Source organism: Pseudocitrobacter vendiensis (assembly GCF_943590815.1).
Taxonomy (GTDB): Bacteria; Pseudomonadota; Gammaproteobacteria; order Enterobacterales; family Enterobacteriaceae; genus Pseudocitrobacter; species Pseudocitrobacter vendiensis.
In genome coordinates this window covers 1-56,485 of the sequence record NZ_CALSBS010000025.1, presented here as the reverse complement: position 1 = coordinate 56,485, position 56,485 = coordinate 1, and the positions used below count along the sequence as shown (strand labels likewise).

At 48.0% G+C, this 56,485-nt stretch carries 66 protein-coding genes and 1 pseudogene (1 of these 67 cut by a window edge); 34 read left to right on the top strand and 33 right to left on the bottom strand.

All coding sequences use genetic code 11. The annotated features are described in order from the left end of the window. The 12 genes from NMC31_RS20665 to NMC31_RS26140 form a co-directional block, all read left to right on the top strand. Positions 1–276 carry the final stretch of a hypothetical protein gene (locus NMC31_RS20665; protein WP_032610456.1) on the top strand. It extends 498 nt beyond the left edge of the window, so 276 of the gene's 774 nt are visible here — the last part of the coding sequence; the start codon falls outside the window, past its left edge; the stop codon is at positions 274–276. A 1-nt stretch (position 277) separates the two neighbouring features. Then, positions 278–1,357, top strand: a complete 1,080-nt coding sequence (locus tag NMC31_RS20660) for a cysteine protease StiP family protein (RefSeq protein ID WP_253898958.1) — start codon at positions 278–280, stop codon at positions 1,355–1,357. Beyond that, entirely contained in the window at positions 1,357–2,313 is a 957-nt protein-coding gene (locus NMC31_RS20655) for an HpcH/HpaI aldolase/citrate lyase family protein (RefSeq protein ID WP_032610458.1), read from the top strand. The genes NMC31_RS20660 and NMC31_RS20655 overlap by 1 nt, the downstream gene beginning before the upstream one ends. Positions 2,314–2,323: 10 nt before the next feature. After that, positions 2,324–3,532, top strand: coding sequence for a DUF4236 domain-containing protein (locus NMC31_RS20650; RefSeq protein WP_000506888.1), 1,209 nt, complete (start codon positions 2,324–2,326; stop codon positions 3,530–3,532). A 17-nt stretch (positions 3,533–3,549) separates the two neighbouring features. Then, positions 3,550–4,017, top strand: coding sequence for a tellurium resistance protein TerW (gene terW / locus NMC31_RS20645; RefSeq protein WP_001176767.1), 468 nt, complete (start codon positions 3,550–3,552; stop codon positions 4,015–4,017). Between the two features lie 463 nt (positions 4,018–4,480). After that, entirely contained in the window at positions 4,481–5,119 is a 639-nt protein-coding gene (locus tag NMC31_RS20640; protein ID WP_001388628.1) for a vWA domain-containing protein, read from the top strand. Between the two features lie 22 nt (positions 5,120–5,141). Beyond that, the gene (locus NMC31_RS20635; protein WP_032610462.1) at positions 5,142–5,783 is read left to right on the top strand and encodes a TerD family protein; all 642 of its coding nucleotides are present in this window, start codon (positions 5,142–5,144) and stop codon (positions 5,781–5,783) included. Then, entirely contained in the window at positions 5,783–6,421 is a 639-nt protein-coding gene (locus tag NMC31_RS20630; protein WP_015062986.1) for a vWA domain-containing protein, read from the top strand. Before NMC31_RS20635 ends, NMC31_RS20630 begins: the two co-directional genes overlap by 1 nt. Positions 6,422–6,509: 88 nt before the next feature. Beyond that, the gene (locus tag NMC31_RS20625; RefSeq protein ID WP_015062987.1) at positions 6,510–7,550 is read left to right on the top strand and encodes a TerY-C metal binding domain-containing protein; all 1,041 of its coding nucleotides are present in this window, start codon (positions 6,510–6,512) and stop codon (positions 7,548–7,550) included. Next, on the top strand, positions 7,550–9,187 hold the full coding sequence (locus tag NMC31_RS20620; protein WP_015062988.1) for a PP2C family serine/threonine-protein phosphatase: 1,638 nt from the start codon (positions 7,550–7,552) through the stop codon (positions 9,185–9,187). The genes NMC31_RS20625 and NMC31_RS20620 overlap by 1 nt, the downstream gene beginning before the upstream one ends. 25 nt (positions 9,188–9,212) lie before the next feature. Continuing rightward, positions 9,213–10,712 (top strand): helix-hairpin-helix domain-containing protein, encoded by a 1,500-nt coding sequence (locus NMC31_RS20615; protein ID WP_032610464.1) that lies wholly within the window; start codon positions 9,213–9,215, stop codon positions 10,710–10,712. 198 nt (positions 10,713–10,910) lie between these two features. Next, on the top strand, positions 10,911–10,964 hold the full coding sequence (locus tag NMC31_RS26140) for a DUF4113 domain-containing protein (protein ID WP_223203177.1): 54 nt from the start codon (positions 10,911–10,913) through the stop codon (positions 10,962–10,964). A gap of 51 nt (positions 10,965–11,015) precedes the next feature. Here the strand turns inward: NMC31_RS26140 and NMC31_RS20610 are convergent, their stop codons facing one another. Beyond that, positions 11,016–11,825: a DsbA family protein gene (locus NMC31_RS20610; RefSeq protein ID WP_015062990.1), complete on the bottom strand. Its 810-nt coding sequence runs from the start codon at positions 11,823–11,825 to the stop codon at positions 11,016–11,018. A gap of 105 nt (positions 11,826–11,930) precedes the next feature. On the opposite strand from NMC31_RS20610, the gene NMC31_RS20605 reads away from it, so the two are divergent. Next, positions 11,931–12,542, top strand: coding sequence for a hypothetical protein (locus NMC31_RS20605; protein WP_015062991.1), 612 nt, complete (start codon positions 11,931–11,933; stop codon positions 12,540–12,542). A 58-nt stretch (positions 12,543–12,600) separates the two neighbouring features. Here the strand turns inward: NMC31_RS20605 and NMC31_RS20600 are convergent, their stop codons facing one another. From NMC31_RS20600 to NMC31_RS20590, 3 genes are read right to left on the bottom strand one after another with little or no spacing between them, the layout of a single operon-like run. Then, positions 12,601–13,023: a hypothetical protein gene (locus NMC31_RS20600; RefSeq protein WP_015062992.1), complete on the bottom strand. Its 423-nt coding sequence runs from the start codon at positions 13,021–13,023 to the stop codon at positions 12,601–12,603. 34 nt (positions 13,024–13,057) lie between these two features. Continuing rightward, on the bottom strand, positions 13,058–13,450 hold the full coding sequence (locus NMC31_RS20595; protein ID WP_032610466.1) for a hypothetical protein: 393 nt from the start codon (positions 13,448–13,450) through the stop codon (positions 13,058–13,060). 25 nt (positions 13,451–13,475) lie between these two features. Further along, positions 13,476–14,225 carry a thioredoxin fold domain-containing protein gene (locus NMC31_RS20590; protein WP_032610468.1) on the bottom strand — a complete coding sequence of 250 codons (750 nt, stop codon included), beginning with the start codon at positions 14,223–14,225 and terminating at the stop codon, positions 13,476–13,478. Between the two features lie 147 nt (positions 14,226–14,372). Between NMC31_RS20590 and NMC31_RS20585 the strand changes: the two genes are divergently transcribed. Together NMC31_RS20585 and NMC31_RS20580 are read left to right on the top strand one after the other, a co-directional pair. After that, positions 14,373–14,888, top strand: a complete 516-nt coding sequence (locus NMC31_RS20585) for a lytic transglycosylase domain-containing protein (RefSeq protein ID WP_032610469.1) — start codon at positions 14,373–14,375, stop codon at positions 14,886–14,888. Between the two features lie 99 nt (positions 14,889–14,987). Continuing rightward, positions 14,988–15,554: an HAD domain-containing protein gene (locus NMC31_RS20580; protein WP_015062996.1), complete on the top strand. Its 567-nt coding sequence runs from the start codon at positions 14,988–14,990 to the stop codon at positions 15,552–15,554. A 371-nt stretch (positions 15,555–15,925) separates the two neighbouring features. Here NMC31_RS20580 and NMC31_RS20575 read toward each other — a convergent pair whose 3' ends face one another. From NMC31_RS20575 to NMC31_RS20555, 5 genes are all read right to left on the bottom strand, one after another. Continuing rightward, positions 15,926–19,915, bottom strand: coding sequence for a conjugal transfer protein TraG N-terminal domain-containing protein (locus NMC31_RS20575; RefSeq protein WP_015062997.1), 3,990 nt, complete (start codon positions 19,913–19,915; stop codon positions 15,926–15,928). An 8-nt stretch (positions 19,916–19,923) separates the two neighbouring features. Continuing rightward, positions 19,924–21,339: an IncHI-type conjugal transfer protein TrhH gene (trhH, locus tag NMC31_RS20570; RefSeq protein WP_015062998.1), complete on the bottom strand. Its 1,416-nt coding sequence runs from the start codon at positions 21,337–21,339 to the stop codon at positions 19,924–19,926. Next, positions 21,329–22,375: a thioredoxin family protein gene (locus tag NMC31_RS20565; RefSeq protein ID WP_015062999.1), complete on the bottom strand. Its 1,047-nt coding sequence runs from the start codon at positions 22,373–22,375 to the stop codon at positions 21,329–21,331. The genes trhH and NMC31_RS20565 overlap by 11 nt, the downstream gene beginning before the upstream one ends. A gap of 615 nt (positions 22,376–22,990) precedes the next feature. Further along, complete coding sequence (locus NMC31_RS20560; RefSeq protein ID WP_015063000.1) at positions 22,991–23,503, bottom strand: hypothetical protein; 513 nt, start codon at positions 23,501–23,503, stop codon at positions 22,991–22,993. A gap of 5 nt (positions 23,504–23,508) precedes the next feature. Beyond that, on the bottom strand, positions 23,509–24,306 hold the full coding sequence (locus tag NMC31_RS20555) for a hypothetical protein (protein ID WP_015063001.1): 798 nt from the start codon (positions 24,304–24,306) through the stop codon (positions 23,509–23,511). 756 nt (positions 24,307–25,062) lie between these two features. Here NMC31_RS20555 and mobI point away from each other — a divergent pair. From mobI to NMC31_RS20515, 8 genes are read left to right on the top strand one after another with little or no spacing between them, the layout of a single operon-like run. Next, positions 25,063–25,548, top strand: coding sequence for a conjugative transfer protein MobI(A/C) (gene mobI / locus NMC31_RS20550; RefSeq protein WP_015063002.1), 486 nt, complete (start codon positions 25,063–25,065; stop codon positions 25,546–25,548). Then, a complete protein-coding gene (locus NMC31_RS20545) occupies positions 25,545–26,267 on the top strand; it encodes a hypothetical protein (RefSeq protein WP_253898957.1) in 723 nt (240 codons plus the stop codon). Before mobI ends, NMC31_RS20545 begins: the two co-directional genes overlap by 4 nt. A 10-nt stretch (positions 26,268–26,277) precedes the next feature. Continuing rightward, positions 26,278–29,313 carry a MobH family relaxase gene (gene mobH, locus NMC31_RS20540; RefSeq protein ID WP_015063004.1) on the top strand — a complete coding sequence of 1,012 codons (3,036 nt, stop codon included), beginning with the start codon at positions 26,278–26,280 and terminating at the stop codon, positions 29,311–29,313. Continuing rightward, entirely contained in the window at positions 29,313–31,397 is a 2,085-nt protein-coding gene (gene traD / locus NMC31_RS20535) for a conjugative transfer system coupling protein TraD (protein ID WP_015063005.1), read from the top strand. Before mobH ends, traD begins: the two co-directional genes overlap by 1 nt. Then, on the top strand, positions 31,397–32,500 hold the full coding sequence (locus NMC31_RS20530; RefSeq protein WP_015063006.1) for a hypothetical protein: 1,104 nt from the start codon (positions 31,397–31,399) through the stop codon (positions 32,498–32,500). Before traD ends, NMC31_RS20530 begins: the two co-directional genes overlap by 1 nt. After that, positions 32,487–33,149 (top strand): IncC plasmid conjugative DNA transfer DtrJ family protein, encoded by a 663-nt coding sequence (locus NMC31_RS20525; protein ID WP_015063007.1) that lies wholly within the window; start codon positions 32,487–32,489, stop codon positions 33,147–33,149. Before NMC31_RS20530 ends, NMC31_RS20525 begins: the two co-directional genes overlap by 14 nt. A gap of 12 nt (positions 33,150–33,161) precedes the next feature. After that, a complete protein-coding gene (locus tag NMC31_RS20520) occupies positions 33,162–34,343 on the top strand; it encodes a S49 family peptidase (RefSeq protein ID WP_032610470.1) in 1,182 nt (393 codons plus the stop codon). Between the two features lies 1 nt (position 34,344). Next, positions 34,345–35,073, top strand: a complete 729-nt coding sequence (locus NMC31_RS20515) for a nuclease-related domain-containing protein (RefSeq protein WP_015063009.1) — start codon at positions 34,345–34,347, stop codon at positions 35,071–35,073. Positions 35,074–35,105: 32 nt separating this feature from the next. On the opposite strand, the gene NMC31_RS20510 is transcribed toward NMC31_RS20515, so the two are convergent. The 9 genes from NMC31_RS20510 to NMC31_RS20470 all read right to left on the bottom strand — a co-directional run bounded on the left by NMC31_RS20510 (position 35,106) and on the right by NMC31_RS20470 (position 40,434). Beyond that, positions 35,106–35,465: a hypothetical protein gene (locus NMC31_RS20510; protein WP_015063010.1), complete on the bottom strand. Its 360-nt coding sequence runs from the start codon at positions 35,463–35,465 to the stop codon at positions 35,106–35,108. A gap of 87 nt (positions 35,466–35,552) precedes the next feature. Further along, positions 35,553–35,867 (bottom strand): hypothetical protein, encoded by a 315-nt coding sequence (locus NMC31_RS20505; RefSeq protein ID WP_015063011.1) that lies wholly within the window; start codon positions 35,865–35,867, stop codon positions 35,553–35,555. Positions 35,868–36,133: 266 nt separating this feature from the next. After that, positions 36,134–36,274, bottom strand: coding sequence for a hypothetical protein (locus tag NMC31_RS20500; RefSeq protein ID WP_154591402.1), 141 nt, complete (start codon positions 36,272–36,274; stop codon positions 36,134–36,136). Between the two features lie 537 nt (positions 36,275–36,811). Next, the gene (locus tag NMC31_RS20495; protein ID WP_032610472.1) at positions 36,812–37,048 is read right to left on the bottom strand and encodes a DUF905 family protein; all 237 of its coding nucleotides are present in this window, start codon (positions 37,046–37,048) and stop codon (positions 36,812–36,814) included. Positions 37,049–37,093: 45 nt separating this feature from the next. After that, positions 37,094–37,639 carry a hypothetical protein gene (locus NMC31_RS20490; protein ID WP_032610473.1) on the bottom strand — a complete coding sequence of 182 codons (546 nt, stop codon included), beginning with the start codon at positions 37,637–37,639 and terminating at the stop codon, positions 37,094–37,096. Positions 37,640–37,720: 81 nt separating this feature from the next. After that, positions 37,721–38,158: a hypothetical protein gene (locus tag NMC31_RS20485; protein ID WP_015063013.1), complete on the bottom strand. Its 438-nt coding sequence runs from the start codon at positions 38,156–38,158 to the stop codon at positions 37,721–37,723. Positions 38,159–38,207: 49 nt separating this feature from the next. Continuing rightward, entirely contained in the window at positions 38,208–38,504 is a 297-nt protein-coding gene (locus tag NMC31_RS20480; RefSeq protein WP_032610474.1) for a hypothetical protein, read from the bottom strand. A gap of 378 nt (positions 38,505–38,882) precedes the next feature. Then, positions 38,883–39,164, bottom strand: coding sequence for a hypothetical protein (locus tag NMC31_RS20475; RefSeq protein ID WP_032610475.1), 282 nt, complete (start codon positions 39,162–39,164; stop codon positions 38,883–38,885). Between the two features lie 64 nt (positions 39,165–39,228). Continuing rightward, positions 39,229–40,434 carry a DNA-binding protein gene (locus NMC31_RS20470; RefSeq protein ID WP_032610476.1) on the bottom strand — a complete coding sequence of 402 codons (1,206 nt, stop codon included), beginning with the start codon at positions 40,432–40,434 and terminating at the stop codon, positions 39,229–39,231. A 1,174-nt stretch (positions 40,435–41,608) separates the two neighbouring features. Here NMC31_RS20470 and NMC31_RS20465 point away from each other — a divergent pair. From NMC31_RS20465 to NMC31_RS20420, 10 genes are all read left to right on the top strand, one after another. After that, the gene (locus NMC31_RS20465; RefSeq protein ID WP_050596975.1) at positions 41,609–41,992 is read left to right on the top strand and encodes a hypothetical protein; all 384 of its coding nucleotides are present in this window, start codon (positions 41,609–41,611) and stop codon (positions 41,990–41,992) included. Between the two features lie 10 nt (positions 41,993–42,002). Continuing rightward, the gene (locus NMC31_RS20460) at positions 42,003–42,257 is read left to right on the top strand and encodes a hypothetical protein (protein WP_032610479.1); all 255 of its coding nucleotides are present in this window, start codon (positions 42,003–42,005) and stop codon (positions 42,255–42,257) included. Further along, positions 42,257–42,673 carry a hypothetical protein gene (locus tag NMC31_RS20455; protein WP_032610480.1) on the top strand — a complete coding sequence of 139 codons (417 nt, stop codon included), beginning with the start codon at positions 42,257–42,259 and terminating at the stop codon, positions 42,671–42,673. The genes NMC31_RS20460 and NMC31_RS20455 overlap by 1 nt, the downstream gene beginning before the upstream one ends. Before the next feature lie 117 nt (positions 42,674–42,790). Then, positions 42,791–43,072, top strand: a complete 282-nt coding sequence (locus NMC31_RS20450; protein ID WP_032610524.1) for a hypothetical protein — start codon at positions 42,791–42,793, stop codon at positions 43,070–43,072. Positions 43,073–43,257: 185 nt separating this feature from the next. Next, on the top strand, positions 43,258–43,812 hold the full coding sequence (locus NMC31_RS20445) for a hypothetical protein (protein ID WP_015063016.1): 555 nt from the start codon (positions 43,258–43,260) through the stop codon (positions 43,810–43,812). Between the two features lie 59 nt (positions 43,813–43,871). Continuing rightward, positions 43,872–44,120: a hypothetical protein gene (locus tag NMC31_RS20440; protein ID WP_050596976.1), complete on the top strand. Its 249-nt coding sequence runs from the start codon at positions 43,872–43,874 to the stop codon at positions 44,118–44,120. Positions 44,121–44,244: 124 nt separating this feature from the next. Continuing rightward, positions 44,245–44,577, top strand: a complete 333-nt coding sequence (locus NMC31_RS20435; protein WP_032610481.1) for a DUF5417 domain-containing protein — start codon at positions 44,245–44,247, stop codon at positions 44,575–44,577. A gap of 44 nt (positions 44,578–44,621) precedes the next feature. Next, positions 44,622–45,191: a hypothetical protein gene (locus NMC31_RS20430; protein WP_032610483.1), complete on the top strand. Its 570-nt coding sequence runs from the start codon at positions 44,622–44,624 to the stop codon at positions 45,189–45,191. Between the two features lie 23 nt (positions 45,192–45,214). Then, positions 45,215–45,565 carry a hypothetical protein gene (locus tag NMC31_RS20425; RefSeq protein WP_032610485.1) on the top strand — a complete coding sequence of 117 codons (351 nt, stop codon included), beginning with the start codon at positions 45,215–45,217 and terminating at the stop codon, positions 45,563–45,565. 39 nt (positions 45,566–45,604) lie between these two features. Beyond that, complete coding sequence (locus NMC31_RS20420; protein ID WP_044255297.1) at positions 45,605–45,811, top strand: hypothetical protein; 207 nt, start codon at positions 45,605–45,607, stop codon at positions 45,809–45,811. A gap of 233 nt (positions 45,812–46,044) precedes the next feature. Here the strand turns inward: NMC31_RS20420 and NMC31_RS20415 are convergent, their stop codons facing one another. The 3 genes from NMC31_RS20415 to relB all read right to left on the bottom strand — a co-directional run bounded on the left by NMC31_RS20415 (position 46,045) and on the right by relB (position 46,800). Further along, the gene (locus tag NMC31_RS20415) at positions 46,045–46,203 is read right to left on the bottom strand and encodes a type I toxin-antitoxin system Hok/Gef family toxin (protein ID WP_064758473.1); all 159 of its coding nucleotides are present in this window, start codon (positions 46,201–46,203) and stop codon (positions 46,045–46,047) included. A 70-nt stretch (positions 46,204–46,273) separates the two neighbouring features. Then, complete coding sequence (relE, locus tag NMC31_RS20410; RefSeq protein WP_000323025.1) at positions 46,274–46,561, bottom strand: type II toxin-antitoxin system mRNA interferase RelE; 288 nt, start codon at positions 46,559–46,561, stop codon at positions 46,274–46,276. Further along, positions 46,561–46,800, bottom strand: coding sequence for a type II toxin-antitoxin system antitoxin RelB (gene relB / locus NMC31_RS20405; RefSeq protein WP_000534858.1), 240 nt, complete (start codon positions 46,798–46,800; stop codon positions 46,561–46,563). Before relB ends, relE begins: the two co-directional genes overlap by 1 nt. 24 nt (positions 46,801–46,824) lie before the next feature. Between relB and NMC31_RS20400 the strand changes: the two are divergent. Then, positions 46,825–46,941 (top strand): annotated as a pseudogene (locus NMC31_RS20400) (hypothetical protein); the annotation flags it as partial. Between the two features lie 121 nt (positions 46,942–47,062). On the opposite strand, the gene NMC31_RS20395 reads toward NMC31_RS20400, so the two are convergent. From NMC31_RS20395 to NMC31_RS20340, 12 genes are all read right to left on the bottom strand, one after another. Then, on the bottom strand, positions 47,063–47,986 hold the full coding sequence (locus NMC31_RS20395) for a cation diffusion facilitator family transporter (RefSeq protein WP_000167917.1): 924 nt from the start codon (positions 47,984–47,986) through the stop codon (positions 47,063–47,065). 199 nt (positions 47,987–48,185) lie between these two features. After that, positions 48,186–48,758, bottom strand: coding sequence for a cytochrome b/b6 domain-containing protein (locus tag NMC31_RS20390; RefSeq protein WP_001515348.1), 573 nt, complete (start codon positions 48,756–48,758; stop codon positions 48,186–48,188). A 475-nt stretch (positions 48,759–49,233) separates the two neighbouring features. Continuing rightward, complete coding sequence (locus NMC31_RS20385; protein WP_003030308.1) at positions 49,234–50,472, bottom strand: IS110 family RNA-guided transposase; 1,239 nt, start codon at positions 50,470–50,472, stop codon at positions 49,234–49,236. A gap of 420 nt (positions 50,473–50,892) precedes the next feature. Beyond that, positions 50,893–52,233, bottom strand: coding sequence for an ISNCY family transposase (locus tag NMC31_RS20380; protein ID WP_000589001.1), 1,341 nt, complete (start codon positions 52,231–52,233; stop codon positions 50,893–50,895). Between the two features lie 433 nt (positions 52,234–52,666). Next, positions 52,667–53,272, bottom strand: a complete 606-nt coding sequence (locus NMC31_RS20375) for a hypothetical protein (protein ID WP_015063019.1) — start codon at positions 53,270–53,272, stop codon at positions 52,667–52,669. 237 nt (positions 53,273–53,509) lie between these two features. Next, a complete protein-coding gene (locus NMC31_RS20370; protein ID WP_022652345.1) occupies positions 53,510–53,791 on the bottom strand; it encodes a hypothetical protein in 282 nt (93 codons plus the stop codon). A 120-nt stretch (positions 53,792–53,911) separates the two neighbouring features. After that, positions 53,912–54,088, bottom strand: a complete 177-nt coding sequence (locus NMC31_RS20365; RefSeq protein WP_162859439.1) for a hypothetical protein — start codon at positions 54,086–54,088, stop codon at positions 53,912–53,914. 10 nt (positions 54,089–54,098) lie between these two features. Then, the gene (locus NMC31_RS20360; RefSeq protein WP_022652347.1) at positions 54,099–54,452 is read right to left on the bottom strand and encodes a hypothetical protein; all 354 of its coding nucleotides are present in this window, start codon (positions 54,450–54,452) and stop codon (positions 54,099–54,101) included. Between the two features lie 229 nt (positions 54,453–54,681). Further along, positions 54,682–54,933 carry a hypothetical protein gene (locus NMC31_RS20355; RefSeq protein WP_022652348.1) on the bottom strand — a complete coding sequence of 84 codons (252 nt, stop codon included), beginning with the start codon at positions 54,931–54,933 and terminating at the stop codon, positions 54,682–54,684. Further along, positions 54,923–55,147: a hypothetical protein gene (locus tag NMC31_RS20350; RefSeq protein WP_022652349.1), complete on the bottom strand. Its 225-nt coding sequence runs from the start codon at positions 55,145–55,147 to the stop codon at positions 54,923–54,925. Before NMC31_RS20350 ends, NMC31_RS20355 begins: the two co-directional genes overlap by 11 nt. Positions 55,148–55,196: 49 nt before the next feature. After that, complete coding sequence (locus NMC31_RS20345) at positions 55,197–55,400, bottom strand: hypothetical protein (RefSeq protein WP_022652350.1); 204 nt, start codon at positions 55,398–55,400, stop codon at positions 55,197–55,199. A gap of 569 nt (positions 55,401–55,969) precedes the next feature. After that, positions 55,970–56,485 (bottom strand): DUF3085 domain-containing protein (locus NMC31_RS20340; protein ID WP_253898956.1); only part of this gene is annotated, 516 nt, incomplete at its 5' end.

The following is a 56,485-nucleotide window of genomic DNA, read 5'->3' as shown; positions in this document are numbered from 1 at the left end:
ATTGCTGATGAAATTGAAAAGGTGTTCTCAACGGAAGGTTTCTACATCCATCGAAACAGTAATAACGTAGCCTGGCTCCCCACGCCGGTTGAGAAGGGGCGAGCTGTCAGTTGGCTGCTCGAAAAGCTTCGCGCTGAGCGCGGGGTTTTCCCCGTAATAGGTCTGGGTGACAGCCTGAGCGATCACCGTTTTATGAAACTGTGCAGCTGGTTTGGCATTCCGCGACAGAGTCAGTTTGCAGAGGCCATTTCACAGCGAATTTTTGGAGAAGAATAAAATGCAGCCACATGAAACATTCGCTGGCTCATACCAGCCCGGTGACGTGGAGTTTCTGCTAAAGCCGGTAGTCATTGAGATGACGCCGGTTGAGCAAAAAGAAGAGCTGATTCAGTCCGGAAAGAAACATTATTCGGACATGCTCAGCCAGGAGCCAGCACCCACACAATGGCATCTTGATTTGTTTCACCGGGCGCTGGATCGGGGGGCAGACCGGCTTGCAAAAGAAGTCACGCAGCTCGCTATTGCTCTGGTCGAACGCTTCGGTGATGAGCCCATCGTTCTGGCCAGTCTTGTCAGGGCAGGTGTGCCCCTCGGCGTTATGCTGCACCAGACCCTGCGTGATATGGGGAAAACCTCATGGCATTACGGCATCAGTATCATCCGGGATCGCGGAATTGACAGTACAGCACTTGACGTCATTGAAGAGCGACACGGTACCAACGGTATTGTGTTTGTTGACGGATGGACAGGTAAAGGTGCAATTACCGGAGAGCTTGTACGCGCACTGAAAGATCGCCCGGGCTATCCTGAGCAGCCGCGACTGGTTGTCCTGGCGGATCCCTGTGGCTGCTCCTGGCTTGCTGCCAGTGATGATGACTGGCTCATTCCTTTTGGCATCATGGGTGCGCCGGTATCAGGCCTGATCTCCCGGTCAGTATGGTCCTCTGAAGGATTACATGGGTGCATGGTTTGCGAGCATCTCAGTGAATTCGAATGCAGCCGGATGCTTGTCGATACCGTCGCTCATTTCCGTAAGAAGTTAACACCGACATCCCTCGCTCCCCTGAGCTGGAATACGGAGTCAGCCCGGATCTTATGGCAGACAAGTCGCGACGTTATCGCGTTCCTGGCCGATGAATTTAAAGTGGACAGCGTCAATCGTATTAAACCCGGTATTGCTGAAGCAACCCGGGCTGTATTGCGTCGGGTACCGGACCATATATTTGTGCGTTCTATTGACGACCCGGACGTTGCCTTGCTTGTAGGGCTTGCTCGTGAAAAGGGAATAGTTGTTACAGAAATGGGGGGAACCCTCGGCCAGTATCGGGCTGTAACCATTATCAAGAAGGTACTCTGATGAAAAATCGTCTTTCTCCCTGGAATCTGGGAGCCACGCTATACATGCCTGCAACACGGGAAGATATTGCTGATGCCGTCCTGCATGGGAAAATCCCGGGTTTGCGCTCTCTGGTAATTTGCCTTGAGGATGCTGTCAGTGAAGCAGACATCCCCATCGCCCTCATAAATCTGGAGCACCTGCTGCACGAGCTCAGTAACAGCATGCGTAGCCTGGGTAAAAATGACTGGCCTCTGGTGTTCATTCGCCCCCGGCATGCCGACATGGGCAGATGGTTAAAAGCGCATTATGATCTTTCCGCTGTCGACGGGTTTGTGTTGCCGAAATTTACCCTCAGTTCGTTAGCTGAATGGTGGGATATCATGGGCGGGACTCACCTGTGCATGATGCCAACGCTGGAAACAGAAGACGTCTTTGACGTGGCTCAGATGCGGGAGCTGGCCACCCGTCTGGTGGAACATCCCTGCCACGACCGCATTATTGCGCTTCGAATCGGCGGCAACGATCTTATGAACGTTGTGTCGCTTCGCCGTCCCCGGGACCTGACGCTGTATGACAGCCCGATGGGCTACGTCATCAAAATGCTCGTTTCGGTCTTCGGCCCGCGTGATTTTGCCCTGACCGCGCCCGTATGTGAGCATATTGACGATCATGCCGTAATGGCCAGAGAGCTGGCTCTTGATATGGCACATGGGCTTGTTGGGAAAACGGCCATTCACCCGGGTCAGATAGAGGTCATTCAAAACGCGCTGATGGTCACTCAGGGTGAGCATTCTGACGCTCTGCGGATCCTGAACTCTACCCAGGCCGTGTTTAAGTCGCAGGGAGCAATGTGTGAACCCGCCACACATCGCCGCTGGGCGGCTGGCATTCTGGACAGAGCTCGTTTTTATGGGTTACAGAACGAGCAAAGCGCTGATGGAATCAGATTACTTACCGTGACCCAGCATCATTAAGGAAATCATAATGGGGTTCAGGTTCAGAAAGTCGATCAACATTATTCCTGGTGTTCGCCTCAACCTGAGTAACGGTGCACCGAGCCTGAGTGTCGGGCCGAGAGGTGCTTCCGTTTCTTTTGGAAGCCGGGGGACCTATGCCAATCTGGGCTTGCCCGGTACCGGGCTGAGTTACCGTACCCGGCTTGACCGGGCCGCGCGTTCCGGAGGTGGGAACCGGACGGCTACCGACCCGGGGCTCAGACAGGCGCTTGAGCAGGAAGCCGCTGATCTCATGTCAGCGGTGACCGCAATCCGTAATATTCACGAGCTGACGCCGGATCCTAAAACAGGCATCAGCTGGGCAGAGCTGGAAGCAGTATACCTGCATAACAGAACGTCGCCTTTTCAGGTTCCGGCACCGGTGCGTCCAGAAAAGCCAGACTATCTTGCATTGCCGGAAAAGCCTGCCGAGAGCGAAGGCATTAGTTTTCTGGGTAAATGGTTTGAATCGGAATCAGCTAAAGCTGAGCGCCACGCCGAAAATCTTCGCCGGTGGCAGCAGGAGCTGATTGATGTGGAGCGTGAGAATACCCTTCGACAGCACCGGTACCAGCAACAACGGACGGCCTGGGCCGAACAGTATGCAAACTGGAAGTTTGAGGCTGAAGAACATGAAAAACGGCTCGCCACGGCTCAGGCAGATGCCCGGCAGCAGTTCCGGACAGACGCCGCGTTTTTCGAATCATACCTGGCGGGTGTGCTGGCAGAAACTGAATGGCCGCGTGAAACGCTTGTTGCATTTGAAGTAAAGCCGGAGCTATCAGCAGTCCTGCTGGATGTTGATTTAGCTGAGATTGAAGATTTCCCTGATAAGATTTACGGCGTTAATGCCCGGGGCACGGAGCTGACGGAAAAAGCCATGACGCAAAAAGCCGTACGCGAAAACTATGCCCGCCACGTCCATGGCTGCTTGTTCCGCCTGGTCGGTATCGTTTTACATACGCTACCGTTCGACAACGTGATTGTGTCAGGCTTTACGCAACGGGTCAGTAAGCGGACCGGCTATCTGGAGGATGAGTATATCCTGTCCTGCAAATGCAGTCGCAGCCAGATGTCGTCAGTAAATTTTGCAGGCTTAGAACACATTGATCCGGTTGAAGCGTTAGGCGATCAACCGGTTATTCGAAAGATGAGCAGTACCTTCATTTTTCAGCCTATTGAACCACTAACCCTTTAAGCAGGCTAAATCTTACGATGCAATTAAATACCAGACAGGCCCGGATTTTTAAGCTTGCCAACTTACTGGGCACCGGCAAGCCCGTTTCCGCTGCCGACATTATAACCAGTCTGGAATGCTCAGAGCCGACATTAACCCGGGCACTCAAAGAGCTACGCGAGTCATATTCTGCGGAGATCAAATACAGCAAGGCAGGTCATTCATACCATCTCGTTAATCCGGGCCAGCTGGATAAAAAGACCCTTCGCCGGATGAATGAAGCGCTCGCACAGAATGCTGAACTGAAAACCGGTGAGTCCACAGGGAAGGTCGTACTCGATAAGGATAAAAAAACAGCCGTGTCATTATCGCTACGCATGCGGATTTTAAGAAAAATTGACCGTCTGGCTGCGCTGAGTGGCTCGACCCGAAGTGAAGCGGTAGAGAAGCTGGCTCTGCACTCCGTTGATGAACTGATAAAAGAATACAGCGCTAAAAAGTCCTGACGCTAAATCTCAGACCGGGGTGAAAACCCCGGTTTTGTCATATTTCACCTCTGTATCTGCGTGACGGAGTTTTGATCTATTCTCCTCCCGCAATGTCAGCAGCGCCTTTCTGCCTACAAAACCTGGTGTCTTGACATCCTCTTGTGCTACACATCAATCTTTGGGCGATTTACACTCCATTCATGCAGATCTGTGATGTATGATGATTTTCATACATAAGAAAGTTTATTTTTGCCGGAGTTTTTTTCAGAAATCTTATATTCCAGTACGGTCTGAATTTTTTTCTCTGATAAGAGGCCATTCACATGTCGGTAATTCAATGGTGGTTAACTTATTTCTTTAATGCCGCTTCTGAGTATTTAATCTCCACCCGACAGATGTCGTGCCGTTTTATCAAATCTACAAACTCTGGCCTCTTCCTGAAACTACTCTCCTCTTCCGATCTCTTAAGAAGGAATTACATTTGAGACGCTTACCCGTATATCTGCTACTCGACACGTCCGGCTCTATGCACGGAGAGCCTATCGAAGCGGTTAAGAATGGCGTTCAGACGCTGCTTACCACGCTGAAACAGGATCCGTATGCACTCGAAACGGCTTACGTGTCAGTGATCACCTTTGATTCTTCAGCCCGACAGGCAGTCCCCCTGACAGACCTCCTGAGTTTCCAGATGCCAGCACTAACAGCCAGCGGCACCACGTCTCTTGGCGAAGCGCTTACCCTGACGGCCAGCTCCATTGCCAAAGAAGTACAGAAAACGACGGCTGACACTAAAGGTGACTGGCGTCCCCTAGTATTCCTGATGACGGATGGAAGTCCGAATGATGACTGGCGTAAAGGCCTGAATGACTTTAAAGCCGCCAGAACCGGCGTTGTTGTGGCATGTGCAGCCGGGCATGATGCCGATACCAGCGTCCTCAAAGAAATCACTGAAATCGTGGTTCAGCTCGATACAGCTGACAGTTCGACGATTAAAGCTTTCTTTAAATGGGTCAGTGCGAGCATTTCGGTAGGCAGTCAGAAAGTGGAGTCCAGCAAAAAAGAAGTGATCGGTCTTGAAGACCTGCCACCGCCGCCGCCAGAAGTAAATGTGGTCTTATAATTTTATTAATTAAGGGGATGTCATGTCTGTCAGTCTGAGCAAAGGCCAGGGCGTAAGCCTGAAAAAAAATGAATACGATCTCTCGTCCGTTACTATCGGCCTGGGTTGGGATATTAATGAGGAAAAGAAAGGTTTCCTCGGCGGGATCTTTGGTAAAAAAGAAGAAGAATACGACCTTGATGTGATCGCTTTCCTGTGTAATTCAGCCGGAAAGGTGACCGATCTCGGCAATGTGGAAAATGGTAAACCAACGCTTGTGAATGGCGATATCATCTTTTTCAACAGCCTTCGCCATAAGTCAGGCAATATCTGGCTGACAGGCGATAACCGAACCGGAGCCGGTGACGGTGACGATGAGCAAATTATTGTGCGCCTGAATTCCCTTGACGCTCAGTACGAGAAAATTGTGTTCATCGTTCAGATCTACAATGGTGAAAAGCTCCAGCAGCACTTTGGTAAAGTTCAGAATGCCTTCATCCGGGCAGTAGATGCCCGTAATATTGAAATGGCACGATTCGATCTTTCTGGCGGACCCGCCTTTGCCAGCCAGCGCTCCATGGTCTTTGCCGAGCTGATACGCGAACCTACAGGCTGGAAACTCAAGGCAATTGGTGAGCCTTCAGAATCAGATTCGTTTGTCTCACACCTGAGGAATTACATCTGATGCGTCGCCTGCCTGTTTACCTTGTTATCGACACCTCCGGTTCAATGCGCGGTGAGTCCATCCATTCCGTTAACGTTGGAATTCAGGCGATGCTAAACGCACTCCGCCAGGATCCATACGCCCTCGAAAGTGTCCATGTCTCCATTATCACCTATGACAATGAGGCGCGTGAGTTTATTCCTCTCACGCCGCTGGAAGACTTCCAGTTTTCTGACATCGTTGTGCCAAGCGCTGGCGGGACGTTCACCGGCGCTGCCCTTGAATGTCTGATGCAGTGTGTAGACCGGGATGTGCGTCGCTCAGATGGTGATACAAAAGGAGACTGGCGTCCCCTGGTATTCCTGATGACTGATGGTACGCCTTCTGATGCCATGGCGTACGGTGAAGCGGTAAAAGCTATTCGTGGCCGGGGATTTGGCTCCATCATTGCCTGTGCGGTAGGTCCTAAAGCAGGCCACGAGCATTTAAAACAGCTCACTGATAAGGTTGTGTCTCTGGAGACTCTCGACTCAACCGCTTTTGCAGGTTTCTTTAAATGGGTTTCGGCCAGCGTTTCTTCCGGTAGCACAAGCGCGGGGATCAATGCCGGAACAGATACCCTCCCACCTCCTCCACCAGAAATACAGCTGGTGCTCTGACAGACAGGAAGGTGCTGCTTTACCCGGCAAACGCCTTCCTTTACAGAACCGTTTTCTGCTGACTGTTACCAGCCGTACGAGGGATATTATGAGACGCCTTCCCGTTTTTTTTGTTCTGGACTGTTCAGAGTCCATGATCGGTGAAAACCTGAAAAAAATGACTGATGGTCTGCAAATGATCGTCGGAGATTTAAGAAAAGATCCACACGCACTGGAAACGGCCTGGGTCTCGGTAATCGCATTTGCCGGAATAGCCCGCACGATTGTACCTCTGCACGAAATTGCCTCGTTCTACCCTCCCCGCCTTCCCGTTGGCGGCGGCACGAGCCTTGGGGCTGCATTGCGTGAGTTGACCGTGCAAATTGATACTCAGGTAAGAAAAACCACTCATGAGACTAAAGGCGACTGGAAACCCGTAGTGTATCTCCTTACCGACGGACGTCCGACTGACGACACAACCTTAGAAGTGAAACGCTGGAAAAATAACTACGCGAGTAAGGTGAATCTCATTGCCGTTGGCCTGGGACCGTCAGCGGACCTGAATATCCTGCGGCAGCTGACAGAAAATGTCATGCTATTCACAGAGTCACAGGAAGGCGACTTTACCCGCTTCATCAAATGGATCACGGCCTCGGTTACTGCTCACAGCCGCAGTGTCGGGGACGAAAAACAACCGGAGCTCAGCCAGACTGAATACATAGTTCGCCTGTCCAAAGACGAGTATGTAAAAGCGTACGACGAAAACTGCGTTACGCTCACCGGGCGTTGCAGCAAGACTCGTCGACCGTACCTGATGAAATATGAACGGCCACCAGCAAGGGTTTCCGGGCTCGATTTCAACCTGAACCTGAACAACTTTAATATTGCCGGATGCTATCCCATTGATGAGGACTATTTTGCGTGGTCAGATGCCACCGCTACCGATTTGCAGGTAAACACAAGCGAACTGCATGGTGTACCGGGTTGCCCCCACTGTGGTAATGCCAGTGCGTTTGCCATGTGCTCATGCGGGAAGTTGCTCTGCATTGATGGCCCCGATGACGTGATCTGCCCATGGTGTGAAAAAGGTCTTTCATTCAGCAATGATGGCGGAAACACTAACTTCGACGTAAACAGAGGGAGAGGTTGATGTCGCAAAATACGTCACTTGAAGAAAAGATTATCCGCTTAGTTCTGTCTGAGCTCAGCCACACCGCAGAAGGTGAGCGGCTTTCCCTTCCATCCCAGGATCCTGCCCTGTCTGCCGAGGTTATGCAGCTTATAAAGCGGATTGAGAACCTTGCAAAAGGTACCTCTGCACTGGTTAACGAAGGTGAGAACGAATCAGTGACTGCCCTCCCGCCTGCTCCAGGCCTTGCCGAAAAGCAACAGCCGGTCGGGACTGATGAGGATATGCAGGGAAACCACGCTATTGACAAAAAAGAGACGCAAACAGCCACAGTCAACGAAACCAGCCCTACATTGTGGAAATTGATGCCTTTTTACGAACTTCAGAAACCAGGAAAAAATGAAACTGAAAACCAGCCGTCTCCGATACTAAAACCTGGGCAGGTACCGGAAAGCCAGCATCGGACCGGGTCAGCAGTGCAATGTGTAATGCCCCCGACAGCGAGAATAACCATACCCAACGCCCGCGCAGGCGAACGTTTCTCTTCGCCGGTTGCCATCATACTGGATGAGGGTGGACGGGCGACGATAAGAGACGTTGTCTTTCCCCGGGACATTGGCTTGTCGTATAAAAAAGAACAAGGGTTGCTCACTGGCATACCCACTGAAATTGGCGATATTGAGCTTTCAGTACTGTGGTCATACACTTCGCACGACGAATGCGAAACAAAGTTACTTTTTGTAGTAAACCCGGATCCGAGAAGCCTGTGGAAGGTAATAGAACCACCAGCAGACGCTCCCTACCCTAAGGCCCATCTGGACTCTGCTGGCCTGGTCAGAGATAACATATGTATTGCTGCCGCCAGTCGCCGGGGCCGCTCTCATGAGCATGCCGGGAGCTTCAGAGATGATGACTTCTATATCAACCACTGCCAGGAAACAGGATGGTCTGTCATGCTGGTCGCAGACGGGGCCGGTAGTGCAGTAAATTCCAGAGAGGGATCGCGAATTGCAGTCATGACGGCTGGCGATTACCTTTTCAATCAGCTCAGTGGAGTGAAAGGCGTCCGTTTAAAAGAGCATATCACGACTTGGGAAGGGAGCGATCAGCAGGCAACCATAAACGCCATGCTTCATCATTTTAAACAGGCAGCTACGCTCGCGGTCAACAGCATCCAGAACGAAGCCATTTGTGCAGAACAACCTGTGAAATCCTATTCAACAACCCTTCTTGCAACTGTAGCACTGCGAACTGAAAACGAGCTGTTTGCAGCTGCTTTCTGGCTTGGCGATGGTGCGATAGGTGCATACAGTCCTTCAGGTAAAGTCAGGATACTTGGAAATCCCGATAGCGGAGAATACGCAGGACAAACCCGCTTCCTTGACCAGAGCATTATCGCAGACCCATCATTTACTGGTCGCATCAGCGTGGGCAAATGGAATGACGTATCTCACTTGATCCTTATGACCGACGGCGTATCAGACCCTCTGTTTGAGACTGATAACGGGCTTCGCAGTGACGAAAAATGGACCCGTCTCATTAATGAGATCTCCCCTATCCTCGCAGACGCCAGTATTGCGTCTGAGGGGTTAGGCGACTGGTTAAACTTTTTCTCCACTGGGAACCATGATGACCGCACTATTGCGGTGTTGTGGTAAGGGATACGCTTTTTCGGTGATCAATATGGCAAATATCGTTACGTGTAAAACAAAGAACGGCGAAACAGTCCAGTATGTTGACGAGGTGATTGGTTCAGGCTCGATGAAGGATGTTTACTTTTCGCCTGATAAATCTTACGTCGTCGCTTTTTATCAAAAACCGCAGAATGAGCAGGCCCGGGATCGTATTGATATGATCACCGGCCGCTACAGGCAAAACATTTTTGGACAATCCGGTGGCGAATACTGGAAGGATCTGTTTTGTTGGCCGACCCACGTTGTTGAGCATGGGAATAAAATCGGTATCGTGGTTCCAACCTACCAGAACCATTTTTTCTTTAAATATGGTTCCAAAAACGATGATTTTCTGGATATTAAAGGCCGGGAGAAAGAAGGCAAATGGTTTGCCAGCGCCAGCAACCAGAATAAATTCCTCGATCCGCGTGAACGAGGCAATACGCTTACCTATCTCAAAGTCTGTCTGCTGCTGACAAGAGCCGTCAGAAGGATGCATGCAGCTGGCCTCTGTCACAGCGATCTCAGCTATAAAAACGTGCTGATTGATCCAGAAATGGGCCATGCCTGCATCATTGACGTAGACGGCCTAGTCGTTCCTGGAAAGTATCCTCCCGATGTGGTGGGCACTCCGGATTTTATCGCTCCGGAGGTGGTGAAAACCAGCCATCTTTCCAAAGAAGATCCGAACCGCGTACTGCCAAGCATTACTACTGACCGCCATGCACTGTCGGTGCTTATCTACATGTACCTGTTTTTCCGTCATCCGCTACGTGGCGGAAAAATACATGACATGTCGGATGAAGTGCGTGATGAAACCTTATCAATGGGTGAGAAAGCGCTCTTCATTGAACATCCGACAGACAAAAGTAATGCAGTCAAAATCAGTCAGTTATCCTCCTTTTCACTTCCCTGGGCTGACCCGGGTAAAATTCCTTACACCATCATGGGTCCCTACCTGACGTCATTGTTTGATCGAGCCTTCATCGATGGCTTACATGATGCCACAAAACGCCCTACCGCCGATGAGTGGGAAAGTGCCTTGGTTAAGACCGTTGACCTGATACAGCCCTGCCAAAACACGAAATGTGAACAGAAGTGGTACGTTTTCTCGGGTAAGACAAAGCCGGTCTGTCCTTACTGCGGTACGCCGTATAAAGGTAAGTTGCCAGTGCTTAATTTTTATTCTTCTCGTAAAGAAGGCAGCTATCGTCCTGACGATCACCGGTTGATGGTCTGGAGCGGGCAGTCTATCTATGCGTGGCATGTGAATCGTCTTATCGCGCCAAATGAACGTACAACGGATGCACAAAGGAAACGGGTTGGTTATTTTGTTTACCATAACGATCAATGGTGGTTGGTAAATGAAGGCATATCAGGACTAATGTCATTACCGGATAAGCGGCAGATTATGGTTGGGGAAAAAATAGAACTGAAGAATAACGCTCAATTTGTTTTGTCAAAAGAGGAAGGTGGCAGGCTGGTAGTCGTTCAATTAGTAGAAAACTAACAAATATCTCTTACCAGATTTTAGCTGTTACGGCATTGAGCCACTCATCGCGACTAATTCGATGAGCGGCCCGCCAAACGAGGCTGTGAAGCGCTTATGAAGGCGATGGATCGGTTTAACAAAGAGCTGCGTAGCTCTCTGTTCCTGCTTGGGGAAGGGATTCAGCAGGATTTCAGGGGGTAGCAGACCATACTGTCAATGTCGCCACGGTATACCACTCGCTGGAATGAGCTACTTGTCGTAAAAGCCTGACATCCATGCCAGTGTTACCCGGCATGGTCAGTTCTGGCATGAAAAGCTACTTTAACCACCACGGGCCTTCTGGATTGCGTATTTCAGGGTAGCTTCGTCGACAGCCCCCGGGATGAATGATGTCGTTGCAGCATCGGGTTTTTGCATGTTCATGATAATGAACCCTGGCGTTCCGCTGATCCCGAGAGCTTCCCCCAGTTGCATATTTCCGGAAATGACATTCTCATAGCGACTTTTTTCTCGATCGCTGAATGAGCTGTTGAACCCGGATTTATTCACCACCATGTCTAAATCACTGAGCGTAAACCCTCGCTGGTTGTTGAAGAATACATACGCGCTGGTCATCAGGTTGTTGTGGTACTTACGATACGCTTCAGCGCCAAATGCCTGGTACACATGCAGGCCTGTCGCCGCCCCCATCGCAGAAACGGGTTTCGAACCAGCGAAGATTGGAAATTCTTTAAAGAAGAATTTAACATCGCTGCTCTGGCTCAACACGGATTCAACGACCGGCGCTACCTTCATACAGAAATGGCACTGGTAGTCGAAAAACTCGATGACGGCGACGGCCGCATTATCCGGTCCAATGTTGGGAGTCTCTTTGGTCTCGAAGAGAGCCGGTGCGTAAGGGATGATCCGCTCAAGGGAGGCGTTGGTATTTTGGTTTTCAAGAGCCTTACCCGCTTCAAGCAGATACTGAGGATTTTTTACCAGATAGGTAGCCGCTACCTTTCCTACTTCATCGTTACTGGGGAGCTCAGTTTTAAAATATTTCGACGTGATATACACAGAGCCAGCCGTCGCAATCAACACAGAAATTAAAACAGACGCTACGGGTTTTAAATAATTTAATTTAGTCATAGCCACCTTTACGAATTCAACTTGTTAGTTATCAACCTGTGTTCGATTATACTGTCACAGCACATCGGAATTATTCGTTAAAGAACCCTTTTTGGAGGAATTAGAATGTTACGGCATTTATTCTTACTGACCGCCACAACGTTCTTATGTGGGTGCAGCTATCATTTCGGGAATGATGTTGATGCTTACGATTTAATGTCACGCCCGGTAGGCAACAAGAAATTTGAAATTGTAGCGCCTGATGACAGTATACAATCGCGCATGTTTGCAGCCCGGTTTGCGAGTGGATTAACGGGGATAGGGTTTAATATTTCCAACCATCTGCCCGACTATATTCTCAGATTCAGTTACAGTAAGACCCAGGAAAATATGCAATACAGTGAACAGCTGGTGACGGGCATAACCGGATATGTCGTCGAGAAGAAGACAACGAAAAAAGATAAACACGGGCAGACTCAGACGGACTATGACTATAAACCCGTCAGCGGGATCGTGGGGTCAGAGACGATATCACAGAGGCATTTCTGGCGCCGCCTTGATGTGGAAGTCTACCCTGCGGGGAAAGGGGCACAACAGGTTCTTAAAGTCAGTATGCAGAGCAATGCGCCAATCCCATCGGACAGCATTGCGTATTCCGCAATGATCGACGCTCTGGCCGGGAAACTGGATGCCCCGCTACGCTCCGGAAACTATGTCGCATCGGTTCCCTGGAACTAATGACCAGCACCGCAACGCCCAACCGCAAAGTGACTTTTCTCACCTGCATGCCGCACCTTTACCGGCCTCCTCTGTTGAAATCATAGAGCCGGTAAAGATCACCGATCGTCATTGCATCCACTTTGGACACGAACAAATACTCAAACTGCGCTTTCTGAATATCTGACACTGACGCATCGTCCAGCACCTCCTGGTAAAATCGAGCACTGATGCATCTCTCCGGATGCATGAACTGGTACCGACTCTGGAGAACCACCATTAGTAAAAACAGAATCAGCAGAACGAGAAGTAATATTTGGTTGGAGAGCTCCAGTCCCAGCGACACACCGATGGTTGCCAGGAAACAGAGAGTCCATCCGACCAGGGCAAAAGGAGCCTTTTGGATCTTTTGTTGGTAATAACGGAAGATCACCGGATCATTTAAATACCGCTTATCCGGTAATCCCGTTGCCCGGGTGACAATGCTGAGCCAGAGCGACATTTTCTAACCCCCAAATCGCGGATATACGGCGCTCTCAGGCCATACGTTCATAAAAGGCAACCAATGGCTGGGTGATGGGGTTTTGTACAAGCTCGGGGCGAATGGCTTTCAGCTGCCTTACCGGCGCTAGCTCATCCGTCGGCTTCACGATTCCATTGCCCGGACCTTTCCGGGTACTGTCGGTGTTCACCTTTAGCCTGTCATTATTCAGATACGATTCAACCCGCTTAGACATGGCGTCGCTGGGGGATGATGCGTCATTAAGTTTTTTTAAAACCGCGTCTTTATCCGTCTGAGCCGCAGAGACCAGCAGTTCACTGCTGGCCTCAATGTCTGCGTTGCAGGACCCGAACTGGCATTGGGCCGCAAAGACGGGTTGAGTGCCAACCGCCACGAGCATTAACGTTGTCAGTATTACAGATTTCATAATCACCTCTTGCAGTCGTGAAAAGTCACTTTTGTGCGGTGCCCATGCGGGTCACCAGATTTTCCGGGCTCAACCAGCCGGTGAACAACTGAGGTTTACCCGACAGCGTTACCATGGTTGGCGTACCCTGAAGCGGAATAGTTGAAGCAACCTGGAAATGCGATTTGATAATATCGAGGCAGGCCGCGTCAGGCCGTCCTTCCGGAATGATTGATATCGAGCTCATTGCAGCATCCAGCGCATCATTAGGTTTGGCCGCACACCAGATTTTTGCCATATTCCCCGCGACCACGGAGTTCAGGCCTGCACGCGGAAAAGTGAGGAATTTTATTGAGATCCCGGCATCGAGATAGGATTGAAGATCATGATGTAGTTTCTGGCAATACCCGCAGGTTATATCAGTAAACACCGCCAGGCGATATTTTTCATTCGCCGACTTATATTCTATGGATTTTGTTTTAGCAGCAAACTCCCTGACACCTTTCAGTATCGCCTGTTCCGTTGTATTCTCCACATCTTTGCCGTTAACATGAAACAAGCTCCCGGTAAAAATGTAATCACCATCTTTGCTGACGTAACTCACGCCTTCTCTTGAAATCACGGTATAAATATCTTTTACTGGGGATGGTTCAATATGCTCGATGGACAGCCCAACTTCTTTTAATTTCTTCAGTGCTGCATCAGGAAGCACGTCAGTTTTCACTGTCTGGGCATTCATGCTAAAGGCCGTACAAGATGCCAGTAATAAGAATGATGCCTTGATAGTCTTATTCATTTCAGCTCCTTTAATGGAGCATTAATACTATCATGCGAAAAAATCCTCCAAATTCGCTTAAGGGACAAAATTCCCTCCCTATAGTAAAAATTTTTAGCCCGCGATGTGGGAGAATATCCAGTATGTAATTCCAGTGGAGATTATCTCGTGTTTATACCACCAGCAGATGATGTGAAACCTATTCCCGTTCCTGTTGAAGTCTACACACAGTGCATTACCGATGCCTCCCGCTTTTTCGGGATTGATGCAGAATTGGTCTTTACGCTTTTTGATAATGAAGGCGGAAAAGTGGGAACGTTCAGCCGGAATAAAAATGGCACTTATGATATTGGACCTATGCAGATCAATTCGTCCAATCTGCCGGAAATACGTGGCCACTTTCCGTCTGTTACCTGGCGGGTATTGGCCTATGACGCCTGTGCCAGTTTCTGGGTAGGTACCTGGTGGCTTTACCGGAAAATTGTAGACCGAAATGGTAATGTATTTGAAGGGATTGCCGATTACAACAGCAAAACCCCTAAGGTCCGGGCGAGGTATATCTTTAACTTCATGGTCAAATACAATCGCCGGATTCAGGGCCGGAATGGCATGGACGAGTTATATCAGTGGACGCAACCAAAGACCCAGTACAACGGACATATTGTAAAAAATGTTCCGGAGTAAATTACCCCCCTACTCTCCAATTTATTGTTTAGTTGTTTTACGTGGCTGTGAACAATTCATCACTGAGCGAGTGAAACTGTCCCGTGAAAGAGGTTAGGTATGCTCCAATCAATATACGAATTCCTGTGCAAGATACGCTGTTCTCCACAGAAGCTTAGAAATAAAGACTTGGACGGGATCTTGCCTCAGGATGAATCAACAGCTGGCTTATGGGGACCTCTGCCATTAATCCATATTGTTCTTTTCCTGGATTTTGATGGTGTAATCCACAAATGTCAGAATGAATCTTTCGAACGGATGTATTTGATTGAGAAGTTACTTGATGCAAGTCCTTCAATGTTCATCGTTATATCAAGTTCATGGAGAGAATGCGGGAGTATTACCTACCTAAAGTCACTTTTCCGCTCGCCGTACAGAGACCGGGTAATTGGCGCAACCCCATCCCTGTGTCTACCCTCGGGGGGAATAGGGGTACGTGCAGCTGAATGTGAAGAATTCGTGGCCAGGCACCAGGTAAAAGCCTTTATCTGCCTTGATGACGATACGACCCTGTTTCCGCCAGAATATCCGCACCTGATCCGTACGGATTATTACACGGGGGTTAAAGAAAAGGACATAACGGATCTGATAGCCAGATATAACCTACTGATGGCCCGTTTTTATTAAAAAAGTAACTTTTCCACACACTCCGTCAAAAAAAACCATGATTCGCCATCTACCAAAAACACTGCATCAGTCGATCAGAAAAGTAACTTTTTCCTCAACTTTAATTTAGGCCAGTAAGCATTCACGTTTCTTAGGGTGGCGAGTGAACTGGATTTGGAAAGAGAATTTGAATCGTGATTAAGATAGTATCCTGTTTGACCATTGTTTTAAAACTGAACAAACCTTATCCAATGCTCAGTTAGCCGGTGTACTTTTCTCAGATTCGTGGTTTACCTTGAATAGCACTGCCGTGAATAGTTATTTTCCCCGGATGCAGGCATAAAAAAGCCGTGCCCAAAAAGAGCACGGCTTTTATCAGTCAGTATTCACTCCTACTTCTTATTATCATTCAGCCAGTTTTCAGCTCTCTCTATTCTCGACTGATACGGTTCGTTTGTATTGTTAAGGTCTGACTTCATAAAGTTAACGAACGCATCTGCTTTATCCGACCCGAAGCGTGGATCATCGGTCAGTTGCTGACGAATCGCACGCTCTGAGTTTTGTGATGCACTCTCATACGTCTTGATCCCATCACTTCCCATATCCTTATAACGGCTGGTCACCGCGCTCAGACCATCTGACATTTGCAGGTGGTTGCCAACCTTGCCCAATAACGAACTCGGCATATTTACCGGATTCGTTGCATCGTTTGCCAAAGATGCGGGCGTAGTCAGGACCCCAATACCTGAGAGCATGTCGTTTACGGGTTTTGCTCCGATAACGTCAAGCCCTCTGGCAACACTCTCCTGGCCCGATAAAAGCGTACTGCCAATCACACTACGTTCTGTATTGGACTCAATTTTATTACCAGCAAGGGTATCAATCGTGGTTTGGGTTCGTTGGCCAACGATCCCGCCGCCAGAGCCGCCTTCACCAAGATTCGCCCTTATTGCTGAATCAAGAGAGCCTGAAGCCTTGTTGTGCATGTTGAAACCTTCATGGATACTCTGGAGATCATTCATCCCCCAGCTAACGTTGTAGTGACCCAGCTCGGTGAGGAGGCTTTGAGTATCCGCTTTCAGTTGTTCTTTCTCAGCGCCGGTTGCCATTGTACTGGCCCCATAGGTAAACACGGCTTGTGCGGCCAGCTCCGCCCGTTTGTCATCCGGCTTTTTGGTTGGGTCATTTGCAACCCTGTCAAAATAATTCGGGAGGTTGTTTGATATCCCGCGTATCTGGCTATCTCCGTACATAGAATTCAGTTTTTCGCTGGTATTACCCATGCCTGAAGTAGCATGCTTGCCGCCTATACCAGTTTGAAGCTGGTCGAAAGTTTGGTTGGCGTTCTTAACGTCCTGCCCAGCCCCCTGAATTCTTCCCACGGTCTCATTAGTCACTACAGGGGTATTCTTATCCAACGACGAGAGAACACTTTGGTTTTCTTCGCTATAGGAGTTAGCTACATTACCTTTATGAATGCCCTGAATATCTTCTTTACTGACCGAGCCCACATTGTACGGCGTAACACCTGATTCGGTTTGTCCGCCAATATGTTGATTAGCATTCTGCTGGTTCTGTGCCAATCCAGCTTTCGCCTGAGCATCCAGACCTTGCCCTACGTCAGCAACACGATCGGCACTCATTACGCCGGAGGTATCTACATGGTCTGGTGTGCGCTCCTGCGCCTGTGCAATGGTATTAATACCCGATGCATCACCAGTGATTCGGTCAAGTTGATTGGTAATTGGCAGCATCTGTTGAGCGTTACCGCCGAAGTCAGCAACCAGCCCTTTAAGCAGGCTGGAGGTCTCACGCAGATCCTGCTTATTGCTCTCAGCCGTTTCACCCCTGGCAGTATCAATCGCAATTTTTTGCTCACTAAAGTCGCGTGTCGTTGCCACCAGCGCATCAGTTCGCTGGAGTTGTGATCCCAACTGAGTGCTGGCCTTAAATGTGTCATTGTAAGAATTGAATTTATCCATAAACGCATTCTCATCAAGACCATTTTTCCGTGCAAAATTACGCACATCATCATCGCTGAAGTTTTTATTACGAATAGAATCGGAGAATCTGTCTAGGTTGACAGACTGTCTTGAGTCGAGTGTCATGCCGGTATTAGCGCTGGCGTTCGTTGAAAGTGACGTCGACAGATTTTCGGCCATTGTCTGTGTTGCCTGGTTCATTTTTGATGCAGCTTCTTTGAATGCATTGGTCTGTGCAAACTGATCACTGTTTACCTGAGAAGCCGCTTTACTCATTTGTTCAGAAAGTCCTGAGTTTTCTGACAATTGAGTCGTAATAGCTTTATTCAAATCAGTTAAGAGGCTATCACTGCCTGAATTCGATTTTGAGATCCCTGAACCAACGGTACCCGATGCTTTCAGACCTAGTGAATCCATCACTTTCTGACCTATGCCCCCAGCCCCCCCTTTTCCAAGTTTTTCCTCGCCACCAAGTCCCAAACTTCCATTGAGGAGAAGGTTTGACACCACACCAGCTAATTGCTGCGAATTAATTCCGTGCTTCGCCCCTACGCTATTAGCGACGTTTGCACCGGCCTGGTCTGTATATGATTTCAAGTTTTGCAGATTCGAGGAAAATTGCTGGCCCGATTGCCCCGAACGACCAACTTCACTCATCTGATTGTAGGCCTGCTGGAATGAATTACTTGCTGCACTCATGACTGATGAGGTCATTGCCGCCCCTTGTCCCTGGCTTGACGCGATACTTGAACCTGCATTCCACGTACCGAGTCGGAAGTTACTGGAGTCCATGGCCCCGCCACCGCTGAACCCCTGCCCGGTGCTTGTCAGTGCTGTACGATTAACATCCCCAAATGATGATTTTCCGCTATTTGGCGCATCCCACACTTTCGGCGTGAGGTGGCTGGAGTCCACAGGTGCGGGTGGCGTAACTCCTTTCATCGCATTCATCATTGGATGAATGGATTGCGTCATCAGGAACAGCGTCAGGACTGGGATAAGAGCATAGAGCGCTGATGCAACTGATAAGTAAGAACTATATGTTTCGGCAAGCCCTGGTAAGCCCATCCAAGTCACCGCGTTACTCTGACTATTCAGTGTGCTCCATGTATCAAGATCCGCTGTTGCCACCTTCTTCACGTAGGCATTGACCATCACCGCAGTAATCGGCCACATATTAACGAAGAGAATCAACTGAAGATATTTTGCCGCTGCGGCAACACCGTTTCCGCCGAGTGCAAGCAGCATGAGCAATGCAAACGGAGCAACCATGTACGCAAACATTTCAAGAAACGCAATTGCCGCACCAGATAATTGCAGCCAGAGCTGCCCCTGAGATGCCATGGTATTCGTACGTTTTAATGATGCCTCAAACAGTTGCATATCCGAGGCCAGACCAAGTGGGGTTTTGTATTTACTGGCACCATTACGTAGCTCATTCATGATGAACAAAGAAAGCGTCGCGTCATAAGCGCCAATCGCCTTGCCATACATGCCGTTCGCCGACGCCATTACATCCGTGAAGCTCGATCCGGATGCGGCACCGCCCGCCTCTTCTGGGGTAAGAATACCGTTTGTTTGCCCAATCAAAGCAATCGTCTGTCGAGCCTCCGGGGTGCTCGTTACCTGTTTAACGGTCGACCAGACCTCTTCACAAGTCGCTGACTTTGAACTATTCACACCCACGATGTTAGCAGATGCGTTCTTCAGCGAACCTTTCATCGCCTGATTAATGCGTTCCATGCTTTCCGCGACATTTGAAGAGAAAATATCGTTAAAAATGGTTTCTTTCCCAGCGATTTTCGCGCTTGAGTTTTGTGTTCCCTTGAGGCAGTTATAGGCCAGTGATTGCACTGTCGCACACACGTTCATCGCACCTAATCCGCTAACTGGTTCGGGGAACGCTGAACAATACCCCTGGCTGTCCCCGCCCCATTGTAAGAATTTAACGAAGCGAATCATCGGGCCAAGAGTAATGTCATCATCAAGCGTGGTTGCGGCAAAGTCGATCGGCGCCAGCGGATCAAACGCCGTTTTATAGTCTTTGAGTAGGCCCTGGCTAAGGTTAGTGGTTACAGTTCCCATCGCCGCGATAAAAACAGGAATACCATCGACATTTCTCACTTCACCAGACTTAACCGATTCAATAGTCACATCCACGCGTACTATTGCCATCGAAAAAAGAATCAGCCCAAGAATCCATGAAAATATCGGCACCTCTGCTTTTGTCGGGTTCAACAGCCAAAGCCATGTTTTATAAAACAGGCTGGCTCCAGCCAGCACCGCTGCCGTGGTGAGAAATGCTTTTACACCGGTATATTGTGAGAAAATCAGGGCAATCCCGTTAAGGGCGGACCACACGAACTCGATATCACCTACTGTATAGATGTTGTAATCCATATCAGACCTCAGTTACCTGTGCCACGAAGACTTTCCATGAACGCCTTCCTCTTTAATCGGCGATCATCCCATGCTGAAATGACATCAGAGCTGTTACCTACCTGGCTACGGGTGAGCTCGTAAGCTGCTTTTACCTGATTGCTAAGGTTTTCAGATAACCGAGTCAGGTCCTGCCGCCGTCCGGAAAGTGATTCACTGGGGATATTCATAGCGCTGATCTTTGCTTCAACTTGCCGAAGCATGTTAATGACAAGGCTGGTGGCCGCTATTGCACTGATATCCTGGATATAGGCATAGCCTTCAGGGACATCAAAAGTCTGAAGAGAATCAAGAATTGTTGGGATGCCGATATAAGAAATAATGCGTAATTCATCATCAGAGATCCTGACATCGCTGATTGCCTTTGTTTGAACCTGAATTAGGAGGTCTGAAATCGTATCCTTCAGTCCTTTGAAACCACCATCCATCACTTCAGACATAACCAGGCATTGCGACTTTCTCGCTGAAGCAGGATCGGGTACAGGCGAACATTTGAGCATTTTTATGGAGCCACCAGCCGGAGGACCCATGATGAAATCCGATACCGTCATCGTCGATGGACGAACTTCCATCCCCGCTTTTTCACCTTTAGCATCCCAGTTGATAATCACAGTGCCGACAAGCGACATCAGCTGCTCTGCGAGTTTGTAGCCAGATAATTCAGTCACGCCACCGATATTCATAGAACCTTTATCGATGTCCATAAATGACATATAGAAAAGGTTTCCACTGAATTTTTCAGCAAACTCTTCAGGGTCTTTTGCTTTTACCTGGGAGGTCACAGTTTCTGGCGACTTGGTCATTGATGAACCGAAATCAGGCAACAATCCATTAAGAGTACCAAGCATTGAAGCTGGGCCGGAACTGACCGCATTCGCATACTGGCTGGGTGGTCCAACATTTTCAGAAAGAAACGAGTAAGTAGCGTTGCAGGAATCTTTGGCAAATTTGTTCAACGCCTGCAATTTGTTCTGGATATCATTAATAGTCGCAGCACAGTCAGCACAGATTGCCGATACCGCGACATTAAATGCATAAATCGCGGCCCCCTGCGCGATACCGCGAGCAACCTGCACCAACTGATCTCCGTTAATCATACTGAATGAACCGAGGAAAACATCGATGCCGTTACAGCCGACGGAAGCTTTGGGGAAAGACATTGAAACTAAATTGGTATTCACGTTTGTTGTGCGGTAGGAAAAAGAGCCGCCAACCACACCGGTACGGGTGGCCGTTTCAAAACTGGCCGGGCTGGTTGTCGTCATCATTCCATTAAAAATATTACGCATGGCGTTATCGGCACCGGCATTTGGTGCAATCATCGCCGTGCAAACGGCTAACGACAAAAGTAACTTTTTTGCACAAACATGGAGGTTAGCGCGCATATGGGCCTCCTAAACTGCCACCAACATTCAAGTAGTTCACAGGGTCCGCTGTAGGCATATCGTACCCTTCCAACTTCTGGTCCATTATTCGTTGCAATAAGAACGGGTCAGATTCCATTTCTGATTTATTCACTGTAATTACGCCATCCTCACCAATGGTATATTGGCGCTTAATATCTAACGTGGATTGGAATGAGGCATCATCAATCAGGTTCATGCCCTTTGCAGCCAGAATAATAGTATTCTTGAGCTCCTCAGCAGTGATCATACCTTCGCTAATTCGTTGCGCTGATGACCCGTCTTTCGACACAAGGAAAATAGTTGGCACTTCGCGGATTTTGAATTGATCAATAATCTGCGCATTAGGGACAGAGAAATCCTGGAACAACCCATTTTGTAATGGTCTGCCATCCATGCTGACAGGGAGAATGTCGACCGAATAGTAATTCTGCATAAACTGGAGGATTTGACTTTCTTCGTGGCAGAACTCACAGGTACTCTGGAAAAAGAAAAAGAGCCCGGATCTTGTGAAAATATCTTTCATTACCGTCTGCTGGTTTTTTTCCACAACCGTACGATGTGCATCCAAGGCAACCTTCTCAACCGGCTGTCTTCGTTTTTCAGACATCATTGGATTTTTAAGAAAATAATCTTTCGACTTATCCGAAAATCGCGTACCGATATCCAACATTAAACGTTGCGCTGTATAAAACCTCGATAAGTTTTCAGGGGTCGGATTATCCATTGCCTGAGTCAAAAGCCGGGGCATATTGTCCTTTAGCCACTTTGAATTAAGATCAATCTTTTCTTCTTGTACTGGCTGGGACGAAGATGCAACAGGAGGCGTAGTCTCATTAATTTCTTCCTCAGTTTTCCGGGCTGGGTCGTCATACCAGAAAAAACCTTTCTTAAAGGCTTGTCCTGACACAAATGGGGTGTCTTTGATAAGGGTCTGGTCTTCATTTGCATGGACGCCAGTTATAAACAAAGACATCAGCACTAACATCTTTGAAGGCAGTAACGTTAATCGAGTCATTCACCGATCTCCTCATGGAATAGAGGTATGATGGCATAAAAAAAATCACCGGGAGTTCGATAACGGAGTAGATTTCATGCGTTAAAAAACCAGAAATGTGACGCCGACAAAGCCCCAAAAACGACAGTTCAACACAGTGTCCCGGTAAAGACATGGTCTGTAAGAGAGAAATGGATTAATTATATGACGGTACAGTAATGCAAATTCGCGTTGTCATTCAGACAACACTATCCAGATTATGAACGATCCCCGTACTTTGCTGGTTAACGCATAAGGGAATTTATACTTAATTGAATACCTATAAGAAACGAAATTGGCAGGCGCATCATAAAATCTGGACTTTTCAAAGACCGTAATGAATCAAAGAATGGCAATTCATGTTAGTTATACTTACAGAAAATGAACGTTGGAAGGATAGAGCAGACAAAAAAATACGGATGGTAGTAATATTTAACACAGTATGTTTTAGATACGTCAGAACGGAAGCCGTCTGAAAATAAACAGCAACATGAGGAACCATGTGTAACGGTATGCAAGCCAAAGATTTAATAGATAAAGACGACGCAGTCTTTAGATTTTTGGTCTCAGCTTAAAACCACTCACATAAAGTAATAGCTAATCTAACTCCTCCTGAGAATATCTCGCTATTGCAGAGACCGTTGACGACAATCTGCACCGAGGGCAATGAGTATCATTGGTATACGGGACAATGTAAGGCCGCTTGCATTTCGCACAAGTTTCGAGTTCCTCTATTTCTTTCATTGACGTGAGGATCTCAATGATTTTATTGACCTCAGGGGCGCAGACGAAATACCCAAGGTTATGCAGCACGCTCATGATTCGGTTGAAGTCAATATTGCGGAAGCTGGATTCCGGATGAATAGGATCAAAACCGAAGTAATTTACCGCGACATCAATAACCGCAGAAAATGCTCTGCGGTTATCCGAACGACGACTCCACCCTCGAATACCTTTTTTAACGTTTTGTTGAGGTTCCGATCTGAAATCAATATTTTCTGCAACATGGCTTCCATAAAGAATTCTTATTGAGTTTTTATTCGCACCAAGTGACATCGTTTTTGTAGCGCTCAACAACATGTTAGCTTTAGTTTGATCGACTTTAGCCATTTTTATTAATCCTTCAAGAGCACTTTATTTGCCAAAGAGTTGAACACATCCTGACGGTGGCATGTAAACATAGTGTCGTAACGCAATAGTTCCATTAAGTCGTCACTAACTTTACCCAAACGAATGTCGGCAGATAATTCGTATGCCCAGGCAAACACCTTAGATTTTAATGTTGCACTATCATCCCCCAACCCCGGTGTAAAGGCAATTATTCGTGGGAATAGAACGACATCGTTAATTGCTTTGAGTGATGACACACCAACATCTTTTATTGCATCTACGGTAGCAGGCTTTAATCCAAAAAATATACTGACAAACTCAGGTGCAAGCATTGACATAAAGAAGATCTGCATAAAATAATCATTTTGTATGTCTACACACTTGGAGCGTAACTGCTGAATTTTGCTCGGATTATAACAATCTTCCTGCCCATTCAACAAAGTAACTTTTTCCCCTGCATTGTAAATGCCGAAGTCAGTATCGTCACTGTCATATTCACGGATAACGTTAGTGTCACCATCAACAACGGCCATAAAAAATTTATCCCACGAGATCTCTTTACCTAAAGAACGTGGAACGAGGAAACTTCCGGGACGTGTTTCAACTTCGAATGCATTATCAGCCATTGCCCCAAACCCGGTTCCAAATAGACGGCGTTGCAGGAGTGGAGACCCTGTTTGATACATAGAAGATCCGTGAATAGGCAATAACATTAGGAATGCACGGTAACTACGAATAATCGAAATCTCGGTACGTAATAGTTTACCGAGTAGGTTACGCGTTATGTTATCTGATTCTGACATGTGCGGATTGTCCTTGCGTCAATACAATTGTACTAATCTTCTACATGAAATTAAAGTTTGGTTTTTGAATGATGAAAAGTAACTTTTGGAATTTTAATACTGCCTATTTGAGTCTTAAAACTAACCATTCATCCATTGGCCTTACTTGTAACACTTTTTGACCAAACTAACCAGAATTTTATCAAAAAACCCTGCGCTTGCTAACGAAATTTTAATCGCTTAAAAAAATAGCAAAGCCCGAATCGTTATCGGCATTAAGCGGCAATAACATTAGCGAAAAAAGCGATTCAGGATGAATATTTTTCCGATTGATTAACATGACTACTACATAGGGTCACTTCTTGCCGAAAAGTGGTCCTATGAAGCCTCGACATAGGGTCACTTCTTTGTGAAAAGTGACCCTATGTAGCCAAGACATAGGGTCACTTTTTTTAAAAGTGGCACTATGCGCAAAAAACATAGGGTCACTTTTGTTTAAAAAGTGGCACTAGATATATGTATAACTTAGTAAGTAAAACAGCACTTTTCAGATCACGGTCTCAAAATACCCATGGCAGAAAAAGTTACTTTTCTGCCGCGCTTAAATGCGCCCATCTCAGCCGTTCCCGTGTTCATCTGGAGCTGCGCACTATCTGTATTCCTCACGCCTCCGAAGCCCCACCTCAAAATTCTCGATAAAAATCACGGAAAAAAGTCCTGTTTGTGAAAAAAAAATAAAAACCACTTCGGTATAGTGATTTCACATCAGGAGGTCACATGTCTAATTCGAAACTAATAAAGTCACTAGAATTATCACGCAGTTTGATGCGTTCACAAATCGAGGTTCTGCGGGAGGCAGCTGAAGACCTTTGCACAAATTACTGGATCGAGTGGAAAGAACGGAATCATCTGGAGATTAATTTACCCCGGCCTAACAATACGCTAAAGCGTGAGTATCTGGGTTCGTATGCGCCGAAAATTGAATTAATCGGTAATGCCAAAAAAGTTACAATCACCTGGCATAAGTTCAGCCCGTTTAAAACCAGGTCTCCCAGTCATATGTCGAAACGGATTTCTGCGATGAAAAGCGGAAAATATTCGAAAAGCTGCTTTGTTAATCATGCCTTCTGGGAATATGAAATGATCGAAAAAACGGAGGGAGTACTAGAACCCTACAGAGAATTACTTGAGTTCTATCATACTGCGTATATCGAACTGGGACGCAAAATCCGTAAATACTCAAAATCAGAGGTGGCACAATGACCGACGTAACAATTAATGAAAGCAAGCAGAAGACACCTGATGTAAATGCCCGCTCCTCTCAGACTCCTGAAGATAGCCGAAGAGCCACGCAAAGTAAAAATGAACATTACGGCATGGCAACAGTAACTATTACTCCAGGCACGCCAGACTTTAACCGATTTCTTACGGCACGGAATCGTTCCGTAATAAGAGGCTTTAATGATGTTAGCATTGCTATTTCATCATTATTCAGGACGGTTAATGCGGTAAAACACCCTGAATTGGTGCAGGCAATTCAGGACTGGTTTAATGAATTGCACGACGAAAACAATTTGATGAAGCAGAATCTGGAGGCCCACATCGCCACTATTAAGGTTGATGAAAGTGATCCATTCTTCTCATCAACTGAGTTTTCTCCGTTCAGATTTGAATCTGTCCAGTTAAACTTCAACAACCAGAACACGATGCGATTTTATAAGCACATCTTTGAAATGAACAACCTTCTGACCCAGATGTATAAATTCAACTCTCTGGGTCAGCTGCCGGTTAGCGATTACAACGTAATGGCGCACAATATTATCCGAAGTCTCAACATGTATATCGAACGGGTCAAAAAAACACTTAACGTGTCGCGCCATGTAAAAGGTTCTTACAGTCCTGATGAGTTTATCGAAAAGGTAAAACAGTACAAAAGCGTGCAGGCATATATTGCTGCGGAACTATCTGGTAAACGCCAATAAGGATTATTTGATGAATTTCAGGGCGCTATTCCTAAGTATACAAAGAGTTTTAGGCATCTTCTCCAGTAGGGAGAATGATGTGGCTGAGTTAATGATGAAGGATGTTTCGAGTCTTTCACCATTTGCTCAGATTATAGGGGATCAGAAATACACTGTACCGGATCACCCGAATCTTGAAGTCCTGAAATTCATTGAGTACCCAACTCGGCCAGCTGGGATACAAACGTTTAATGAGCAGTCTATTCTTTCTCTTTACAGAGATAAACTGCACTCAATCTCTATGATGCTGGCAATAAGTGATGGAGACATCCGTGAGGATGCCTTTACCTTCACCAATCTGGTTTTAAAACCATTGATTGAATACATCCGTTGGATTCATTTACTTCCTGCTTCAGAAAACCACCACCATAATGGTATTGGCGGATTGTTGTCACATAGCCTGGAAGTTGCAATGATTTCTTTAAAAAATGCCAATCATTCTGAATTGCGCCCAATTGGGTATCAGGATGAAGAAGTCATTCGCCGAAAAGTATATCTCTATGCCGCTTTTATCTGTGGCCTTGTGCATGATGCCGGAAAGGTATATGACCTCGATATAGTAAGTCTGAATCTGAATGAAACTTTAACATGGGCGCCAAGCTCGCAAAGCCTGCTTGACTGGGCACGTGAAAACAATGTTGTCGAATATGAAATACATTGGCGAAAACGCATTCATAACCAACATAATATATGGTCAAGCGTTTTCCTTGAGAGAATATTAGATCCGGTCTGTATGTCATTCCTCGACCGTGTCAAAAAGGAGCGCGTCTATGCAAAAATGGTTACGGCACTGAATGTCTATAACGATGGCAATGACTTTCTGTCCAAATGTGTAAGAACCTCAGATTATTATTCAACGGGAACTGACCTTAATGTATTGAGGGACCCGATAATGGGTCTGCGGTCGAATGATGCTGCGGCAAGAGCAATAGGTACCATTAAGCATAACTTCACCAGTATTAATATTAATAACTATAAATCCAAACCCATGCACATCATTATTGTAAACGGTGAAGTTTACCTCAATGAAAACGCCTTCCTCGACTTTGTACTTAGTGATTTTGCGGCCCACAAGTTCAACTTCCCACAGGGGGATGCAGGTAAAACTGTACTAGTAGAGTCGCTGGTTCAACGGGGTTATGTTGAGCCTTACGATGATGAGCGTGTGGTTCATTATTTTATTCCCGGGACATACTCGGAAAATGAAATAGCCAGCATCTTCCGAAACGGTATCGGTAAGCTGGAATTTTATAATCTCCTGAAACTTCGCTGGATCGGGTTAATTTTTGACTCATATAAAATCCCGGATTCTGTTCCGGGCCTCTTCAGCGTTAATGCAAATAAAGATTTCATCTATATTGATGAACAGAAAACTGTAACAGAATACAGAAGGCCGGTCCCGGGTCGTGAGTCTGTTACCAGAGTAACGGACACCGTAAGCGACGCCATTGAAGATACTCCACAATACGGACTCAAACTCGTGAACGGCCCTGATGCCGACAGTGTCAACGGTAAAAGCAGTGAAAATACTGAAGCCATCACAGAAAGTGTGGAGGCGGCTGGCACGGATAAAGCAACCGATATTATTGATCCGCAGGTTACTACGCCAACAGATACAGCCGGAACAGGCGGCTTGGATGAAAAGGAACGGGTAGAGGAACATGAAGAGCAGAGTCAGATGCGTCTGGTCGAGCAGCTGCATGAAATGCTTCTGAGCGCCCCACTGCCCCACAACGCAGTCATTAATATTGATTCCGTACCTTACCTTAATCTCGATGCTGCTATTGCGTTAATCCCTGGTATTGATGAGGCGGCATTTTGTGATGGGCCCTTTTTCCAGCTGACGTACCGTGATGGATCACTGGATGGTATGTGGATAGTCCGTGACGTAAACAATCTACGCCTGATACAACTGGGGGATAACTGTGCTGGTATTCAGGTGAGCACCTCGGAACCCCGAACCACTTCTACGCTGAAGTCGCTTTTTGATACGTCAATGTACCAGCCGTTGGATATCCCTGAAAGTCCATCATTAAACGAAGCGGTTTCGCCCCCACAAACACCGCTTGATCTCCCTCCGGCGCGACTGAATACCCCCCAGGCTGTAGAGGCCAATTCGGTAGCTGAACAGATTAACGCCCACTCCGAACCGGAGACCGTCACTGCTTCTGAGTATGAGCAATATGGCCACCTGCTGGAAGAAACCCTAGATAGCGATAGTGAGGCATATTCTGACTTTATAGTCGCCGACAACTCTGTGGTTGAACCCCCCCAGCCTGAGGCGAAAAATAGCGATGTCGCCGAATTCCATGATGAAACAGACCAGGTCGTTGCGCCCGGTAAATTGAATGATCCTGAGGATACCAGAGAGCCACCAGCTCCCAATACAACCGGGAAAGAAGTAATTTTAACAAGTCCTGTGTCATCACAGGACCCTATAAAATCGGAACCCGCCGGGGAGAAAGCGAACCATCTATCTCCGGCCCTGGCTCGTCTGTTTGCGGTAAACACTCAAGCAGAGAAGAAGCATGAAAATCCGCCGGTCACGACTCCAGTGAAAGAAGCCTTTAATCGATCCAACTCTGCCACAGTTCAGGCTCCTATTGCCGTTGACCAACCTGGTGCAGAAGAAAAGGAGACACTGGAAGATTTTACCCTGCTAAGTGGCGGTGAAGTTACAGAACTTGAATACGTCGAAATTGCCACAATGCTTCACCACATTCTGACTAAGTTATCTGGGTCGTTTAAAAGAAAGCGGAAAAACCGATTCATGGTTTTGACCCAGAACACCTTTTTTCTGACCCAGTCATGTGTTGAAAAATACGGGACGCAGTTAAATGCGCCTGAGCTTTTTAACCAGCTTCCTCAATACCAGGTCACCTCCGGCGCCATAGTCAATACAAAATGTTTCGCATTCAACATGCCAACTCTGGTAGCCGCATCCGACCGGGCAAAGGTCGATATTGAGTTAATCATTAACACACTTAAAGATGTAGGGAATCTATAATGGCAAAATCAAAAAGGACCAACCTGCACGCCCAGGAAAACTTTTACAGGCCGATATTGGAGTACAGAAGTGCCTCAGTACTTTTAATTTGCGCCATAATAATGCTGTTTATGGGGTTTCGATCAGATGGGTTGAATATTGCCCCCATCATTTTGTATACCGCTGCCTTCATGCTTTTGGTTTGTTTGTACCGCTGTAAAACGGCATACCCTTATTTGATGGCGCACTGGCGCGTGTTTCAGCGCCAGATTATGTTTATTAGCCTTAAATCGCTCAGGTCGATCAACAAAAGTAACTTTTTCTCTAACGAGCGAAAGTACCGCCAGCTGGTACAAGAGTATAAAAAATCCAACCGTCAGGTACCGGACAGAAAAACCTACTTCTGTAACGGCTTTGAATGGGGTCCCGAGCATGCAGATCGCGCGTATCAAATTGCCAATCTCTCAAGCGATAAAAGAGAGATAGCCCTGCCATTTGCCCTAAACCCCATAGCGCGGCATTTTGAGGCGATGGCCAGATCCATGGGTGGCAGTAACGCCATTTTTGCTGTTGATAAACGGGCGCCAATTTTTGTTACCGAAGATAACTGGTTCGGCCATACCCTCATTACCGGAAACGTCGGTACCGGTAAAACAGTCCTTCAGCGGTTATTGAGCATCAGTATGCTGCATTTAGGCCACGTCATTGTGGTTATTGATCCAAAGAACGACGCAGATTGGCGGCAGTCACTTATGGATGAAGCGGCGGAACTTGGGTTGCCATTTTATAAGTTTCACCCTGCCCAGCCTTCTTCTTCAGTGTGTATTGATGTCTGCAACGCTTATACCAATGTTTCGGACCTCACCTCACGCCTTCTTAGTCTGGTTTCGGTTCCCGGGGAAGTTAACCCATTCGTACAATATGCCGAGGCTCTCGTTTCAACTGTGATCACCGGTCTGTCTTACACGGATAAAAAACCGTCGATATATCTCATTCATAAAAACATGAAAAGCCACATGGCAATCCTGAACCTCACCGTAAAAGTTCTGGAATGCTGTTATGCACGGCACTACGGGCCCGATGTATGGATGGAAAAGGTGAAATATTCTTCGAATGATACTCTACAAGTCCGCTTTAAGCGCCTTGTTGAATGGTTTTCTGCCCACTTCTTGAATTATGAAGGTGCCGAGCCCATTGATTGGATTGATACCGTCGGCCGGTTAGTAGATTATTCTTTGTCTGATCCTGAGCACATGTCAAAAATGACAGCGGGTATTATGCCGCTGTTCAGTCGTCTGACCGAACAACCACTGAATGAATTGCTTTCGCCGTCACCTAATTCACTCACTTCGCGTGAAATAGTCACTTCAGATGGAATATTCAGTACCGGAGGTGTTCTCTATATCTCGCTCGATGGTCTTTCCAACCCGGAATCCGCCCGGGCTATTTCGCAGTTGATAATGTCAGACCTGACGTCCTGCGCGGGTAGTCGCTATAACTCTGATGATGGTGATATGTCCTCACATTCAAGGATCAGTATTTTCGTCGACGAAGCACACTCCGCAATCAACAATTCAATGATAAACTTACTCGCTCAGGGTCGTGCCGCACAAATTGCATTGTTTATTTGCACGCAAACCATTTCCGATTTTATTGCAGCAGCAAACGTTGAGACTGCAAATCGTATTACGGGTCTGTGTAACAATTACATTAGCCTGCGGGTAAACGACACCCCAACGCAAACGCTGGTTGTAGAAAACTTTGGTAAAAGTCCAATTAGTACAAATATGGTCACGTATACGACAGGATCAGAAACCACTTTGCCGCATAATAACTTCTCTGGTTCGATATCAGAAAGAAAGCAAACAACGCTGGAAGAAAGTATTCCGAAAGAGCTTTTAGGCCAGGTTCCAAAATTTCATATTGTGGCCAGACTTCAGGATGGTCGTAAAGTCGTCGGGCAGATCCCGATTGCCGTAAGTGAAAACTCGATGAGACCCAATACAACATTATTGGAGATGTTCCTGAAACCAGCCGGAAAAGTAACTTTGCGTCAGAATGTGGGTTTAGACTATTTAAATAAACATCTAAGGAAATTGCATTGATGGACGAGCAAATTACTCTGACACAAAATCAAATTTTCAGTTCATCTCTGAAAGTCAGTAAAAGCCGTTCGCTTGTTAAACGGCGTATGCAGTCATTAGGCCTGAAGTTTGCCGATTCGCAGGATGTTCGTGACCGTCTGGCAGGGATTGAAAAAGGTGCTTTGAAATCTGTGGGGCAATTTTGCCATGACAACGATGCTGAGTCTTTATCAGCGCTGGCTATTATCCTTTCCGAGCTTTTTCTGCTCCAAGGGGAACTGTCCACCAGCAATGAATACGGTGACCATGAAACAAGTTACTGGTCCGTAGCTCAGGGACCTTGTGATGAATGGGTTCAGTCTCTTCTTACGAGCGAAGACGGACAGCGAAAATTTATTGGTTTTCGCATTACATTCGACAATTCTGAAGAGCGCCGCCGCCTTGTTGATAAAAATTCAAAAATGCTGGGGAGTTATTTACTTCCCTATTTTGTCAATTTTACGAGTGCTGCATCGGCGTTTATTACGCTGCCTGACAGCGTCACGTTTAAACAAGTACAACGCAATAAGCCACTCATTCACCCTGAAACCACATTAAGTCACATTCTTACCATAGAAGACTCGGCGTTTCTCTCTCGTATCAAATTTAAACTAATCTCGGCGATTGACCGCCTGCCCGACCCGACCGGGCTGTATGCCAATATGTTCAACCACATTATGGACCGGGCACTATTAACACACCTCGACCGGGAGCAAATTGATAGCCCTTGTGTGTGCAAAAAGGTCATCTCAACCTACGCAGACACCATGCTAACGCTCCCGGTATTTAATACAGGGATCACCGGGAGATACCGACACTGGACGCCCTGGGGGATTAATTTTGTTGAGTTTAGCCGTCAGGCTGCAAAGGAAAAAGCCTGTGTCTATGTTCCTGAACCCGGTCAAATTCATTGGAAAAGTCCGGAGCATAAGGAACTGGCTGAGTTCAGCCTGATCAACCACATAATCCCGCAGCAATACCACTGGTTGCTGGGTGTGCCAACAATCTGGCGAAGCCACTACCGTGACCATGGCGACCGATTAGACTTATTCAGGGAGTGGAGGGACGCAAATGGCTGCGGATAATTCTGCACGGGCAGTATTCATCAGAGGACTGCTTTTTTTAGGGATGATGCTTTATCTTATTTATAGTCTGGGCTTCCAGAATACTGACGATCTAAAGCAACAAATCACTCAGGAGGTGAACGCCAGTCGTAGCCTCATTTCTAATGACCGGTGGTTGTCGGTTATTGCAAATAGTGAAGCTACTTTGTCGACTCTGATTAATGACTATAAGCTGATCGAATATCTGAATACGATACTGATCCCGGAAACGACGAAACCTGCGCGTGGGCTGAATTACGTTGCAGAGAAGATGTCATCGGTAAACTACACTGTGGCAAAGAATCTCCCCTTGCTCATTTATCAGTCCATTTTCCGCTGGAATCTGATACTCGGCTGGCTGATTGTGTTTTCACCTTACTTAATTGCTATGCTCGCTGACGGCATGTATCAATGGAAATTAAAACGTTACGTTTTCGGTAATGTAACCGTTCAGTTTTACAGGATCTGGTTCAGAGCCTTCTGGATAATTGGTGCATTAACCTTTGTTTACCTCTCAATGCCTAATATGTCTCTTTTTAACAATATCGCTCAACTGTTCCCCCCTGTCGCATTGCTGATATTGGGAATTGCACTCAACCGCTTGTGGTCTAACTTTCAAAAACTTATGTAATAAGGTGGTCAGATGTTTAACCGTAAAAATAAGAAGTCACCTGCCAATATCAAAGAATCGCTTGATGAGAACGCTGACCGTTTTTATAAGATGTTCCGAATCCATACCACCTCAAAAGTGGTTATTTCCCTTCTGGCATTAGCAGCAGCAGGGGTTTCGGCCTTTAATATTTACGATAAGTATCAGGAATCAGAAGGACGAATGGATCATATTGCCGTCGTGCGCATATCGGGAGAAATGGGCACCGGGTCAGAGGCCGGTGACGGTTCTGTGATAGCCGCAGCACTGGCAAAAGCGTACAACAACCCGCATGCCAAAGCTGTCATTATCGAGGCGGAGTCAGGTGGTGGCGGACCTTCAGACGCGATTATTATTTATCGCCAGATTAATGCACTTCGAAGCCACCAGCAGAAGATTGAACGTATTTCACATGCGGAATCCGCAAGCAAGACCCGTAATACGGGTGATACCAGTGCTTCACGCTCGCAGGACGATATCAATGCCGAACAATCGAAACGCAATACCCTGGAGGTCCTCTCCGCCGGGAGTGGCCGTTTCATTGCCGATATGGAAACCAGCTATAAGCCTATTATCGTTAGCGTCAAAGGCATTTGTGCTTCAGCGTGCTACTACGCCGTGTCCCCTGCTGACGCCATTTATGCAGATAGCAGCGCTCTGACCGGCTCGATCGGCATACGAATGGATCACTGGAACCTGTCCCGCGTCATGGATACGGTCGGTGTTAAAAATGAGCCGCTCACAGCAGGGGAATTTAAAGCTGCACTCGACCCTTATCATCCGCTTTCCGAGGCCACCCGGGATTTTATGCAGAAGCAAATCCTGGATTCCATGCATGAAAAATTTATTTCGGACGTTGAGCAAGGCCGGGGTAACAAACTAATTAGCCGCCCGGAGGCAAATGCTGTCGCTCTGTATTCCGGCCGGGTATGGACAACGCAGCAAGCAATCCAGTACGGTCTCATCGACGGTGACCTGACACCAGTCGAGGTCCGTTCGCGTCTGTCTCAAATGTATTCGACCACTACATTCAAAACGTACAACGAGCCGCAACGATCGCTTCGCTCCGCGCTCGGTATGTTAATGAGCCTGTCAACCAACATCGAAACGCTGGCGGGCACAACCTCCCGGTTACTTGATTCTGTTCAGGCCACCAGCTATCCGACGGTGAAATAAGATGGACGTGATCCTGATGGCGTGGCGGGTGATAGCAATAAGTATTATTGCCCTGGTACTCATTGTGCTTTATTGCTTGATGGGATTCGTATCGTCAGCCATTGCTGAACGCAGGACGGCCAAGCAAATTGAAGCGTACCTTCCTGATGATGCAGAAGGCCTTCTGAGCGATTTAACTCTGCCGGTTAGTGCCACTGGCACCACGCAGATTGATCACGTCCTTATCGCCTCTCATGGGCTCTACGTCATCGAGCAGAAGAACTATGCTGGAAAGCTCTATGGGAAGCTGGATGAAAGCCACTGGCGAAAATGGAAATCGTCAGGGACACTAAAGTTACAAAACCCGTTCAGGCAAAACTACGGTCACATCAAGGCCATTCAGTCTACATTACGCGCCAGCGAACTGGAGTGTATCAATGTTGTCATCATTAACGGGCCCTGCAAGTTTGAAGGTGAGAAGCCAGACTGGCTTTGCATGGGTATGGGTGATTTTGTTCGGAAAGTCACTGAGCGGCGCCAGTTAACTGTATTCAAGCCTGAGGCAGTAAGTTATATCCGTGGGGAGCTGAAGTTAAAGAGAAAGCCTCCTGGCCTTTATACTGATCTGGACCATATCCACAACGTTACCACCAGATACAAAACAACTATGCGATTGGAGCAGCGTATTACCTATAACCTTTTGCGCTTTCTTCGGAATCTACCGGGTAAAATATTCGGTTCGACAAAGTAAAAAAAAGCCCTGCTAATTTATGCGGGGCTTTTTTATGGATTCAACACCGGAATATTTTGCCATGCTTCCTGCATAATTTGCATGACCTCCCCAATGGGTAGCGACGGCCATAAGACTGTGTCAGTCATGATTACGCCAACCGGCTCACATTCAATGGGAACCAGAATTAAAATCACACGAGTCCCTTTAACCTGATACGCAAGATTAACTACCGCCTGTCTGTAGGTTGCCAGAACACCAGAACCGTACTCCGCTGGTTTGCTGGCCCAGTTCCGTACCAGAGCATAAGCCTGCGGCATATAACGATTATCCAGAACGCCCTGTGGCCGACGAAAAGGCACAATATCATCGGAGCGGTAGATAGTAGTGGTGGTTACGTTGGCCGTTGTCATTATTAAACTCCTCCCGTCCAACCCTATTAAATCTGAATGAATAGGGTTCAACTAACAGTTCCTAGTCGTGAAAACTGGCTAGTGTAGCTAGAATTTTTGTTCCATTTGTTGAGCTTCAAAATCTCTCGTTGCCTTCAATAATGAAGCGCCACTGTAGTACTCCGGTTCAGTAATATCATCCTCTTTATTCAACCATTGCGAGGCTGATTCATTGCCTGTCTTAACTGTACTCACATCGCTGCCTTGGTATTTGGGCAACATTACGGCATCCACTTCTTGATAAACGCCATTGCGTTTCACCAGGATTTTAACCGCTTTCGCTTTGCTGCGTTTTTCGCGCACTTTATTAACCAGATACAGCACGACAATCCAGCCTACCAGTACGTAAAGAAAAGTATTCATAATGCCCTCCTTTGTATGTGTCCATTATACCAGGTTCCGTCCCAGCCCAAATAGGTTCGGTGCATGAAAAATAGACTTTCCCGCTTGAATCTGCAAATCACCTCCGGCGTGCCTTTGCTGCCCCGAGAGATATTTTCTTTCCGGATGCGTCTGACAGATTCAGAAAAGGTACTTTTCTGCACGACGGATTTAATTTAGATTCTCTGACTTCACGCCCCACCAGCCAGAGCCCACGGCCGCAACCTTTACGAAAAAAACCGTCAAAATTACCAATGTCGATAGCTCCCCACCAGCGGACGCCTGCGAACAGCATCAATCACCACCACCCCCACATCCGCCACCAGCGTCACCACCACCCCCACATCCACCATCACCGCCTGAGGTATCGGGGGTAAAGAAGGAACCATTTCCGTCGGCAATCCCCCCTCTCTTACTATCCTGCGTATACCGACGCCCTTCGGTCTGGGAATGGCAAAGTGCCTTTTTATTACGGGCTCTCAAAAATAGACAGCAGAAAAGACATACAACCACATAGAGGGTTAAAACAATATGGAGAATCATAAGCACCAGTGAAATCCTGTGAGTCATCGTTAATTGTCTGAGTATTTATATCAAAGTCCCTCGCGCTTAATTTTTGCTAGCACGTCCCTTTTCTCTCGATCGCGAATTAAGATGGCTCAGTTCAGTTACAGACGACACACCGCAGGCATCCGCCAGGCATATCTACACGCAGGTCGGGAGGTCACGACGATTTCTTTCCGGATGCAAGATACCTTTTCAGTTCCCCGGCGCCATCTCGGCACCGGGCGAAACCATCTGCATGCGGGTCAGACTTATACCACCAGCTGTGGGCCCCGGGCAGACCCAGACTCCCTTCCCCGTTTGCCAGCACTGACAGCTGAGTCCATAAAAAGAAACCCGGAGTTACCGGGTTCTTGTGCTGATCAGCTGGCCTTCAGTCCGTGGCTTTGCAGGTGGCTATTGAGCGCATCATAGGCATCGGGTTCATAATTCCAGTTACGCCAGATCAGCTGGCGATCGTGGTCGCGATGATTACGGATGGCAATCTGGAAATGGCCTGCTGGCTGGAGGTTTTCGATAAAGACGTTCTGGTAACCGGCGGCAACGGCGCGGGCTTGAGCCAGTGATAACGGTGATTCGTTGCTGAAAAATCCGCTCATGGGCATTTCCTTCATAATGGCCAGGCCTGAGCCTGGCACTGGGTGTCAGGCCACAAGGCGTTTCGCGAGTTTAACGAAGTGATCTTGGTTGTTGTAGAGCGGCATCTGATAGGCCCGGTCTGAAATAAACATCCGGATCTGGTCAAATGTCATGCCGCAGTTAAAGCCGGTTTCGCTGACATTAGCCCGGGGAAAATCGGCGCAAAATTCGTTTAACACCTTCTCATGGACAATGCCGATATTAAGGAGTCCGGCAGGTCCGTTATCACGGAAAGACACCACCCGGAATGCACCGTACCAGCCCGACTGGCAGAAGAAGGTAAACGCCTGGTTCGCAAGTCCGTTAAACAGCTCGTAACGCAGGCTGGCACTTAGCGATTGACTGTCCAAGCAGTACACACGGTTGATGAAGACGCCTGGGTCGATATTTGCAGGGGTCTGCCCGTAAGCAATACACGGCATAGGCATTTCCGCAGTGTCTTTGTTATCACCAATTACTTTATATTGGGTGGCGATGATATCCGCCAGCATTGATCCACCAAGTGTGTTAATTGCTGCGATGTCGTTAATCTGAATATTAAGATTTTTCATATTTCACCTCGTCGTTTTTTATTATTATTCCACAACCGGTTTCGTGGCTAATAACCTGAAGTGAAATATTTAATAAATAATTCAGTACGACAGACACAAGCCGGTTGACCGTTCAAAAATGTCCTGTAAATGAATACCACAGACATCCAGATTAAAGCGGACAAGCTCTGCTTCATTATTTGAAGTAGAAAATAAATAAAAATCAAATCCACCTGTATTATCATCTTTGAAAATTCTGAAGGAATTATTATCAACAGCGTCGGCCAGTTCAACGTGAACGCCATAGCGCACTTCACCGTCGTCAAACTGTGCAATTCGGCGCACAGATTTAAGACGGACAAATTTCGCCAGCTCCAGTTCGGGCGCCTGGGAAAACGTCAGTGCCTCGAAGATGAGATCAGCCGTTTCATGTTGCTTCCTGCGGTCGAACTCAAACAAACCGCCACCGTTGTTGCGATAGACCGGCTGAAGCGCATTGACCAGGTTGAACGACTGCCGGTTCCTGTCATATCTGTACATTTAAAGGTACTCCAGACCTGCCAGCATCCACCAGCAGGACATAATGTGATTAGTGCCAGTCGGCGATCAGTTCTTCGCACTGCAAAAAGGATAAGCACTGCTGTGCCAACACGGGCAGTACGGCAATGTTGGGTAGGCGGTTGTAACACCAGGCGTTAAACAGCATCTGCCACGGACCGGCGTAGTAACCGGCCATTTTCTTTTTTTGCTTCGGAGTACGGCACGCTGAAATAGCCTGCTGATAGAGACTTTCATTTTCGGCACCTGAGCGTTGTTGCAGTGCCTTGTAAATAAAGGAATAGAGAGCGTCGGAACAATTAGATGCGTAAGCCAGACTGGTTTTCATAATACCTCCTGTTTTTTGGTATTATATAAAATTCGACCTGCTAGCTAATAACCTACACTGAATATATTTTTAAATTCCCATAAATATTAAATATGGACGAATGTGGATTTAAGCGTTGTAAATTATTAAAACCATATCTTATTCTACCATTATGTATTCCCTACAATACGCTTGCTAATTCGTAATTTTGCAGTTATTTGAATATCACCATCCTAAAAGCTGGTAGCCACCTATTTTCCCTCGGATGTAAGTTCACAATAACTCTGTTTATTGCCTGTTCAGTGGCGGTTAAGATTTATAAATGGGTGTGCCATTCGTCAAATCGGTATCCATGGGGTTTGCAGGTACTTATTAAAACGGATCATTCACCTTTTACGTTTACTGCAAACGAGCGTAAGAATTCAGTTGCAGCTCTGCGTCCGCCTGCTGTTGCAGCACGTCCATCACCCGGCTGAGCATGGTCAGCGCCTGGGAGGGGGAGCCGCCAAAAGTCACTTTAATTTCGTTGGTGGTGTGGTGCTGCTCCAGATCGAGAATATTCACTTCCACGTCTTCGCCCTTCTCATCCTTCGCCGTACACTGAATGCTGACCCGGGTCACAGGGTCCTTAACTGTCTGCAATGGTGCCTTCGTGCTGACGTTGATCGCGATATTCTTCATTACCCTGTTTCTCCTTGACCTGTGGTGGTAACCGACCCTACCGGGTGGAGGGTCGGTCAGAAAATCATGCCTGGCCCTGTTGCTGCTTTTCGGCATGCTTACGCAGGTACTGCGTGAGATTGCCGTGGGCTTCACAGATGGCATTCATCTCATCATTGGTCAGCACTAAGGTGTACGTATCGTCGCTGAGGTTCTTAGCGGCACGTTGTTCTGCTTCTTCCGCAATACGCGAAAAAAGCGGGATTGCCGTGTCCGCAATCGTCGTCACGGTCTTTTTGTTGAGTACGCTGGAGACCGATACAGTTTTAGGCTCTGGCGTTTTGATCGGATCTTTCGCCTTCGGCTCCGGGGTGTTTTCCGGAGTTGGCTCCGGGTTGGTCCCAACATTCCCGTCCACCAGCTGCGGCGGGGTGGTCTCATCCGTAGTACCTTCGACGGATGTTTGTTCCGTCACGGTGGTTTCAGGGGTGTTTGCGTTCGTTTCCTGCACGACCGGCGCTTTCGGCTGCATGGCTGCATCAATGTTGCCAGCTTTGACGAATTTAAGGGTTTTGGCCGTAGCCTTGCCATAGACGTCGATGGCTTTGGTGATATTATTCACGGCCTTATCGCCGCTGTAGAGATATTCATCCAGCGCGACATACATGCTCACTTCCCCTGTCACCAGCATAACCTGGAGGGCTTCAGGCAGGTCCAGGACGCGAACCATCTGACGCAGGTGCTGTTCTGTTTTACCGCGACGCTTGGCCAGTTCTGCGAACGTTTTAGGTTCTTCAGCATCTTCGACCATCCGTTTGATGGAGAGCGCCTCAGCCACGACAGACAGAGCCAGATTAGAGTTACCGTCCAGCGTAAACTGTTCGGCACTGGCGCGGCTACCGCGAAACTCCTCGCAGCGAATTAACGAAATCAGTTCACGCCCTTCCTCTGCCAGCTCGATGTTTGCCATAGCGGCGGCGCGGATACGACATGCCCCCTGACGCAGAACAGGACGACCATTCAGAACCTGCACGACGATAGCTGGTACGCTTAAAGGCTCAGACTTATAGGACTCTTTAAGACTGTTCAGGTGGGCTACCACGTGGGGTAAGGAGTAGTAGCTTTCTCCCATGCCAGCGGTACGGGTGTTAAAACCTTCTTCCTCTTCGACCACTGCCGGGTTGATGACCAGACCATTGCTTTTGCGTGCGCCGTTACCGGAACGCTCCAGGTAAGTGCGCAGGCTGATATCGTTGTTAGCGGTTTTTACATCATTTTCGATAGTGGACATTGTGGCCTTCCTTTTAAATTTTCGTTTAGGGTGGTTGTTCGCTACAACACAACAATACCAGGTTCGATTCATTTCCTAATAACCTGAGGCGAAAAAAAAAGTAACTTTTTTTCCCGTGGTAATAGTACGTGATCCGTCCGTTTTAATTTTTCGCTAAGGAGGCCAAATTTAACTTTAGTGTGAAATCGGGTACCAAAAAGCCGGAATTTATCGAAAAAGTTACTTTTCCGTCTGCAAGAACCCACAATAATGCAGAACCGTCAGCATGAAAGGTGTTACATGCGCTGAAGGGAAGATGAGTAAGAGGGGAACTGCGGCGTCACAAGGCATCTAAAGTTACTTTTCCAAAATATGGAATGGCAATCTATCTATCGCTATAAAAGAATAACCGGGATCACTGTCGAACATCTCAACGCGGGGCAGGTAGAATGAGGGAATTAAAATCGGGCCAGGCTAAATCTGCCCGGCCATCGGGAAAGGATACGGCGGCATGGGTCTTACACGAGATAATGCGAATGTATGGTCTTTTCCGGTTGCGACTGTTGGGTTTCTTTCTCACCTGTGGCTAACCGTCGGTATTCGGCGTCACAAAACATCCGTAAGTTGGTAAAGACTTTCTCCATAAACTCAGCGTGAGCAAACGACTCACCCGGGGATTGTGTACGTTCTTTCATACATTCCTTTTTAATCATGTCGACACCTTCGGCACAGGTTGCAGCGGGTACGTCAGCGGGTCACCGGCTGGCGCTGATAATTCGTGAATCCGGAATAGTATTCTACCCTGTTCGCATGCCACATCTGGTCGATAAGCGGGGAATTTCAATCCTATATTGAACCCAGCGACCACCGCAGGGAGAAGGGGCACATTCTCCCCCGCTCTTCTTCCGTCTGCGGGAGGTCACACTCGGCGCGGTGTCCCCGGGCAGAATCATGCTGTGACGGCTGGCGTCCATATCAAGATGTCAGCTCCTGGATTAAACCGCCTCCATCTTCTGTAAATGCAGGGGCTAATGACTGTGTGCAACTGAATTTACCGCAGCATCCGTCCTGTATAAAAAATCCTCAAAACGTTGTTTTCTATTGTATTGACAATAGAAGTTCAGAAGATCATAGTAATCCCATGGCGCGGCATCCGCACCAACGCCCCGGCGTTTCCGGGCATAAGGTAAGCATCATGACCCACGATATCGACACCCTCATTCGTCTGTCCCAGCATAAGTCCCACATCGTCGCTGTACGCCGCCTGCAACTGGCCTTTGAGCTAGAGCTGCGCGACGCAAAAATCAACTCACGTGACGTCGCTGATGCGCTGGCTACCTTGAATGCGGCTATCAGTCTGGAAGAAGAGCTGAACGGCTCTGCGTATGACGATCTGCATTTTGACCTGACCGATGGCGCGAAAGTCGACGCAGCCGAACTGGCAGCGTACCGGGCACAGAAACCGGTGGCTTCCTGCATCGTGGCCGATGGCAGCATTGTGCCAGACGGTTTCGGTGATTACTGCGAGCCGCTGGCAGATGGGGCGCATGACTTGTTTGTCCGTCCGGTCTCGGCATAAGGAGCGATCCATGAGCAAAGAGACTCTGTCACTGGCAACCCGTTACGCAGGCAACTCCTCTGTGATTTCGGAAATGCAGACAGCGCTGGACGTAATGCCGCTGGTGACGGAAGCCGTTCAGAGCGTGTGCGAACGGGTTGAATGTGAGCCCACTGAATTTCTGGACGCGATGGCGCTTGTAAAACGTTTCCTGCTGGCAAAACAAGATGAACTCCGTGCGGAAAGCGTTTCAATCCGCAAGCAGCTGGGTGAGATGGGGGAATAATGATGATTAAGGCTACTATCAGCAACGATGCGCTTCGCACCCGTATTCAGGCGCTGCGTAAAACCAGTGCAAACACCCTTGTCAGCACGACGAAATTCGACGCTGATGCGCTGGAGGAGCTCCTGCGCCTGCGTACCGCAGTGAAGCTGAGACGAGTACGCGTGGTCCAGAGTGGCACCTGCGACTGCGAGGAGCCCTGTGAATGCATGCCCGGGCTGTATGTAACCGTCGACTCCGGCGTGGGTCACGGCCAGGCGGTCTGGACTTACCGGGACGACGGAAAATCCGGTCTGGCGTACTGGTGCGAATTTATGGGACTCGCTCCATTCTGGGCCGAAGACCAGATGAATGCCGCCGAACTGCTTCGCGAGAAGCTGGCCTGGCTGGGTGAACATGTCGAGGTGGTCCCGTGGTAATGAAGCTGTATTGCCCCGAGTGCCTGGCGTACCTTGAAGGGGGGGATGGAACGCTACAGGACTGTCACTGCGGCTGGAAACAGCCGGTCAGCTCTTCCACTGAAGAGGGCGATGATCATGACGCTGACTAACGCCCAAATTTATACTCTGCGTCGGCTGAATACCGGAACCCGCTACCTGATGCAGGGCAACGGAAAGAAAGGGATGGAGCAGCGTCCAGATTGCCTCAGTACGCTGGGATATTTTCCGGTTAATGCCCCCAGTCTGCCGCCCCTCTTCCGGCTGGGCCTGATTGAGTTCACTCTGAAAAGTGGGTTAGAACAGAGCTGTTTCTATCGCGTACGGCTGACCGGGCGTGGGCAGGAGTTAGCCACAACGGCGGTGATCTCGGTGGGCTGACTCAGCCCGCTGCTGCACTGCGCATTACAACTTTAACAGTCTGATTTAAAAAATAAATACAGCTATCAGGTGGAAAAAGCACCCGTTGTTTTGTATTGACAAAACAACTCTGATTCTGTATATTTAATCACACAGCGGCACTCTGGCCGCACGCCCCGGCGTTTCCGGGCATACAGGATAACCCCATGAAACCGATGCTTAAATCCGCTTTCTTCTCAGCTGTTAAATCACTCCTCACCAACGGCTTCAGACCAACCTTCTACACCGTTAACTGTGGCCGAATCGGCATTATCGCCTTTACCGATAAAAACGGTTCTAAGCAGGTTGAACAGGTCTATTCCTGTACCTCGCTTGCCGTGAAGACCATTGCTCCCCGTTTCGAAAAGTGGTTTGCTGCTGCCGTGGCGGAATTTCATGCGGCCGCAGCTGAGACTCTGGAGTCGGGCCAGCGGGTCCTGGACAAGGGTACTGTTCGTACCGTGACGGGATTTCGAAGTGCATTCATCCGCAGCGCTAACGGCACACCCCGTGCCCAGGCACGGACTGGCGTAGTCATGCTTGATCATCGGCACGAAGTTATGGCCGGTGATCTTGTTCGAATGGCTGACAATCCATCAGACACCGTCGTCCATAATACAGACCAACAGCCTGACCAGACAATTCATTCTAACGTGCAGAACGTTTCCGTAAACCTCGCCACAGGACTGGCCCCTGACCCGACGGTTTCAACAGCGACATGACACGGCTGCACTCTCCCCCTGGGAGCCGCACTACGCGGCTCTGTTTGACCGAGAACACTATGACCGATAACAATGAAAAGCACGTTAACGCGATCCATATGAAGGGCAACGATAACGCGAAAAAAGATGAGGCCGACAAAGCAACGGCACTGGTCCAGATGCGTATGACCCCGGAGAAAAAATCACGCTATGTCCGTGAGGCGAAGCGTAATGGCCTGACTATCTCGGCATGGATTCAGCGTCATATGGATCAGGTATGTGATGAGTCAGACGTAAACTATCTAAAGAAAAAGGCTGGCGAGCAATAGGCGACAGTCCACCAGCAGCAGCGAAAAGTTACTTTCCCGGTTGCCTGAAAAGGACCGCATACTGCAAACACAAGGTGTGAACATCACACCCCCGCCCCGGCGGCTCCGGGCAAAGGAGTATCCAATGAAACTTTCCCGCCAGACCACGAACGACACTGCTGTTATCGAAGGTACCCGCAGCCACTTCTGGGGTCGCTCGCTCTACTTCATCATTGAGAATGCGCCCAGGGCACACCTCGTCGCTATTGATGAATTGCTGGATGCAGCGGGTTGGGAAAGCGATCACTGTCCAAACTACGAAGATGACGATGCGTTTGGGCATGCCGGTTACAGCTGCGGGTACATGATTGAGATCGATGACGTGGCACGCTTCAGGGCTGACTATAAGCGCCTCAAAAAGCAGATTGCCGCCCATATCGCCGCCCAGCGTAAAGCCGCAGCCAAACAGACGGCATGAATTTTAATGCAAGCGTTGAGCCTGCATCTAAAAGGAACTGTGCAATGACCGAACAACTATCGGATGAAAAACTGCACCAGCTGGAAGGTGCTGCCGCAAATTACCGTACGACATACCAGGCGCACCTCGCTAATCCACTGGATGGCTCCGCAGTACAGGACTGGGATGAAGCGACCCGTCAACTAATGGCGGTCATCAATTACGATGAAGCCAATATTATCGCGCACCTACTGGCTCGCCGGGATGCAGATCTTGCCAGGCATGAAAGCGACATGACCCGGGCTATCGCAGCTTGGCAGACGGCATCCGTGAAGCTGTCCGAGCAGGCCAGCCAGCAACCAGAATTCCACCTCCGCCGTGTTGGTGGGGACGAGGAGCTCTATGCCCCTTGTGGAAAAGATTATCCACGGGGAAGAGCGTACTACGTTAAGCCGGTAGTGAGCCTGGTTACCGTAAATTGTCCGCCCTGCGACCAATGCTTTGATTCTGCCGACGCCGCAACGGCCTACCGGGATGAGCAGTGGAGACATGTGCTGAGTGAAGCTGGTGTGCTGGTTACGCCGGGGGAGACAGCCCCGGTTCAGCCCACTGAAGACAAGCCGCTTTCCAAATAGTGCGATTGAAAATGAAAACGAAGATGAAACAGCCCAAATCTGCACTTCAGAATGCGATGAAGGGCGAAGAGCCTGCGAGCGTACAAATTCAGATGCGTGCCACTGTAACAAGAAAAGAACGCTATAAGGCGCAGGCAATTCAGGAGGATCTGAATTTAACCGAATGGATGGCGAATCATCTGGACGCCGTCTGTGACGCCGCCGAAGGAAAGGCATCCGTCAGCATCTTTTCCCCGGTTGTACCGGAGAAGATCCCAGACAGCGTCTACCAGGTCATCTATCAGGAATGCGGCGGGTTCGTGGACTGCGATGCGAATGCCCAGACGATCTGGAATGCCTGCCGCCAGGCCATTCTGAAAAACGTGAAAGACTGAATACCCGGCGTCATTTTACCGGATGCAGCAAGGACAAACATGACCATAATTGAACGCCGTGCAGAGATGCGCCAGACGGCCATTAAAGCTCTGCTGGATGCTGAAGAAGCACTGACCGCACTGGCTATGTCCTATGAGCTACAGCCCAATGAGAAGACCAGTGCATGTCATCCACAAACCAGTACTCTCTCCACGACCAGCCAGGTTCGGAAATTGCGGCGGGTCCTCGAAAAATTGAGGCGTTGAGAATTAAACAGGACGCAGGAGGAGGTACCCAGTGCGAGCCGCAGCCGTTCTGGGGAGAATTTTAATCCGACGGTATTCCACTGAGACTGTTGAATGCCTTGGGTAATTGAGTGGCGGTCTGCCACCGAACGGAAGGAAAAAAGGGTTTCCCCGACCGGAGAAACCCTTTTCTAAAGGTGCTATTGGCTTGCTGGCCACATCTGAATCGAGGGGGGTTACCCCCCCTCTTTCAGCTACTTACCGGATTCGTAGTCCATCACAGCCGACACTTCCCGCGTACAGTCTTTCAGCCGCAGTTCGCAGAGCGAATTGCGCGTAAGCCAGGTGAATATCAACAGCGTAAGACATACTATCAATACGCACAAAACAACGGGTTGGTTCGGCAGTTTCATGGCTTCTTCTCCTGTCAACGCAAAGCAGAAGTGTCACCATCGGTGCGAAACAGAGATGTCATGCTTTGGTTCAGAGAATGCGTTTGACCGCCTCGCTATATACTTCCGAGCGTTCTCTTTTCCCAACAGAAATCACGAAAACGACAACTTTCTCGTCTATAACCTGGTATACAAGGCGATAGCCTGAAGACCGGAGCTTAATCTTGTAACAATCAGGCATACCACGGAGCTTGTTTGCTTCAATCCGGGGTGACTCAAGTACTTCAACCAGCTTCTTTTTCAACTGTTCACGTACCGTCGAGCCCAGCTTTCGCCATTCCTTTAGTGCCCGCTCGTCAAAATCCAGAAAATACGCCATCAGAGTTCATCCAGCGTCACACGTACTGGCTTAGGATTACGAAGTCGTTCTTTCACTATCTCCACAAGTTCAGCATCTTCATCACTCAGGAGTGTCTGTTTGAACGGCAAGCGTTCATTGTCAGCGATATACTCGAGCATGAGACGAAGCGCTTCAGAAGGAGTTACGCCCATTTTTTCAAGCGCGGCGTAAGAACGCGCTTTAAGTTCATCGTCAATACGTAGGTTAATGCTACCCATGTCTTACACCCCTTGTAATTACAAATGTCATTACAAGTATCGCACTACAACATGCTTAGGGCAAGTCACGAAGTAAGTCAGAAAGTAGTCGTAAGAACGGTGATCACTGTCCGCTTTGTGCCAGAAGCGGACTTTTTAAAAATATTGCGTGCCCAACAATTGGGCGCAGGTCACATCAAGTACCCTCAGAATTATAGAGAATACCTGAAATTTTTGTAGAGCGAGGTTTGTTACCCTGCCCGACCAGCGACATGTGGTTAGTTTAGTGATCAGAAATGTCGAGCGTTTGGTCGTTCATTGACGCGGGATCTTCCAACGGTTCCACATGAGTGGTGATATGGATAAAAGGCAGTGCGGTGCGGATATCATTCTCTATACGCTCGGCCCAGTCGTGCCCATATTGAACAGTCCATCGCCCAGGAACTAGGATGTGCATTGTCATAAACGCCCGCCCGCCAGCCTGGCGTGTACGTAGTGCATGGAAATCAAGCCCCTGTTCACGATATCCTGCCAGCAGTGACTCGATTTTTTTGAGTTCTTCCGTGGGTAGCGATACGTCCATCAGACCTGCAGCTGAACGACTCATAAGCTGATAACCAGTCCAAACGATGTTGGCTGCGACCAGCAATGCAACGATCGGATCGACCCAAAACCAGCCGGTCAGATAAACCAGTCCGACACCAAAAATGACACCGACCGACGTCCAGACATCGGTCAGCAGGTGATGAGCATCTGCCTCAAGAGTGATAGAGTTGTGCTGCCTGCCAGCCCTTAACAAAATGCGAGCCGTCACAAAATTAAGGATTGATGCGACTGTTGAAACCAGTAATCCGAGACCAATCTCCTCAAGCGGCTGTGGAGTTAACATCCGCTCAACTGCGGTATAGGCGATACTGGCTGCCGCCAATAGGATCAGAAATCCTTCGAAAGCACTCGAGAAATATTCGGCTTTGCCGTGCCCATATGCATGGTTCTCATCGGCCGGAAGCGCAGCCAAGGTCAGCATCCAGAGCGCCATTAGGGCTCCTGCGAGGTTAACTACGGATTCGATGGCATCAGATAGCAGACCGACCGAACCGGTCATTTTCCACGCCACACCTTTGAGTCCGATAGTGGCAATAGCCGTGGCAATGGAAAGCCAAGCGTAGTGCGTCAGCGGACGAGGTAACCCTTTTGTTTTAGTCATTATTAACTTCCTAAAATAGGACGACTAACTCACATTTCTATCCATGATAGATAATTAAACAATCATTTCGCCATGAATATTTTTTCGTTTTTATTAAATTTAATTAAAAAGTCTCTGCAAGTGCTGTTTCATCTTCTAGTAAACTAAATTTTATTTTTAGGGTTTTCTTCAACTTGAAGTAATATTATCTCACAACAGATTAGTCACTTAGGTTAACTGAGCGGCTTTTATATTTTTCAATTAAAATATGCAAAACTCCCATTGCACCATGTGCATAAAAATAGACCTCAATGAAAGTAGTAAAGAACTTATGCCAGTGGATTACTGTTTCAGCCAGATTTGACTGCATGGTATTCAACAAGAACCATAGGCCACCTGAAAGTGCTACAATTAGCAATGCTAGAACTCCAAATCCTTGGATTGTACTGGCAATACCTCCCGAATGTGCATCGGGCAGTCGGAAACTAGTCAACGTTTTTATATCTTGCTTAATACCACTAAAGTCAAGCCCTACCCATGAAAAATAATAAGTAAAACCTCTTTGAGTAAGCATCCAACTTAACATAATAAAACCACAAATAATCAGTCCTAACCCTGAAATAATGTGCATCCAGGTTATAACTCCTTCAAGACTATGTTCACCAATTGCTTCGGTCTCTGTCAGATTAGAGTTAATAATTTGTGATAATATTAGAAATGCCACAATGATGTGAAGAATACGAAAAAAAGGAGCGTAATCATGGGGTAATAGATTCCAGAGTCGCAATTTCATTAATGAGTCCTTAGTAAATTTATCGATGATCTTAATCATACAAAAGAATTATTAGGATAACCTTAATTCTTAAAATTGCAGCAGGCATTAGTTCACCTCTGATATGGCCACTTGCGAAATGGGAATGGTAACTGTTATTACTATGTGTTTACTTGCTGTTCTTGTTACGCAGCCCCTTAAACACATTACTTTCAAATATGATTTCCTGCTGGGTTTAAATATGTGTCTTTCTATAGTGCGGCAACCTATTTTTACACCAACTCATGAATTAAATAAGAATCATAAATTAAATGAGAGGTTTAATTCTCTTGCTTAACGCGATGATATTAAATGGAAATTTTAATTTTTGTAATTTATTAAACAGTTAGAATGAGACATGGTAAATACGATCTTCCTTTAGATAATTCTGATAGCACTTTTTCTACTGGGCAGTCTGCAATGTCCGCTTCACGCCCTGAGACATTCGACAAGCTTTTTATGGCTTCAGTAAGGGCGAGTGGCGCGCTTCGAGAGCCAGCAAATATTTTGCTTCATCGTACTGGGTTCTGGCCTTCCAGCAGCGGTAAATGATCCTTATCCATTTGAACGCCAGTGCCCGGATCGCAGACTGATGAGATTTGCCCTTCTCTCTGAGGCCCTGATAATACAGTCTGGCCCAGTATGATGAATTAACCGTCTTGGCAGCCCATTCAACAAAGGTTTGCCTGACGAACTTGGCACACTGCCATCGCCAGTGAACCCAGGATTTCTGGCCACTTCGTTCTGTCACCGGTGCAATACCTGCGTAGTTTTGAATTTCTTCAGCGCTGTTAAACCGGTCACGGTTATCACCAAGTGCAGCAAGCATTCGTGGGCCCATACACGGCCCCATGCCCGGAAGTGATTTGAACAGCTCCGCATCTGGCAATGTGTCAAACAACGCTTCGATTCGTTCGTCATAGGTTTTGATGATTTCACTCACGACTTTAATTTGTGTCGCCAGTGCTGTTGCCATCAAAGCATTAGCCTCTATAACGCTCGGGTCTGTAGTCAATGGGATCGCGTTATCAATACTCGCAACACGTTGCTCGGTAAGAGCCATTGCGCGGCCACCTTTGGCATTCAGAAAGTTGCGGATCGTGTCGCGCCTCGCTCGTTTCAGTTGTTGCAGACTGGGCCACCGGATAATCAGCTCACACAATAGTAAGCTACCCCGATGTGAGAACCACTCCAGTGGCTGAGGATAATACTGTTTAAGTGTGTTGATTATCCGGTTCACAAAACGGCGTTTATCTTCAACCAGCTGACGGCGCTGCTCAACCAGTTGCTGGAGTAACCGGATATCCGCATTGTCGGGTTCAATGGCTTTTATCTTTTGGGGATAACGCAGCATTAACTCTAATGCCAGCTCGGCATCCTGCGGGTCATCTTTAGCGCCGCTGGGCGAGAAGGCCTGCCGGTAACGAGCCAGGGACAAAGCGTGGACGGGGAAAACGGTGATAAATGGATATTTCTGAAGAGCATACACCACGGGACCTTTCTTCAGCTCAACGGCGATAGCGATCCTGCCTTTTACCTTCTGGTGTAACTCGGTAAGCCAGACATCAAGTGCTTCCGGCGTATGTTCAATCACATGGAATGTGCGTTCACCGTTTTTAAACTGAACACAGACATCGTGCTTTTTATCTGCCCAGTCCAGACCAACGTGCGCAGCAAATTGATTAGTCGCAGTCATCACCAACTCCTTTTTATCGGGGATTGGTATGCATTCCACGCTCTTCGAAAGAAATATAGCCAGCAGTTTATCTGCATGCCCTGAGTATTCGTTAGCGAACGTGGAGCACCCACTGGCTCGAAAGAAAAGCGGCGATCATCACGTGATTCTCGCTCAATATTCGTAACCAGTAAGCGCATACCCTGAATCACTTAAAGTGTAATTCTCAGGGTGCGAATGACTATATCTCGCTCTTAGCGGACATTAGCATAGGCTATTTACCATAACGCCGCATTACGCGTACCGCTCAGACGGCCTGAGCGCGTTTCTGACGTGTCCCCGTTAAAAACAGTAACAAACCACCCGAAAATGCACGCCAGAAACGCTACGTAAGAATCTATCCTATGACTGGATATGCACTCAACTGAATAACGCCTGGTTTCAGTCCATTTTATCGGGATCAGCCTTCTTTCTGGGTAATTTAGGGGGCTTCACTTGCTGATTACTTTGCGTGCGGCGCGTGAGCCAAGGATGGTCAGCTTTAGGTTTTACGTAGAATTTTGAGCGTAAATCAAAACGGGCATTATCCACACGTTCATGGACACTTTTTTCATCATCCAGTGGTATAGGCTCCGGGCCATCAACATATTTTTCCCATCCCAACGCTTTCCCATCATACAGAACCTTAATTTCACCGTTAAAGCTTTCGCATACCGTGACAACCGAATGCCGAAGTCGATATCCCCGGCCTTCACTGCGAATCTGAAACGCACTGCTTTTGTACTGGAAAGTGAGATTTTTGGAGAGAACGCGCTTCGCCTGGAGGCTGAAGATATAACCCAGTTCCTCTTCAGAATGGTGTACATCAAGATGGGCGTTATCAGCAATACGAGGCGGCGTAGCAAACCGGTTGTTATAGGCTTCAATAAAGGTCGGCAACCATGCGTTTGCTGTTTCAATATCACTGATACCCTGAAGCCGCATTTCTTTGACCAGCCTGTCCTGCAGTGTCTGATTGGCACGCTCTACCCGCCCTTTTGCCTGCGGGCTGTTGGCATGGATTGGCTCGATGCCCAGTGTCTTTATCGCACGTGTGAACTGAGTCAACTCTCCTTCCCGCTCCGGGTTATTTACTCTGAATATACTGTGTCTGTCAGAATAGAGAGCCAGTGGTACGCCATGATCATTAAGGTAACCCCGGAGGGTTTCCATGTAAGCCCGGGTTGTTTCTGCAGGAGCGAATCGTAGCGCCATCAGAGCGCTGGTAGCATCATCGATAAAGACTATCAGTGTGCATTTGGGGCCCCGACCTTCAAACCAGTCATGAGGCGAGCCATCAATCTGGATGAGTTCACCGTAGGATGGGCGCCGCATCCGGCGCTGATAAATTCGGGCAAACTTACGACGACGTTCGCGCCATATGCCCTCCTCTACCATCCACTTCCTGAGAGTTTCAATGGATAAACACAAGCCGTGTATCTCGCGCAATTTTTCGCACGCAAGCGTAGGTCCAAAATCAGCGTAGCGGCCTTTGAGGAGTGAAATTACTGTTGCTCTGAATTCGGTAGAAAAGGAATTATTGGGACGCTTTCCACGTCGGCGGGAAACTAGACCAGAAGGCCCTTCATTTCTATACCGTTGCACCAGACGTTTAACCTGCCGAATAGAAATGCCAATGCGTGCCGCAGCTTGTTCCTGAGTAATATGGCGATTAAGTGACTCCTGAATAATGTGAAGTCGGTCGAGTTCCTTATGACTCATCGTAACAGTCTCTTTGATCATGAAAAATCCCCCAGAGAATTGTCTGGGGACATTTTAGAATGGTTCAAAGGGGACATTACAGCTTGGTGTTAACACATGGCTTCTTCTCCTTGCATTTTTGCAGGTAAGAGGCTAACCTTTAATGTGACTAGCATCAGGGGCCTCGGGTTAATTTGAAAAAATTACTCGGGGCTTTCTGCTTTTTACCACAGTCAAACAGTGATTCTGCTGGCTGGGGCAAAAGCCTCCAGCACCGAAGCCATTATACCACCCAGCCCCCTTCAAACGAACAGGTCGACCGCCTAAATATTTAATAAGTAAGTATTTCAGGTTTTGCTGCCTCGCAGGCCGTAACAGCGGACGGCTGACGTAATCGCTGACGAAACAGACGGATGCAAATCTCTACACTCAACGCCGCCAGCCCGTCCGGTCCCCCGCTTCTTTCCGGCTGTAATCAGTCAGTCTTCGAACCCGCGATCAGTGACAAACGGTGAGCACGAACACAACTGTGCATTAGGCTATCCGGGTAATGGGCGATTTTCTCCAGTTTCTCATCGAGGCGGGTATACGTCAGTCGCCTGATTTTCGTTAGTTCCTCGTGAAGCCAGCGTTTGATAAAGGGATTGCTGGAAAGCAGCACCAAATCGGAGTCCTCCACTTCATCAAAAAGCCAGACGGGTTTTGCCGGAGTAAGACGATAGAGCCAGGGACGCGAATAGTCCCCCGTCGCAATCAGGAACCAGACAACAATGCCAAGTGCGAGCTCCATGACCAGCATCAGGGTAAACTGAATATCCCGGACGTCAGGCTCTCCGGTAAAGCTCATCAGTCGGTCGCCAGTTGCCACACGCTGGATAATACATACCAGCATCAGCAGAGCAAGCAAAAGCCCCATGAGCAGCCCGCCATTCACCTCAAAAGTAGCTTTCTGGACGCGATCAGGCGGTACCTGTCTACGGTAGCGGCCGACCACTTCGCCGATCAGTTCCCTGATGGCCATGCGTTCTTCATCGACCGTTGTTGCGGTATATCCGGACGGGTCCGATTCAGTTTGGTTCATGTACCCTCTCCTCACTCTGAAAATTAATGGTCACAGACACGCTGATCATACCCGGTGAACGGGAGCTAGTTTGCGGGTTAAGGGCTCGAAAAAAACGGGATTAAAGAGGGAAATGACAGCAGGAAGGTGGGATGCAATGAGCTGTTTTGTTTCCCTACAGTTAAGTGGGGGGGGGAAACTGCCATCACCGGAATACGCTGAGAACGGAACGGGCCAAACCGATAAGATGGACGGGCGCTATTTTGATTCCAATATTCGGGATTTTTCTTCCCGCGTCGCCAAACGGGCACTTCCGGAACGGTCGCGGATGAGTAGCGGCTTATCTTTTTTCCAGCTACTTATCGCCGTTTCCCCGAACCGACGCGGCGCATTGCGGTTCCAGCTGGCGATAACGTGGTTATCGTAAACCTCCTGAATAACGACAGAATGAAGAGTTACTGTCTTAATGGTGGTATTGCCCATTTTGGTTCGGAAGAGTGACCAAACGGTCATCCCCGCCTCCAACTGACTGAGTTTCATCTTTGCTCCGGTGATATCGGGGAAGTCGACGTGGTGACGTATTTAATCATAATCACTCACAGCGGATAATGCCGCCAGGTAACAGGGTACTGTCAGCCCAGGCATGAGCAGTCCTTACGGCTATCGTGATTCGGCCAGTGTGCGGGTAATAGTCGCACGCTGACGCTGACGCTCAGCCTTACGCTGGCTGCGGCGGTAAAGCGGTTTCGCAGCAGCATAACGGCAATCCTCCGGGTAGTACCAGCAGCAGCCACAGGGCTCAGGCTGCGGTTTTCCGGCAAGTCCAAATGGTTTCATAATGTCACCTTTAAATGGAAATATTGTTCAGTTCCCGGCCTTCAGACACGGGTTCATTAATGAAGCGGCGTTGCATAAACAGGTACAGATAACCCTCTGTCGAGAACATACAAAGATTCTCAGTAATACAGGCATCGAGATATTCTGTGTCGCTCTGGAGTCGTTTAATGACGCTCATCTGGTTAGCCGCCGACTGAATCAGCGGATAGCCATTAACAGCACGATGAATACCTGAGCGGAATAACGAACGAGCCTTTCCAATCTTTTCCCGGGCAGCGGTCATTTCCATCTCGATAACCGACTGTCGCGCAAGATTAATAGCATCGCCGGATAATTCCGCAAAGCTGACCAGAGACTTATTCATCTAAAACTCCTTTCAGAAATGTGAACTCATTATATCAATACGGCCTCTGGCCCAAATAACCCGTGGTGAAATATTTTGACGAATATCTGAAAAGTGAAAATGGCAACCGGGAAAAGGACGGGTTTTATTTTAAGTGTGCCGATGACGTCTGACAGGGGAATTAAATTTGACGGTCTTTGATTTAAAAAAAGGTAGAAGGAGGTCACCTGGACACCTCCTTCTCCGGCGCTCAGTTTGAGAATACGTTAACGCTGTAGCGTCTACCGAGCACCTCGGCAGTGGTATCCACAATTTTCTGAATATCATCGGTAATCGCGGGTTTACTGAATGCGACAGTATGCAGTTCGCCAGCTTGTTCCGCCGTCGCGCCATCATGAAAGCGGCTGGCATCGTACAGCTGGACCCGGAGCGTCCGGGTGTGATCAACATGGGGCAATGTTCTTCTCCTGTTCAGCCAGTCGCCATAAGCGTTAATAATCACTTTCTTCCGGTTGCGGCTGAGTGACAAACTGGTACTTTACTCCATTAGGGACACCAACGGCTTTTGCTACGGATTCACACAGCAGCGACAGGTCATTCAGCGTCATCGGATATTCGATGTCGACTGAATATAGGGCCCCGGCATTCTCGGCGTCTTCGATGTTTTTAAACTGGGCGCTGAAAATGGCGACGGTAGAAATTTCAATGTTGTGCATGAGTCAGTCCTTATGAAAAAAAAGCCACCGAAAGGTGGCTGAGTAAAAGTTACTGCGCCTGGCTGGCCTTGTCCGCATTTTTGGTGTAACCAACTCGGGCAATGACGACGGCAATTGCAAGGAGAGCAGCGAGACCGCCGTAGAATACAGATCGGGAAACATCGGCGAACATATCGCTCAAGTTATCAACGCCGAGGAGAAATACACAGATAATGACGATAAAGCGAACTGGTTTGCTATAAAACAATTTCATCAGTAGCTATCCTTCTGGGGTGAAATGACAACAGCATTACACCACATCAGATACCGTTTTTTTTTCGCTAACGGGCCTATTTTGACCAGAAAAAAATAGCGCCTCAGGGTTGGCAATGGCGAGGTTCTTTTCGAGGTACCTGTGGTCATCCCGTCCTGATATCAGAGAGAAAAACGGTTCCAATTGAAAAATTTAGTCGCGTTCGATGGACCTCAGGAGATCACTCCCAGTGGCGCTCAGCTTGACCTGATAATAACTTCCCGGTAAAGGCCGCTGGGACGGATTGGCCAGCTCAACCAACCCAAGCCGAAAGAGGACCGGGGTGCTACGGCATCGCACATCATCCGATGCCCCCCTATACATCCGGCATTCCCGGGCCCGACGAAATTCACCGCAGATCTCATACTGCGTTCCGCTTGCCAGACGATGCAACACATAGATTTGGGCCTGTGTAAGCGGGGAAATAGGTCGCTTTGTGTCAGCCATAATACTCCTTTTAAGGTGGGTCTGTTCGGCTGGCTGAAAGATCAGGGACAGACCATGTTAGACCGATACAGCCTGTGACTCGTTTATCCATTCACCAGCGTTATTTTTGTAGGGGATACTTTGAGACTAAAAGCCTTAAGTTTCTTTTCGATTGCGAGTTCAAACCACTCAAGCGGTACTGTAACTGTACTATCATCTCCTCCCATAATCTGATCAGACTCATAATTCCAATCTTCATCAAGCGACGGATTCATTCCACGGGCATAGATAGCTGTATCTCGGGAGACAGGACTTCCATCCAGAGAAGCATTGGTAATCAGACAGACGCCATGGCCTTTTACCAGAGTAATCTGAGGGGTCAGACGGGTCTGAACCATATGCTTTGGCGATGGCCAGAAAACTTCCCCTGCCAGGCAAGCTTCTTTTTCCGTCTTACCAGCTTCGTTAAGAGGCACCCCCCCCGGATAATTTGTTGGCTCAAAAAGCTGATCAACGGTTGCAAGGAATTGATCCGCTGACTGGATTTCTTTAAGCAGTTTTTTTACCCCTGAAATCTCGAATGTTAATCTGCTCATCTGATTATTCTCCGCAATCCGGCG

Coding starts and splice junctions, on each gene's coding strand:
- NMC31_RS20450 (WP_032610524.1), top strand. CDS start 42,791: ATGACGCTGACTAACGCCCAAATTTATACTCTGCGTCGGCTGAATACC.
- NMC31_RS20490 (WP_032610473.1), bottom strand. CDS start 37,639: ATGAAAAATCTTAATATTCAGATTAACGACATCGCAGCAATTAACACA.
- NMC31_RS20505 (WP_015063011.1), bottom strand. CDS start 35,867: ATGAATACTTTTCTTTACGTACTGGTAGGCTGGATTGTCGTGCTGTAT.
- NMC31_RS20595 (WP_032610466.1), bottom strand. CDS start 13,450: ATGAAATCTGTAATACTGACAACGTTAATGCTCGTGGCGGTTGGCACT.
- relB (WP_000534858.1), bottom strand. CDS start 46,800: ATGGGTAGCATTAACCTACGTATTGACGATGAACTTAAAGCGCGTTCT.
- NMC31_RS20465 (WP_050596975.1), top strand. CDS start 41,609: ATGACCCACGATATCGACACCCTCATTCGTCTGTCCCAGCATAAGTCC.
- NMC31_RS20485 (WP_015063013.1), bottom strand. CDS start 38,158: ATGTACAGATATGACAGGAACCGGCAGTCGTTCAACCTGGTCAATGCG.
- NMC31_RS20365 (WP_162859439.1), bottom strand. CDS start 54,088: ATGAAACCATTTGGACTTGCCGGAAAACCGCAGCCTGAGCCCTGTGGC.
- NMC31_RS20460 (WP_032610479.1), top strand. CDS start 42,003: ATGAGCAAAGAGACTCTGTCACTGGCAACCCGTTACGCAGGCAACTCC.
- NMC31_RS20440 (WP_050596976.1), top strand. CDS start 43,872: ATGACCGATAACAATGAAAAGCACGTTAACGCGATCCATATGAAGGGC.
- NMC31_RS20455 (WP_032610480.1), top strand. CDS start 42,257: ATGATGATTAAGGCTACTATCAGCAACGATGCGCTTCGCACCCGTATT.
- NMC31_RS20445 (WP_015063016.1), top strand. CDS start 43,258: ATGAAACCGATGCTTAAATCCGCTTTCTTCTCAGCTGTTAAATCACTC.
- NMC31_RS20435 (WP_032610481.1), top strand. CDS start 44,245: ATGAAACTTTCCCGCCAGACCACGAACGACACTGCTGTTATCGAAGGT.
- NMC31_RS20620 (WP_015062988.1), top strand. CDS start 7,550: ATGTCGCAAAATACGTCACTTGAAGAAAAGATTATCCGCTTAGTTCTG.
- terW (WP_001176767.1), top strand. CDS start 3,550: ATGCAATTAAATACCAGACAGGCCCGGATTTTTAAGCTTGCCAACTTA.
- NMC31_RS20475 (WP_032610475.1), bottom strand. CDS start 39,164: ATGAAGAATATCGCGATCAACGTCAGCACGAAGGCACCATTGCAGACA.
- NMC31_RS20600 (WP_015062992.1), bottom strand. CDS start 13,023: ATGTCGCTCTGGCTCAGCATTGTCACCCGGGCAACGGGATTACCGGAT.
- NMC31_RS20385 (WP_003030308.1), bottom strand. CDS start 50,472: ATGACTGCGACTAATCAATTTGCTGCGCACGTTGGTCTGGACTGGGCA.
- NMC31_RS20370 (WP_022652345.1), bottom strand. CDS start 53,791: ATGAAACTCAGTCAGTTGGAGGCGGGGATGACCGTTTGGTCACTCTTC.
- NMC31_RS20615 (WP_032610464.1), top strand. CDS start 9,213: ATGGCAAATATCGTTACGTGTAAAACAAAGAACGGCGAAACAGTCCAG.
- NMC31_RS20625 (WP_015062987.1), top strand. CDS start 6,510: ATGAGACGCCTTCCCGTTTTTTTTGTTCTGGACTGTTCAGAGTCCATG.
- NMC31_RS20545 (WP_253898957.1), top strand. CDS start 25,545: ATGACCGACGTAACAATTAATGAAAGCAAGCAGAAGACACCTGATGTA.
- NMC31_RS20565 (WP_015062999.1), bottom strand. CDS start 22,375: ATGACTCGATTAACGTTACTGCCTTCAAAGATGTTAGTGCTGATGTCT.
- NMC31_RS20375 (WP_015063019.1), bottom strand. CDS start 53,272: ATGAACCAAACTGAATCGGACCCGTCCGGATATACCGCAACAACGGTC.
- NMC31_RS20430 (WP_032610483.1), top strand. CDS start 44,622: ATGACCGAACAACTATCGGATGAAAAACTGCACCAGCTGGAAGGTGCT.
- NMC31_RS20350 (WP_022652349.1), bottom strand. CDS start 55,147: ATGCACAACATTGAAATTTCTACCGTCGCCATTTTCAGCGCCCAGTTT.
- trhH (WP_015062998.1), bottom strand. CDS start 21,339: ATGCGCGCTAACCTCCATGTTTGTGCAAAAAAGTTACTTTTGTCGTTA.
- mobH (WP_015063004.1), top strand. CDS start 26,278: ATGAATTTCAGGGCGCTATTCCTAAGTATACAAAGAGTTTTAGGCATC.
- NMC31_RS20380 (WP_000589001.1), bottom strand. CDS start 52,233: ATGATCAAAGAGACTGTTACGATGAGTCATAAGGAACTCGACCGACTT.
- NMC31_RS20480 (WP_032610474.1), bottom strand. CDS start 38,504: ATGAAAACCAGTCTGGCTTACGCATCTAATTGTTCCGACGCTCTCTAT.
- NMC31_RS20635 (WP_032610462.1), top strand. CDS start 5,142: ATGTCTGTCAGTCTGAGCAAAGGCCAGGGCGTAAGCCTGAAAAAAAAT.
- NMC31_RS20610 (WP_015062990.1), bottom strand. CDS start 11,825: ATGACTAAATTAAATTATTTAAAACCCGTAGCGTCTGTTTTAATTTCT.
- NMC31_RS20395 (WP_000167917.1), bottom strand. CDS start 47,986: ATGACTAAAACAAAAGGGTTACCTCGTCCGCTGACGCACTACGCTTGG.
- NMC31_RS20345 (WP_022652350.1), bottom strand. CDS start 55,400: ATGAAATTGTTTTATAGCAAACCAGTTCGCTTTATCGTCATTATCTGT.
- NMC31_RS20530 (WP_015063006.1), top strand. CDS start 31,397: ATGGACGAGCAAATTACTCTGACACAAAATCAAATTTTCAGTTCATCT.
- NMC31_RS20360 (WP_022652347.1), bottom strand. CDS start 54,452: ATGAATAAGTCTCTGGTCAGCTTTGCGGAATTATCCGGCGATGCTATT.
- NMC31_RS20525 (WP_015063007.1), top strand. CDS start 32,487: ATGGCTGCGGATAATTCTGCACGGGCAGTATTCATCAGAGGACTGCTT.
- NMC31_RS20425 (WP_032610485.1), top strand. CDS start 45,215: ATGAAACAGCCCAAATCTGCACTTCAGAATGCGATGAAGGGCGAAGAG.
- relE (WP_000323025.1), bottom strand. CDS start 46,561: ATGGCGTATTTTCTGGATTTTGACGAGCGGGCACTAAAGGAATGGCGA.
- NMC31_RS20560 (WP_015063000.1), bottom strand. CDS start 23,503: ATGGCTAAAGTCGATCAAACTAAAGCTAACATGTTGTTGAGCGCTACA.
- NMC31_RS20420 (WP_044255297.1), top strand. CDS start 45,605: ATGACCATAATTGAACGCCGTGCAGAGATGCGCCAGACGGCCATTAAA.
- mobI (WP_015063002.1), top strand. CDS start 25,063: ATGTCTAATTCGAAACTAATAAAGTCACTAGAATTATCACGCAGTTTG.
- NMC31_RS20555 (WP_015063001.1), bottom strand. CDS start 24,306: ATGTCAGAATCAGATAACATAACGCGTAACCTACTCGGTAAACTATTA.
- NMC31_RS20580 (WP_015062996.1), top strand. CDS start 14,988: ATGCTCCAATCAATATACGAATTCCTGTGCAAGATACGCTGTTCTCCA.
- NMC31_RS20390 (WP_001515348.1), bottom strand. CDS start 48,758: ATGAAATTGCGACTCTGGAATCTATTACCCCATGATTACGCTCCTTTT.
- NMC31_RS20510 (WP_015063010.1), bottom strand. CDS start 35,465: ATGACAACGGCCAACGTAACCACCACTACTATCTACCGCTCCGATGAT.
- NMC31_RS20575 (WP_015062997.1), bottom strand. CDS start 19,915: ATGGATTACAACATCTATACAGTAGGTGATATCGAGTTCGTGTGGTCC.
- NMC31_RS20515 (WP_015063009.1), top strand. CDS start 34,345: ATGGACGTGATCCTGATGGCGTGGCGGGTGATAGCAATAAGTATTATT.
- NMC31_RS20470 (WP_032610476.1), bottom strand. CDS start 40,434: ATGTCCACTATCGAAAATGATGTAAAAACCGCTAACAACGATATCAGC.
- NMC31_RS20630 (WP_015062986.1), top strand. CDS start 5,783: ATGCGTCGCCTGCCTGTTTACCTTGTTATCGACACCTCCGGTTCAATG.
- NMC31_RS20495 (WP_032610472.1), bottom strand. CDS start 37,048: ATGAGCGGATTTTTCAGCAACGAATCACCGTTATCACTGGCTCAAGCC.
- NMC31_RS20650 (WP_000506888.1), top strand. CDS start 2,324: ATGGGGTTCAGGTTCAGAAAGTCGATCAACATTATTCCTGGTGTTCGC.
- NMC31_RS20520 (WP_032610470.1), top strand. CDS start 33,162: ATGTTTAACCGTAAAAATAAGAAGTCACCTGCCAATATCAAAGAATCG.
- traD (WP_015063005.1), top strand. CDS start 29,313: ATGGCAAAATCAAAAAGGACCAACCTGCACGCCCAGGAAAACTTTTAC.
- NMC31_RS20605 (WP_015062991.1), top strand. CDS start 11,931: ATGTTACGGCATTTATTCTTACTGACCGCCACAACGTTCTTATGTGGG.
- NMC31_RS20500 (WP_154591402.1), bottom strand. CDS start 36,274: ATGGTTCCTTCTTTACCCCCGATACCTCAGGCGGTGATGGTGGATGTG.
- NMC31_RS20660 (WP_253898958.1), top strand. CDS start 278: ATGCAGCCACATGAAACATTCGCTGGCTCATACCAGCCCGGTGACGTG.
- NMC31_RS20415 (WP_064758473.1), bottom strand. CDS start 46,203: ATGAAACTGCCGAACCAACCCGTTGTTTTGTGCGTATTGATAGTATGT.
- NMC31_RS20655 (WP_032610458.1), top strand. CDS start 1,357: ATGAAAAATCGTCTTTCTCCCTGGAATCTGGGAGCCACGCTATACATG.
- NMC31_RS20590 (WP_032610468.1), bottom strand. CDS start 14,225: ATGAATAAGACTATCAAGGCATCATTCTTATTACTGGCATCTTGTACG.